Source organism: Ornatilinea apprima, assembly GCF_001306115.1.
GTDB lineage: Bacteria > Chloroflexota > Anaerolineae > Anaerolineales > Anaerolineaceae > Ornatilinea > Ornatilinea apprima.
In genome coordinates, this window is the sequence record NZ_LGCL01000035.1 from 1 (window position 1) to 57,548 (window position 57,548).

55 protein-coding genes are annotated in these 57,548 nt (G+C 57.9%); 34 read left to right on the forward strand and 21 right to left on the reverse strand.

All coding sequences use genetic code 11. The features are described 5' to 3' along the window. Positions 1-279 precede the first annotated feature (279 nt). Positions 280-1,623, reverse strand: coding sequence for an MFS transporter (locus ADN00_RS14650; RefSeq protein ID WP_075063750.1), 1,344 nt, complete (start codon positions 1,621-1,623; stop codon positions 280-282). Between the two features lie 619 nt (positions 1,624-2,242). Here ADN00_RS14650 and selD point away from each other — a divergent pair. Beyond that, complete coding sequence (gene selD / locus ADN00_RS14655) at positions 2,243-3,292, forward strand: selenide, water dikinase SelD (protein ID WP_152966376.1); 1,050 nt, start codon at positions 2,243-2,245, stop codon at positions 3,290-3,292. A gap of 601 nt (positions 3,293-3,893) precedes the next feature. Here the strand turns inward: selD and ADN00_RS14660 are convergent. Further along, positions 3,894-5,000 (reverse strand): Ldh family oxidoreductase, encoded by a 1,107-nt coding sequence (locus tag ADN00_RS14660; protein ID WP_075063752.1) that lies wholly within the window; start codon positions 4,998-5,000, stop codon positions 3,894-3,896. Positions 5,001-5,181: 181 nt separating this feature from the next. Between ADN00_RS14660 and uvrC the strand changes: the two genes are divergently transcribed. The 18 genes from uvrC (at position 5,182) to ADN00_RS14750 (ending at position 25,042) form a co-directional block, all read left to right on the forward strand. Beyond that, positions 5,182-7,044, forward strand: coding sequence for an excinuclease ABC subunit UvrC (uvrC, locus tag ADN00_RS14665; protein ID WP_075063753.1), 1,863 nt, complete (start codon positions 5,182-5,184; stop codon positions 7,042-7,044). A gap of 6 nt (positions 7,045-7,050) precedes the next feature. Continuing rightward, positions 7,051-7,455, forward strand: coding sequence for a response regulator (locus ADN00_RS14670; protein WP_075063754.1), 405 nt, complete (start codon positions 7,051-7,053; stop codon positions 7,453-7,455). A gap of 101 nt (positions 7,456-7,556) precedes the next feature. Beyond that, complete coding sequence (gene rplS / locus ADN00_RS14675) at positions 7,557-7,904, forward strand: 50S ribosomal protein L19 (protein WP_075063755.1); 348 nt, start codon at positions 7,557-7,559, stop codon at positions 7,902-7,904. Positions 7,905-7,982: 78 nt separating this feature from the next. Further along, entirely contained in the window at positions 7,983-8,711 is a 729-nt protein-coding gene (locus tag ADN00_RS14680; RefSeq protein WP_075063756.1) for a gamma-glutamyl-gamma-aminobutyrate hydrolase family protein, read from the forward strand. A gap of 2 nt (positions 8,712-8,713) precedes the next feature. After that, the gene (murI, locus tag ADN00_RS14685; protein WP_075063757.1) at positions 8,714-9,541 is read left to right on the forward strand and encodes a glutamate racemase; all 828 of its coding nucleotides are present in this window, start codon (positions 8,714-8,716) and stop codon (positions 9,539-9,541) included. 97 nt (positions 9,542-9,638) lie between these two features. Beyond that, positions 9,639-10,166: a DUF3090 domain-containing protein gene (locus tag ADN00_RS14690; RefSeq protein ID WP_075063758.1), complete on the forward strand. Its 528-nt coding sequence runs from the start codon at positions 9,639-9,641 to the stop codon at positions 10,164-10,166. A gap of 43 nt (positions 10,167-10,209) precedes the next feature. Next, positions 10,210-10,929, forward strand: coding sequence for an SCO1664 family protein (locus tag ADN00_RS14695; RefSeq protein ID WP_152966373.1), 720 nt, complete (start codon positions 10,210-10,212; stop codon positions 10,927-10,929). A gap of 36 nt (positions 10,930-10,965) precedes the next feature. Beyond that, the gene (locus ADN00_RS19865; protein WP_075063759.1) at positions 10,966-11,601 is read left to right on the forward strand and encodes a hypothetical protein; all 636 of its coding nucleotides are present in this window, start codon (positions 10,966-10,968) and stop codon (positions 11,599-11,601) included. A 38-nt stretch (positions 11,602-11,639) separates the two neighbouring features. After that, positions 11,640-12,524, forward strand: coding sequence for a dihydropteroate synthase (gene folP, locus ADN00_RS14705; RefSeq protein ID WP_075063760.1), 885 nt, complete (start codon positions 11,640-11,642; stop codon positions 12,522-12,524). Between the two features lie 89 nt (positions 12,525-12,613). After that, complete coding sequence (locus ADN00_RS14710) at positions 12,614-13,624, forward strand: lysylphosphatidylglycerol synthase transmembrane domain-containing protein (RefSeq protein WP_075063761.1); 1,011 nt, start codon at positions 12,614-12,616, stop codon at positions 13,622-13,624. A 105-nt stretch (positions 13,625-13,729) separates the two neighbouring features. After that, on the forward strand, positions 13,730-14,662 hold the full coding sequence (locus tag ADN00_RS14715; protein ID WP_075063762.1) for a lysophospholipid acyltransferase family protein: 933 nt from the start codon (positions 13,730-13,732) through the stop codon (positions 14,660-14,662). A 47-nt stretch (positions 14,663-14,709) separates the two neighbouring features. Next, a complete protein-coding gene (locus ADN00_RS14720; RefSeq protein ID WP_075063763.1) occupies positions 14,710-15,489 on the forward strand; it encodes a CDP-alcohol phosphatidyltransferase family protein in 780 nt (259 codons plus the stop codon). A gap of 141 nt (positions 15,490-15,630) precedes the next feature. Beyond that, positions 15,631-17,031, forward strand: coding sequence for a dihydrolipoyl dehydrogenase (gene lpdA / locus ADN00_RS14725; protein ID WP_075063764.1), 1,401 nt, complete (start codon positions 15,631-15,633; stop codon positions 17,029-17,031). A gap of 196 nt (positions 17,032-17,227) precedes the next feature. Beyond that, positions 17,228-21,298 (forward strand): preprotein translocase subunit SecA, encoded by a 4,071-nt coding sequence (locus tag ADN00_RS20495; RefSeq protein WP_075063765.1) that lies wholly within the window; start codon positions 17,228-17,230, stop codon positions 21,296-21,298. A gap of 165 nt (positions 21,299-21,463) precedes the next feature. Next, positions 21,464-22,687 carry a 30S ribosomal protein S1 gene (locus ADN00_RS14735; RefSeq protein WP_075063766.1) on the forward strand — a complete coding sequence of 408 codons (1,224 nt, stop codon included), beginning with the start codon at positions 21,464-21,466 and terminating at the stop codon, positions 22,685-22,687. 92 nt (positions 22,688-22,779) lie between these two features. Then, the gene (locus tag ADN00_RS14740) at positions 22,780-23,889 is read left to right on the forward strand and encodes a dipeptidase (RefSeq protein ID WP_152966374.1); all 1,110 of its coding nucleotides are present in this window, start codon (positions 22,780-22,782) and stop codon (positions 23,887-23,889) included. Further along, complete coding sequence (locus ADN00_RS14745; RefSeq protein WP_075063768.1) at positions 23,886-24,377, forward strand: hypothetical protein; 492 nt, start codon at positions 23,886-23,888, stop codon at positions 24,375-24,377. The genes ADN00_RS14740 and ADN00_RS14745 overlap by 4 nt, the downstream gene beginning before the upstream one ends. Positions 24,378-24,496: 119 nt before the next feature. Beyond that, positions 24,497-25,042: a transposase gene (locus ADN00_RS14750; protein WP_201781205.1), complete on the forward strand. Its 546-nt coding sequence runs from the start codon at positions 24,497-24,499 to the stop codon at positions 25,040-25,042. A 264-nt stretch (positions 25,043-25,306) separates the two neighbouring features. Here the strand turns inward: ADN00_RS14750 and ADN00_RS14755 are convergent, their stop codons facing one another. Then, positions 25,307-26,671 (reverse strand): FAD-dependent oxidoreductase, encoded by a 1,365-nt coding sequence (locus ADN00_RS14755; RefSeq protein WP_160317536.1) that lies wholly within the window; start codon positions 26,669-26,671, stop codon positions 25,307-25,309. A 219-nt stretch (positions 26,672-26,890) separates the two neighbouring features. On the opposite strand from ADN00_RS14755, the gene ADN00_RS14760 reads away from it, so the two are divergent. Genes ADN00_RS14760 through ADN00_RS14780 form a run of 5 tightly spaced genes read left to right on the forward strand, consistent with a single transcriptional unit; the run spans position 26,891 to position 31,533 of the window. Continuing rightward, positions 26,891-28,177: a M16 family metallopeptidase gene (locus tag ADN00_RS14760; RefSeq protein WP_160317537.1), complete on the forward strand. Its 1,287-nt coding sequence runs from the start codon at positions 26,891-26,893 to the stop codon at positions 28,175-28,177. A 2-nt stretch (positions 28,178-28,179) separates the two neighbouring features. Next, on the forward strand, positions 28,180-29,472 hold the full coding sequence (locus tag ADN00_RS14765; protein ID WP_082390174.1) for a M16 family metallopeptidase: 1,293 nt from the start codon (positions 28,180-28,182) through the stop codon (positions 29,470-29,472). Then, entirely contained in the window at positions 29,469-29,858 is a 390-nt protein-coding gene (gene acpS, locus ADN00_RS14770; RefSeq protein WP_075063772.1) for a holo-ACP synthase, read from the forward strand. The genes ADN00_RS14765 and acpS overlap by 4 nt, the downstream gene beginning before the upstream one ends. Before the next feature lie 25 nt (positions 29,859-29,883). Further along, positions 29,884-30,552 carry a metallophosphoesterase family protein gene (locus ADN00_RS14775; protein WP_075063773.1) on the forward strand — a complete coding sequence of 223 codons (669 nt, stop codon included), beginning with the start codon at positions 29,884-29,886 and terminating at the stop codon, positions 30,550-30,552. 33 nt (positions 30,553-30,585) lie between these two features. Further along, positions 30,586-31,533: a hypothetical protein gene (locus tag ADN00_RS14780; protein ID WP_075063774.1), complete on the forward strand. Its 948-nt coding sequence runs from the start codon at positions 30,586-30,588 to the stop codon at positions 31,531-31,533. A gap of 56 nt (positions 31,534-31,589) precedes the next feature. Here ADN00_RS14780 and ADN00_RS14785 read toward each other — a convergent pair whose 3' ends face one another. Beyond that, the gene (locus ADN00_RS14785) at positions 31,590-31,859 is read right to left on the reverse strand and encodes a hypothetical protein (protein ID WP_075063775.1); all 270 of its coding nucleotides are present in this window, start codon (positions 31,857-31,859) and stop codon (positions 31,590-31,592) included. 232 nt (positions 31,860-32,091) lie between these two features. Between ADN00_RS14785 and ADN00_RS14790 the strand changes: the two genes are divergently transcribed. The 4 genes from ADN00_RS14790 to ADN00_RS14805 all read left to right on the forward strand — a co-directional run bounded on the left by ADN00_RS14790 (position 32,092) and on the right by ADN00_RS14805 (position 35,171). Then, a complete protein-coding gene (locus ADN00_RS14790; protein WP_075063776.1) occupies positions 32,092-32,886 on the forward strand; it encodes a YdcF family protein in 795 nt (264 codons plus the stop codon). A 159-nt stretch (positions 32,887-33,045) separates the two neighbouring features. Next, entirely contained in the window at positions 33,046-33,603 is a 558-nt protein-coding gene (gene frr / locus ADN00_RS14795) for a ribosome recycling factor (RefSeq protein WP_075063777.1), read from the forward strand. Between the two features lie 16 nt (positions 33,604-33,619). After that, complete coding sequence (locus ADN00_RS14800; RefSeq protein WP_075063778.1) at positions 33,620-34,378, forward strand: isoprenyl transferase; 759 nt, start codon at positions 33,620-33,622, stop codon at positions 34,376-34,378. Then, positions 34,368-35,171, forward strand: coding sequence for a phosphatidate cytidylyltransferase (locus tag ADN00_RS14805; RefSeq protein ID WP_075063779.1), 804 nt, complete (start codon positions 34,368-34,370; stop codon positions 35,169-35,171). The genes ADN00_RS14800 and ADN00_RS14805 overlap by 11 nt, the downstream gene beginning before the upstream one ends. 83 nt (positions 35,172-35,254) lie before the next feature. Here ADN00_RS14805 and ADN00_RS14810 read toward each other — a convergent pair whose 3' ends face one another. The 6 genes from ADN00_RS14810 to ADN00_RS14835 form a co-directional block, all read right to left on the reverse strand. After that, the gene (locus ADN00_RS14810) at positions 35,255-35,989 is read right to left on the reverse strand and encodes an SIMPL domain-containing protein (protein ID WP_075063780.1); all 735 of its coding nucleotides are present in this window, start codon (positions 35,987-35,989) and stop codon (positions 35,255-35,257) included. Between the two features lie 537 nt (positions 35,990-36,526). Beyond that, entirely contained in the window at positions 36,527-37,618 is a 1,092-nt protein-coding gene (locus tag ADN00_RS14815; RefSeq protein WP_075063781.1) for a LiaF transmembrane domain-containing protein, read from the reverse strand. A 1-nt stretch (position 37,619) separates the two neighbouring features. After that, positions 37,620-38,072: a PspC domain-containing protein gene (locus ADN00_RS14820; RefSeq protein WP_075063782.1), complete on the reverse strand. Its 453-nt coding sequence runs from the start codon at positions 38,070-38,072 to the stop codon at positions 37,620-37,622. 14 nt (positions 38,073-38,086) lie between these two features. After that, entirely contained in the window at positions 38,087-38,740 is a 654-nt protein-coding gene (locus ADN00_RS14825; RefSeq protein ID WP_075063783.1) for a hypothetical protein, read from the reverse strand. Positions 38,741-38,757: 17 nt separating this feature from the next. Continuing rightward, on the reverse strand, positions 38,758-39,561 hold the full coding sequence (locus ADN00_RS14830) for a LiaI-LiaF-like domain-containing protein (RefSeq protein WP_075063784.1): 804 nt from the start codon (positions 39,559-39,561) through the stop codon (positions 38,758-38,760). 36 nt (positions 39,562-39,597) lie between these two features. Beyond that, positions 39,598-40,110 carry a hypothetical protein gene (locus tag ADN00_RS14835; protein WP_075063785.1) on the reverse strand — a complete coding sequence of 171 codons (513 nt, stop codon included), beginning with the start codon at positions 40,108-40,110 and terminating at the stop codon, positions 39,598-39,600. Positions 40,111-40,501: 391 nt separating this feature from the next. Between ADN00_RS14835 and cysK the strand changes: the two genes are divergently transcribed. Together cysK and cysE are read left to right on the forward strand one after the other, a co-directional pair. Next, positions 40,502-41,437 (forward strand): cysteine synthase A, encoded by a 936-nt coding sequence (cysK, locus tag ADN00_RS14840; protein WP_075063786.1) that lies wholly within the window; start codon positions 40,502-40,504, stop codon positions 41,435-41,437. Positions 41,438-41,450: 13 nt separating this feature from the next. Continuing rightward, on the forward strand, positions 41,451-42,215 hold the full coding sequence (gene cysE / locus ADN00_RS14845; RefSeq protein WP_075063787.1) for a serine O-acetyltransferase: 765 nt from the start codon (positions 41,451-41,453) through the stop codon (positions 42,213-42,215). A 103-nt stretch (positions 42,216-42,318) separates the two neighbouring features. Here the strand turns inward: cysE and ADN00_RS14850 are convergent, their stop codons facing one another. The 8 genes from ADN00_RS14850 to add all read right to left on the reverse strand — a co-directional run bounded on the left by ADN00_RS14850 (position 42,319) and on the right by add (position 50,206). After that, positions 42,319-43,287 (reverse strand): LysM peptidoglycan-binding domain-containing protein, encoded by a 969-nt coding sequence (locus tag ADN00_RS14850; RefSeq protein ID WP_075063788.1) that lies wholly within the window; start codon positions 43,285-43,287, stop codon positions 42,319-42,321. Between the two features lie 23 nt (positions 43,288-43,310). Beyond that, on the reverse strand, positions 43,311-44,378 hold the full coding sequence (locus ADN00_RS14855; RefSeq protein WP_075063789.1) for a CAP domain-containing protein: 1,068 nt from the start codon (positions 44,376-44,378) through the stop codon (positions 43,311-43,313). 4 nt (positions 44,379-44,382) lie between these two features. Next, positions 44,383-45,402, reverse strand: a complete 1,020-nt coding sequence (locus ADN00_RS14860) for a CAP domain-containing protein (RefSeq protein WP_075063790.1) — start codon at positions 45,400-45,402, stop codon at positions 44,383-44,385. Between the two features lie 74 nt (positions 45,403-45,476). Next, entirely contained in the window at positions 45,477-45,893 is a 417-nt protein-coding gene (locus ADN00_RS14865) for a CBS domain-containing protein (protein WP_075063791.1), read from the reverse strand. A 194-nt stretch (positions 45,894-46,087) separates the two neighbouring features. Then, complete coding sequence (locus tag ADN00_RS14870) at positions 46,088-46,948, reverse strand: NgoMIV family type II restriction endonuclease (RefSeq protein WP_075063792.1); 861 nt, start codon at positions 46,946-46,948, stop codon at positions 46,088-46,090. A gap of 20 nt (positions 46,949-46,968) precedes the next feature. Then, a complete protein-coding gene (locus ADN00_RS14875) occupies positions 46,969-48,384 on the reverse strand; it encodes a DNA methyltransferase (RefSeq protein ID WP_075063793.1) in 1,416 nt (471 codons plus the stop codon). Beyond that, a complete protein-coding gene (surE, locus tag ADN00_RS14880; protein ID WP_075063794.1) occupies positions 48,369-49,136 on the reverse strand; it encodes a 5'/3'-nucleotidase SurE in 768 nt (255 codons plus the stop codon). Before surE ends, ADN00_RS14875 begins: the two co-directional genes overlap by 16 nt. A gap of 17 nt (positions 49,137-49,153) precedes the next feature. Then, entirely contained in the window at positions 49,154-50,206 is a 1,053-nt protein-coding gene (add, locus tag ADN00_RS14885) for an adenosine deaminase (protein WP_075063795.1), read from the reverse strand. Between the two features lie 163 nt (positions 50,207-50,369). On the opposite strand from add, the gene ADN00_RS14890 reads away from it, so the two are divergent. Next, a complete protein-coding gene (locus ADN00_RS14890; protein ID WP_152966375.1) occupies positions 50,370-51,320 on the forward strand; it encodes a hypothetical protein in 951 nt (316 codons plus the stop codon). Positions 51,321-51,536: 216 nt separating this feature from the next. Beyond that, positions 51,537-52,460 carry a YitT family protein gene (locus ADN00_RS14895; protein WP_082390175.1) on the forward strand — a complete coding sequence of 308 codons (924 nt, stop codon included), beginning with the start codon at positions 51,537-51,539 and terminating at the stop codon, positions 52,458-52,460. Between the two features lie 51 nt (positions 52,461-52,511). Here ADN00_RS14895 and era read toward each other — a convergent pair whose 3' ends face one another. Beyond that, positions 52,512-53,429 (reverse strand): GTPase Era, encoded by a 918-nt coding sequence (era, locus tag ADN00_RS14900; RefSeq protein WP_075063797.1) that lies wholly within the window; start codon positions 53,427-53,429, stop codon positions 52,512-52,514. Continuing rightward, positions 53,426-54,307, reverse strand: coding sequence for a DMT family transporter (locus tag ADN00_RS14905; protein WP_075063798.1), 882 nt, complete (start codon positions 54,305-54,307; stop codon positions 53,426-53,428). The genes era and ADN00_RS14905 overlap by 4 nt, the downstream gene beginning before the upstream one ends. A gap of 142 nt (positions 54,308-54,449) precedes the next feature. On the opposite strand from ADN00_RS14905, the gene ADN00_RS14910 reads away from it, so the two are divergent. Next, positions 54,450-55,400, forward strand: coding sequence for a DMT family transporter (locus ADN00_RS14910; RefSeq protein ID WP_075063799.1), 951 nt, complete (start codon positions 54,450-54,452; stop codon positions 55,398-55,400). Here ADN00_RS14910 and ADN00_RS14915 read toward each other — a convergent pair. Then, positions 55,395-55,913, reverse strand: coding sequence for a methylated-DNA--[protein]-cysteine S-methyltransferase (locus ADN00_RS14915; protein ID WP_201781206.1), 519 nt, complete (start codon positions 55,911-55,913; stop codon positions 55,395-55,397). The genes ADN00_RS14910 and ADN00_RS14915 overlap by 6 nt on opposite strands. A gap of 937 nt (positions 55,914-56,850) precedes the next feature. Here ADN00_RS14915 and ADN00_RS14920 point away from each other — a divergent pair. Beyond that, the gene (locus ADN00_RS14920) at positions 56,851-57,399 is read left to right on the forward strand and encodes a phosphoribosyltransferase family protein (protein WP_075063800.1); all 549 of its coding nucleotides are present in this window, start codon (positions 56,851-56,853) and stop codon (positions 57,397-57,399) included. Positions 57,400-57,548: the final 149 nt, after the last annotated feature.

The following is a 57,548-nucleotide window of genomic DNA, read 5'->3' on the forward strand; positions in this document are numbered from 1 at the left end:
TTCCAGCGCGTTCATTTTGAACTCTGGTGGGTATTCTCGGTAATTTCTCTTTTCCATGCCTGATCTCCATTTCTTTAGTTTTACCCGATCAGGACATTTTTTGTGTCCACTTTTTTGCACCATTCCACGGTTGGTTTTTGAATCAACCCCATCCCTGCGCTGTTGGCGTTTTTAACCCCCACTCCGAAATCTCCCTAAAATGCGTTTTTCAGCATTTTAGGGAGGGAGAATATCCAAGTCCGGAGGGGATGCCGATTTGAGTCCGTTGATCTTGGGATGTTATACCCCGGCCCCGCTGACTCCAGCGATGCTGGCACGCTGCGGATGCTCGTCCAGGTGGCGGATCGCAGGCGAAGCCAGCCCCAGCAGGCCGGTGAGGCAGCCGAGCAGGGCGGTGCACAGGAACATGGCGGTCATACCCGCGCCGGGTCCGCTGCCGATGAGCGGGTTGAGCCACTGGTTAAGCAGGGTGCTGCTTTGCAGGGCAGGTTCAAACAGGCGGTCGGCCAGCAGACCGCTGAAAAGGTAGCCCACCGGCTGAGAGGAGACTTGAAGCATCTCGCGGGTGGCGAAGACACGCCCCTGGACATCGGGTGGCACAATCTCTTGCCAGAGGGCGTAGTAGGGGCTGACGATGAAGGGAATGGACAACTCGGCCAGGAAGCCGGCGATGGCCCAGGCTGGCACGCTGCGGCTGGCGGCGGTGAGGAAGTCGCACACCAGGAAGGACAGGGCGGTGGTGATCAGAAACACGCGAGTTTTGCGGCGCGGCATGCCCCAAATGCTGATGAGCAAGCCGCCAAGGATGCCGCCCAGCCCCATCACGGTGCGCACAATACCCAGACCTACCTCATCGCCGCCGGTGCGGGTGAGAATAAGCGGTGTATGAACGCCAAAATAGGTGAGCGTGCTGAATAAATTGATGAAGAAAAAGACGGCCAAAATCTCCACCAGGCCGCGCCGCTGGAGAATATAGCGCGCGCCAAAGCGGATCTCTTGCAGGTAGCTGCCGCGCGCCTGCTGGCCTTCGGCGCTGGCCGGTGGGGCCGGAAAGCGAATCAGCAGCAGGCTGCCCAGCGCCAGGCTCATGGTGAGCAGGTCGGCAGTCATCACCCAGTTAAGCCCGGCGCTTTGCAGCAGCAGCCCGGCAAAGATGGGCGCCAGCATGGTGACCGCCGATTTGGCCAGCCCCACCATGCCGTTGGCGCGGGCGAACTGCCCTTCGGGAACGATCAGGCTGATGGTAGCCCAGAAAGCCGGTTCCTGAAAGGCGCTGAATGCGCCGGTGAGGCCGGTAGCCAGGTATAAATGCCAGACCTGCAGCTCTCCGCGCAGGTTGAGGATAAAGAGGGCGGCGGTCATCAGCCCGGCGAGGGCGTCGGCCAGCAGCATCACCTTGCGGCGGTCCCAGCGGTCGACCAGCACGCCGGCCAGCGGGCTGGCGAGGATGAAGGCGAAGGTGGAGAAGAACCCCAATAACGCCAGGGCGCTTACGGATTGCTCTTTTTCAAAGGCCCAGATCATCAGGGCAAAACGGGTCATACTGGTGCCGAGAAGGCTGAGGGCCTGACCCGCCCACAAGATGTAAAAAGTTTTCCAGGTAGATGGAATGCGGTGCTTCATACTTCTAAACCTTATGATTAGATAAAAAAACCGCGGGCGATGAGTGCGCGCCCGCGGGTGGTTTGAAAAAAAGTGTTTCGTTATGAAACGATGGTCTGGAAACAGGCGCGCGAATAGAAGGACCCCTTAAAAACGCTCATGTTGATCGCCTGAATCGTAGAGATGTGTTCCATGCGCGTTATTTTAATCGGGTTGGGATGGGTTGGCAATGGCCAGATGGGTAGGATTCTTGATGCATCAGGCCCCCCATCCCCGCGCCGTTGGCGCGACCCTCCCCTGCATCGCGGGGAAGGGTGAAGCGAGTTTAGCTTGCGTTACGGTTTTAGGTTGATTGATTGCGACGATGGCAGCATGTTGCGCTTTTGCGTTGAAGCCCCATCCCCGCGGCTGCGCCGCGACCCTTCCCCATGTGGCAGGGAAGGGTGAAGAAATTGGATGCATACATTAATTTCTGGGTTTGGTTCTAAAGTTACCTCCCCTGGCTCACCGGGGGAGGCCGGGTAGGGGTGCTTTGAATCAAACCCCATCCCCGCGTTGCAGGGAAAGGCGTAGAGATTCTTGCGGTTTGTTTGCGGGGTGGTTTTTGGGTATAATCCACTCCATGAGCGATACGCGAGAAATTCCTTCTCCTAAACAAATTCGCCTGACAAGCCTGTCGAACTGTGCCGGTTGAGCGTCGAAGCTAAGCGCGGACGCGCTGGCGCAGGTTCTGCGCCCGATGGAGAATATTTTTCAATCAGCCGATTACCCCGATCTGCTGGTGGGTTTAGATTCGCCCGACGACGCAGCGGTATGGCTGGTGGATGAACAGCGCGCGCTGGTGATGACCACCGATTTCTTCACGCCGGTGGTGGATGACGCTTACGATTACGGCGCGATCGCGGCGGCCAACAGCCTGTCGGATGTGTATGCGATGGGCGGTCAGCCGTTCTTGGCGTTGAATATTGCCGCGCTGCCGCCTGACCTGCCGCTGGAAATTTCGAGCGAGATTGTGCGCGGCGGGGCTGAGAAGGCGCGCGAGGCCGGGGTGGTGATCGCCGGAGGGCACACCATTCAGGACAAGGAGCCCAAGTTCGGGCTGGTGGTGATTGGCTGGGTGGACCCGCACAAGATGCTGACCAAGAACGGGGCGCGCCCCGGCGATCTGCTGGTGCTGACCAAGCCGCTCAGTTTTGGAGTGGTGACCACGGCCATGAAGCAGCAAAAGGCGCTGCCTGAAGAGGAGGCCGAGGTGATTGGCTGGATGAAGCAGCTGAACCGCGGCGCGGCCGGGCTGGCGCTGGAATTTGGTTTGCACGCTGGCACGGATATCACCGGTTTCAGTTTGCTGGGGCACGCGCTGGAGATGGCCAACGCTTCAAAGCTGGGTCTGCGCTTTGATTTTGAGGCGATCCCGATTCTGGAAAGCGCGCTGCGCTGCGCGAAGATGGGCTATTTTCCGGGTGGGGCGTTTAATAATCTGGCCAATTTTGGGGAGCAGGTGCGCTACACCCGTGACCTGACCGAGTATGAGGAATTAATTCTATTTGATCCGCAGACCAGCGGCGGGCTGCTGTTGTGTGTGCCGCCGGAGAAGATCGACGCGTTTATGGCGCGCGCGGCGCAAATGGACCAGCCCGCCTGGGTGATTGGCGAGGCGCGCGAGGGCAGCGGCATTGAGGTGGGTTGATACGTCCGCGGCTTGACTTACCGCCTTACTCGAATCAAATCGAAGGGTAGTGCGGTGGTAGGGTGCGTTCGCTTTTGACCGCACCGGCCATTAGCGTCGAAACCACCAAATCCCCATAACAAAATTGCAGGCCGGCGCCTCTGCGTAAAGCGAAATTTTGACGACGGTGAGGCAGCGCCGCGCTCTACAATTGCTTCTACTCGTTTTTTGATTAAGATTATTCCGCCCTCCATGCCACCCTACCGAAGAATTGGCTCTTGTGCGGTGATAGGGGTTTGAAGCCGCACCAATCACAAACCTTTGGTGGGTTGCGGGCGGGTCATTCCACCGGTTTACCTTTGAGGTGGTCAATCCGCCCTCCACGCCACCCTACGGAAGAATTAGCTCTTGTGCGGTGATAGGGGTTTTGAAGCCGCACCAATCACAAACCTTTGGTGGGTTGCGGGCGGGTCATTCTGCCGGTTACCCTTTGAGAGCGTCAATCCGCCCTCCACGCCACCCTACCTAACTACTCAACTACCGAATTACCCAACACTAGATTCGAGGGCGGGAAGCCATTCCGCCCTCGAATTTTATTGACTCGAACTGCGCTTGCGCGGCGCTAAAAACCAAACTGGTATTGGGTAAGGCCCAGCTCGTCGCGCATGGTCAGCAAATCTTGCTGCAATTTGGGCACGATGGCCACGCCGGTTTGGCGCACTTCTATTTCTTTCTCAAATTCTTTTTCACCGGCGGTGTAAATGCGCGGCTGGTCGGGGGCTTTGCGCGAGGCGCGCAGGGCGCGCAGAATGTCGCCGGTGGTTTTCTTGAATGAGTCGAGGTCGGTGAAGCTTTCCACATTGATGGCCATGAAGAAATGCCCCAGCTGGAAGTGAGTTTTGCCGCCGTCGGGGGTGATGCCAGTCAGCGCGTGCAGGAAGGCGCCGCCCTGCAGCGAGGCGGAGAGGATTTCGACGATGGTGGCCAGGCCGTAGCCCTTGTGCCCGCCCAAGTCTTCGCCCGCGCCGCCCAGCGGCAGCAGCGCGGCGGTGTCTTGGGTGAGACCTTTGAGCACTTCGGATGCGTCGGTGAGGAAGTTACCCTGTTGGTCGGTAACCCAGCCGGCTTTGCCGGGTTGGCCTTTGCGCTCGAGGGTTTCAAATTTACCGCGCTGGGTGATGGACGTGGCCGCGTCGTACAGGAAGGGGTTGGCCTCGTCGGTGGGGCAGCCGAAGGCGATGGGGTTGGTGCCCAGCATGGGCTGCACGCCGAAGGTGGGGGCGATGGAGGGGCGCGCGTTGGTGAAGCTCATGCCGATCATGCCGGCGCGCGCGGCCATCAGCGGATAGTAACCGTCGATGCCGAAATGGGTGGAATTGCGCACGGCCACCGACCCCATGCCGTAGACGCGCGCTTTCTCGATGGCCAGGTTCATGGCCTTGTAACCGATGACCATGCCCACTCCGTGATGCCCGTCCACCACGGCAGTGGCGGGGGCTTCTTTGACGATTTCAAATTGGGTAACGGGACGGTGTTGGCCGTTTTTGATGCGGTCGTAGTACATCTTCAGGCGGCCCACGCCGTGCGATTCAATACCAAACAGGTCGGATTGGATCAAAATCTGGGCGCTGATAGCGGCTTCATCGGCGGGAACGCCCAGGCCAACAAACACATCTTGCATGAACTGCTGCAAGACATTGACTGGAAGGACTTTAACGGTCTCTGTCATCCTCTCACCTCGCAGGTTGAAAGTGGATAAGATTAGTAATATTGTAATGCAGAAGGCAACGGGAAGGAAACCGGGTTGAAAAAGCAAGGCCGCCGGTGCGCGCGGAAGGAGATTGCCGCGCTTGGCGAACCCGGCACAAGGACTGGAGCGCGCCGGTTTCAACGTGATAAAATGATCAATGATGGAAATCTCTGATTCGATTAAGGCGATTTTAGATACCCTGCCGACCAAGCCGGGCTGCTACATTATGAAGGACGCGGCCGGCAAGATTATTTATGTGGGCAAGGCGGTCAACCTGCGCAACCGGGTGCGTTCCTATTTCCACAGCAGCGCGGCGCAAGACGCGAAAACCGGGCAGTTGGTGCGCCAGATTGACCATATTGAGTGGATCATCGTGGGGTCAGAGCTGGAAGCGCTGATTCTGGAGATGAATCTGATCAAGAAGCACCGCCCGCGCTTCAACATCCGCCTGAAAGACGACAAGCGCTACCCGTATATTAAAGTCAGTTGGGCCGAGGCGTTCCCGAAGGTAACGGTCACGCGCCAGATGGTGGAGGACGGTTCGCGCTATTTTGGACCGTATACCAGCGTGTGGGCAGTGCACCAGACGCTGGACGTGCTGCGGCGCATTTTCCCCTACCTGACCTGCGACCGCGAGATCACCGGGCAAGACGCGCGCGCCTGCCTGTATTACGACATCAAGCTGTGTTCCGGGCCGTGCATTGGCGCGGTAAAGCAGCAGCAGTACCGCCAGATGATCGATGATTTGTGCGCCTTTTTAGACGGGCACACCGAGCCGATTGTGGCCCGCCTGCGCGCTGAGATGCAGCAGGCGGCCGAGGAGCTGCGATTTGAGCAGGCGGCCGCGCTGCGCGACCGGATGCAGGCGATTGACCGGGTGGTGGAAAAGCAGAAAGTGATTTCCACCGAGCAGATGGATTCGGACGTGATTGCCATCGCGCGCAATAACGGCGAGGCCTGCGTGCAGATTTTCTTTATCCGCGCCGGCAAGCTGCTGGGGCGCGAGTATTTCATCCTTGAGGGCACAGAAGACGAGAACGATTCTGAGATTATTGCCCAGTTTATCAAGCAGTTCTATGCCGAGGCGGCGCGCCTGCCGTGCGAGGTGCTGCTGCCGCAAGAGGTGGAAGAGGCGCGCATTATTCAGCAGTGGCTGAATACGCGCGGGAACTGCAACAAGGTGGAGTTGAAGGTGCCGCGTGAGGGCACGCCGCAAGAGCTGGTGCAGATGGCCACCGAAAACGCGGTGGAAACGCTGCAGGCGCTGCGCACGCAGTGGGAGGCCGACACCAACCGCCAGAGCGAGGCGCTGGCCGGCCTGCAGAGCGCGCTGGGCCTGGCCGCGCCGCCCAACCGCATAGAGTGCTACGATATTTCCAACACGCAGGGCACGGCTTCGGTGGGCAGCATGGTGGTGTTCGAGCAGGGCGTGCCGGCGAAAAAGTATTACCGGCGCTTTAACATTAAGACGGTGGAAGGCCCGGATGATTTTGCCAGCATGGAAGAAACGCTGACGCGCCGCTTCCGGCGCTGGCAGGCAGCCCAGGAGCAGAAATCACCGGGCGGCAAGGTGGACCCATCTTTTGCGCTGCTGCCGGACTTGCTGATTGTGGATGGCGGCAAGGGGCAGTTGGGCCGCGCGGTGGAGGTGCTGCAGCGCTTCGACCTGATGGGGCGCGTGCCGGTGGTGGGTCTGGCCAAGCAGGAAGAAGAACTGTTTCTGCCCGGCCGTTCCGATTCGATTCTGCTGCCGCGCCATTCGCAGGCGCTTTACCTGGTGCAGCGCGTGCGCGACGAGGCGCACCGCTTTGCCATCACCGCTCACCGCAACCGGCGCAGCAAAATTGGGCTGGCTTCGCAGTTGGATGAAATCCCTGGGGTGGGGCCAACGCGCCGCAAGGCGCTGCTGCGACACTTTGGCGGCGATATGGAGGCGATCCGCGGCGCCAGCATTGAAGACCTGACCGCGGTCTCGGGCATCAACATCGATGTGGCGATGTCGATTAAGGCTCACCTGGAGTAAAAGGCGATGAAAGAAACCGTGTGGATGGTGGATGATGACGCCGATGTGCGCGAAGCGCTGCGTATGCTGTTGACCCTGCTGGGCTATGATGTGGTAGAATTCAAAGAGGCGCGTGAGGTTGCTGCCGCCATCCAGACTGGCCAAAAGCCAAAGATTTTATTGCTTGATATTAACCTGCCAGGGGTCAGCGGTGTGCAGTTTTTGCCGGTGCTGCGCGGGTTGCCGGGATGGAAGTACATCACCATCATCATGGTGTCGGCGGAGAGCGCCGGCGAGAGCGTGGAACTGGCGATTCGCCAGGGCGCGGATGGGTATGTTTTCAAGCCGGTAACCTACGACGAACTGCGCATGGCCATTCAAAACGCGCAGGGGCGGCGCAAGATCAAAACCGGGGAATTGGATTTAAAATAATGCCTTTACCCTGTGGAAATCTCATGGTATAATCTGCCCTCGCCTCGAAAGATGTTATTCTGGAAAAACGCGGAAATTCCGTTTGTTAAGGATTGGTAATTATGAGCGACTTAATCAAGGCTATTGAACCTGCTGTCAACCCGAATGTGCCCAAGCTGCGAGCTGGCGACGTTGTCAACGTGCACGTCAAGATTAAAGAAGGCAACCGGGAACGTATCCAGGAATTCAAGGGTACAGTTCTGTACACCCACGGCGGCGATGGCGCCACCGCAACCTTCACTGTGCGCCGCCTGGCCAGCAATGGTGTTGGTGTGGAACGCACCTTCCTCTACCGCTCGCCGCGGATTGACAAAGTGGAAGTGGAACGCCACAGTGTGGTCCGCCGGGCGCGCCTGTTCTACCTGCGCAACCTGACCGGCAAACGCGCGCGCTTGAAACAAAAGTTTTAAATCAAACCCGTTTTAACACCTGGAAGGGTGCTGCCTACGCCGAGGTCGCGCCCTTTTTTCTTTTCTCAAGGAGGCTGTGTGAATCCAACCCCGCTGATCGGTCTCACAGTTTACCGCAAGAGTGATGGAAACGGCCACTGGACGCAGTCTCTGGCCGACGCTTACGGGCGGGCGGTGATCCGCGCCGGGGCCATGCCGGTGCTGCTGCCCACGCAAGCAGGGCTGGACGCGGCGGTGCTGATGGAACGCCTGGACGGTCTGCTGCTGACCGGCGGGGGAGATATGCACCCCGAAGTCTACGGCCTGCGCCCGCATGCCCGAGTGGGTTCGGTAGACCTGCTGCGCGATCAGATCGAGGTGGCATTGGTCCACGCCGCCCTTCAGGCTGGCAAGCCGCTGCTGGGCATTTGTCGCGGGGCACAGGTGCTGAACGTGGCCCTGGGCGGCGACCTGTTTACCGATATTGCCGATCAAACCCAATCTCCCATTCGACATGATTGTTATGACGACCTGCCGCGCGACCATCTGGCGCACGGTTTGCGCGTGCTGCCCGGCAGCCGCCTGCACGCCGCGCTGGGGGTGAGCGAGACACAGGTGAACAGCCTTCACCACCAGGCGGTGGACCGCCTGGGTGAGGGATTGAAGGCGGTGGCCTGGTCGCCGGATGGGCTGGTGGAAGGGGTTGAGATGGACGGTGAAGGCTTTGTGGTGGGGGCGCAGTGGCACCCGGAATGCCTGCCCGAAGCGCAGGCCATGCAGGCGTTATTCGCGGCGTTCGTCAACGCTGCGGCGCAGAGCGGGGGGTGAGCGTGGAAAAAGAAACATCGCTGGCGGTGGGCGTGTTCGACTCGGGGGTGGGCGGCCTTTCGGTGCTGCGCGAACTGCAGGCGCAGCTGCCCAACCAGGAGATGATTTACTTCGCGGACCAGGCGCACGTGCCGTACGGTCCGCGGCCGCTGGATGAAGTGCGTGATTTTTCAGAAGAAATTACGCGCTTTTTAATCGAACAGGGCGCGCGCCTGGTAGTGGTGGCCTGCAACACGGCTTCGGCGGCGGCGCTGCACTTTCTGCGCCAGCGCTTCGCGGGTGTGCCGTTTGTGGGCATGGAACCGGCGGTCAAACCGGCTGCTGAGCAGACGCGCAGCGGGTTGGTGGGCGTGCTGGCTACACCAGCCACGTTTCAGGGTGAGCTGTACGCCTCGGTGGTGGAGCGTTTCGCGCGGGGCGTGCGGGTGCTGCAAGATACCTGCCCCGGCCTGGTGGAGGAAATTGAAGCCGGAAACCTGAACGGTGAAAAGACGCGCCAGATTCTGGAGCGCGCGCTGCGTCCGATGCTGGAGCAGGGCGTGGATACGATTGTATTGGGCTGCACGCATTACCCCTTTGTGATTCCATTAATTGAGACGATCACCGGCCCAGCGGTGCGGGTAATTAACCCCGCCCCGGCGGTGGCACGCCAGGCGGGCCGTCTGCTGGCCGAGCGCGGCTGGCTGAACACCGCGCAGGGCGGCACGCGCTACTTCACCAGCGGGGAGGCTTCTCTGCTGGCCGGGCAGGTGCGCGGCATGCTGGGGCAGCCCGGCGCGGTAGACGCGCGCAAAGCGGTGTGGGCGGGCAAACGCCTGCGTGTTGATTGAGAGAGACGGCCGGTAGAGGCGGCGGCCCTATACAGGGCGGTCATTCTCGCGGGGGATTGTCTGGTATACTCAATGAAGGCCGATGGAGGTAAAACCTATGCCGCAAAATATCATTGATTTTTCACCTATTGATCACATCACCACCGACGCAATCGGCAAACCCGGCCAGCGCGTTTTTTACATTCAGGCGCGTTCGGGCAGCCGTGTGATCACCATTCTGGTGGAGAAAATCCAGATACAGACCCTGGCGATTGGCGTGGAGCAGTTCTACGCGGAACTGCGCGAGCGCTACCCCGATCTGGATGAACCCATGCCGGACTATGATGAAGAGAAAATGGCGATCCACCCACCGGTTGACCCCCTGTTCCGCGCGGCTGAATTGGGCCTGGCATACGACTCGGATAAAGATTTGATGGCTCTGATGGCAGTCGAAGCCCTGGGAGACGGTCAGCCGGAAGAAGAGGGCCGCATGATCCGCTTGTGGTGCACGCGCGCCCAACTGCGCGCCTTGTGCCGCTGGGGGCTGGAGGTGGCCGGGCGCGGGCGCGAGATTTGCCCATACTGCGGTGAGCCAATGGACCCCGAAGGCCATTTCTGTGTGAAGAAGAACGGGCACAAACACTAGCAGCTGGCCTTTGCGCCTTTTGAGCGTGGAAAGGAATTTCTGCGTGAACAAGACCTTTCTTCTGGAAGCCTTACAGAAGGGTGTGATGAACTTGCAGGGCCAGTTTTTGAACAGTTCCAATTACACCTTTCTCACCCAGCTTGCTTACCAGGGCTTTGAATGCAACGTTGTGTATAAACCGGTCAAAGGCGAAATGCCGCTGTGGGACTTTCCTAACGGCACGCTGGCCCAGCGCGAGACAGCCGCTTTTGTGTTAAGCGAGGCCCTGGGCTGGGACCTGGTGCCGCCGACTGTCTTTCGCAAAAAGGCTGCCCTGGGGCCTGGTTCGGTGCAGTATTTTGTGGAGCACGATCCCCAATATCACTTTTTTGAATTTTCTGTTGAAGACCGCCAGCGCCTGCGCCCGGCGGCCTTGTTCGATTTGCTGGCGAACAATGCTGACCGCAAAGGCGGGCACATTTTGATCGGCGCGGAGCGGCATATCTATTTGATTGATCACGGGATTTGTTTCAACCGCGAGCCCAAGTTGCGCACGGTGATCTGGGATTTTGCCGGTGAGGCGCTGCCGCCGGATCTGCTGGAAGATGTGCGCCGGTTGAGCGCGGAGCTGGAGCAGAAAACGGGGGCATACACGGAGTTGCGCCGCTATCTGAGCGCGAAAGAGCTGGACGCGCTGCGCGAGCGTGCCCTGGCGCTGCTGGAAGCCGGGGTCTTTCCGCACCCCGATCCGCAGCGGCGGCCGTACCCCTGGCCGCCGGTGTAATCTTTGACCTGATGGCGAACATGGAGGACAATTCTATTGAGCGAAGTATTTCTGATCAATTCTATTCGCGCCGAAAGCGGCGAACCCGTAGAGATGTTGGAAGCGCGTCTGTACGCGCAGGCGCAGATTCGCCGCGGCTGGCTGGAGCAGGCGGATATCATCGGCGCCACGGCTGCTGCAAGGCAGGTTGGCGGGCCGTTTGTGAGAAGCTGGCCGGCCGAGAGCGGCTTGCAGCATTTTCTGCTGCAGCAGGCGGCGCGCACCCTGCTGGCCGGGGACGCGCACCTGGCCGCCGTGGTGGAAGCGGGGGCGGGGGCGGCGCTGCTGGCCTCACCGGAAGCAGTGGGGGTGTATAACCTGTCGCCGCGGGCCGCGCTCCTGGCACGCCTGGGGCTGCCCAACGGTGCGGATTTGGCCGCGTTGTTGAAGCGCCGCAAGCTGGAATTGGAAGAGGGATTGGTCTGCGCGGCGGCAGAGTTGAGCGCGGAGCAGGCGCAGCGGCTGGCAGCAGCCCTGCCGGGCGGGGCCGCGCTGCCCCAAGCGCAGGAAGGTTTCTGGCAGGCGCTGGACACGCTACTGGAGAAAATGAGCGCGCAGCATCCGCCTGCGAAAGGTGTGCTGGCAAGCGCCTGGCAGGCCGGCGCGCTGCTGACGCTGCTGGAACCGCTCTAATCAACACAGCGAATGGGGGAAGGAGAGGGAAGCAAGGCATGAAAGCGTGGGAAGAGTTCCGCTGGGGACAGCAAACCTATGTGATGGGCATTTTGAATATCACCGCCGACAGCTTCTCGGGGGATGGGCTGCTGAAAACCCGCGATCCGGTTCGCTCGGCGCTGGAACGCGCGCGGCGTTTTGTGAAGGCCGGGGCGCATATCCTGGATGTGGGCGGCGAGAGCACCCGGCCAGGCGCCAGCCAGGTAGCTGAACAGGAGGAACTGGAGCGGGTGATCCCGGTGATTGAAGCGCTGGCGGCCGCCAGGCTGGACGCGGTGATTTCTGTGGATACCTATAAGGCGCGGGTGGCCGAGGCCGCGCTGCAAGCCGGCGCGGCGTGGATCAATGATGTGTGGGGGCTGCGCGCCGACCCCGGCATGGCCGAGTTGGCGGCGCGCAGCCAGGCGCCGTTGGTGCTGATGCACAACCGCAGCCAGCCGGCGGACGCGGAGCTGCAAGAACGACTGGGCGGGCGCTATGTGGGCTCGGTCTACACCGACCTGATCGGCGAGGTAAAAGCGGAGCTGATGCAAAGCGTGGAGCTGGCGCGCCGGGCGGGCGTGCGTGATGAGAAGATTGTGCTGGACCCGGGGATTGGATTTGGCAAAACGGTGGAACAAAACCTGGAGCTGCTCAACCGTCTGGATGAAATCCGCGCGTTGGGTTTTCCGATTTTGCTGGGGCCTTCACGCAAATCGTTTATCGGCTACACTTTAAATTTACCCTACAACCAGCGCGTGGAAGGCACGGCGGCGGCGGTAGCGGTGGGTATTGCGCGCGGAGCGGACATGATCCGCGTGCATGATGTGCGCGCTATGGCGCGCGTGGCGCGCATGACCGACGCGATCACGCGCCGTGGGGCGGCGGGTTCCACTGGTTGAGCATGGAAGCAGCCAGACCGGTTCTGGCGCGCTTGTGCCTGGCAGGACGCCGGGCAGCCGAAGCTGATATGCCCTGAAAGAAGCAAGCCGTGAAAAAATTCATCATCGCGATACTATTCCTGCTGGCGATCATTTTCGTCTTTTCGCGCTTCACCGAAGTAACCGAGATGGTGGATATTTTACAGCGCGCCCAGCCGGAATATCTGGCGCTGGCGCTGCTGGCCGAAGGGTTGTGGCTGCTGAATGTGGGGCTGGCATACCGCGTGAATTACCGCCTGCTGGACATGGACAAACCGCTCAAGCACATGGTTTTGATGAGCGCGGCGGCCAACAACTTTGTGGGCATCATCGCGCCTTCAGGGGGCATGTCGGCGCTGGCGGTATTTCTGGGCGATGCCAAACGCAATGAACATTCCAGCGCGCGGGTAACGGTGGCCTGCCTGCTGTATCTGCTGTTTGATTACATCGGCCTGTTGGGGGCGGTGCTGCTGGGTCTGCTGGTGCTGGTGCGCCGCAACCGGCTGGATTGGGCGGAGATTACCGCGGCTTCAATACTGGCGCTGGTGGCGCTGGCTATTTTGATGGTGCTGTATGTGGGTTTCAAGCGGCCAGAGCGCCTGGGTAAAAGCCTGGCCTGGCTGGCGAAGAAAGCCAACTGGCTGGCGGGCAAGTTCAAGCGCAAGAAACGCCTGGATGTCGCTGAGGCGTATTCCTTTGCCGAAGACATCAGCGCGGGGGTGGCGGTGCTGCGCGCCAACCCGCGGCAGCTGGTCATTCCGGTCATCTTGGGAATGACCAATAAAGGGCTGCTGATCACCGTGCTGCTGATGCTGTTCTTAGCGTTTGGCGTGCCGGTCAGCGGGGGAACGGTGATTGGCGGGTTCGCGCTGGGCTATCTGTTTACGATTGTGTCGCTGACACCCTCAGGGATTGGGATGATGGAGGGCGTAATGGCGCTGGTGCTGCGCTCGCTGGGTGTGAACCTGGAGGAAGCCGCCATTCTGACTCTGGCGTTCCGGGCGATCACTTTCTGGCTACCGTTCATCATTGGCATGGCGGCCTTTCGCTTTCTCTTCAAGGAGCCACGCACAGAGCCGTGAGTGTCAAAGCTACTCTATAGTATACAGCGTGGTTTTTGATTTATAATAAGAACACCACAAGCAAATCGATGCAGGCGCGAGGGGGTTGTAGCATGCAGAGGATAGATGGACGGATTTGTTGTGAAGGGACGGGAAGTGAGACTGACAACACTGATCAACAGCAAGCTTGGAACCGGCCTGGCGTTATGGCTGAGCCGCTCGCTGCCGGGCTGGCTGGGGTACCCTGTTTCACGGCTGGCGGCAGACCTGCTTTCGGGGCGTTCGCGCTCCAGCCAGGTGCGCGCGCTGCGCGCCAATTTGTGGGTGGTGAGCGGCGAACAGGCCACCCGCGAGCAGTTGGACCAGTGGGTAAAGCAAAGCTATCGCAATTCGGCGCGCGCGATCTATGATTTCTACCATCACCTGCGCGATCACCAGCGCGTTCTTAATCTGGTGGAAGTGGATCCCAGTTTTGAAGAAGTGATTGAAAAAGGACGCTCCCTGCGGGCCGGTCAGGTCCTGGTGGTGCCGCACGTCAGCAATTTTGACCTGGTGGGGCGCGCGGCCGCGCTGCGCGGGTTGCAGATGCAGGTCATCTCGGCTCCCAACCCGCCGGGCGGTTACCAGTGGCAGAATGCCATTCGGGAAGAAGTGGGCATTGAAATCACCCCGGCGTCCAATGAGGCGCTGCGCCGGGCGCTGACCAACTTGCGAGCGGGCGGCACGGTGCTCACCGGGCTGGACCGGCCGTTTGATGGCTCGAAGTACCGCCTGAAGTTCTTTGGCCGCCCGGCTGCTCTGCCGGTGGTGCATATTCAACTGGCGCTGCGCACCAAACTGCCAGTAACGGTGATTGGCGGCGCGATGAAGGCGGACCATACATACCGCGTGTGGGCGCTGCCACCCATCGCGATGAAAGAAATGCCCGATCACGAAGCCGAAATCGTGTACAACGCCGAAGCCGTGCTTTCAGCCGCGGAAGAGGTGGTGCGTCAGGATCCGCAGCAGTGGAACATGACCCAGCCGGTGTGGCCGGAAGCGATGCAAATGGCGCCATAATGCCGACAGGCAGGCCAGGCATCTTTGGGAAGGGAAGAGGAGAGAACGTGGAAGAGCAAAAACATATCCGAGTCAACGATATTTTATTGGGACCGCTGGAGCGGCCGGCGTTGAAGTGGCTGTCCGAGCACATGCCCGCCTGGGTGACCCCCGATCATCTCACCGGGCTGGGACTGGCGGCTTCATTTCTGATCTTCGCCTCATACTGGCTCACCAGCCTGTCTCCGGCGTATTTGTGGTTGGCCAGCCTGGGCTTTCTGCTCAACTGGTTTGGCGACAGCCTGGACGGCACACTGGCCCGGTACCGCAAAATTGAGCGCCCGCTGTATGGTTTTTTTGTCGATCACGCCATTGACGCGCTCAGTACCGTGCTCATTTTCACTGGGCTGGGGCTTTCTCCCTATGTACGCTTTGAGTTTGCTCTGCTGGCGCTGGTGGGTTATTTGCTGATGTCGGTGTACACCTACCTGGTAACCTACGCTAACGGTGTGTTCCGCATCTCTTACGCTGGTCTGGGACCGACGGAAGTGCGCGCGCTGGCGATTCTGATCAACACGGTGGTGTTCTTTTTGGGAAACCGGGAAGTGCGAATCAGCCTGCCGGTGCCCGGACCGTTCTCCATTTTTGATCTGGCGATCCTGTTTATAGCGATTGTCTTTTTTGTCGGCTTCATTGTGGTCTCGGTAACCACGGCGCTGGAACTGGAGAAAAAGGATACCGAAAAACTGCTGCGCCGCCAGCAAGCCCAGCGCGAGAAGGAAGCGCGCAAAGCCGCGCGGCAGAAGGAGAAAAAACAGCGCTCGCTGGCCGGCCAGGCGCACAAATGAACAGCCAGAAGAATGGAAAAATCAGTTAAGATGTACAAAGATGTACATAAACTTGGACGGTTCGTTGCCGCGAGGCGGTCATCATAGTACAATAGGATACAGGTTTTTTTATCTATATCGGCAGTTGGTGTGAGGGAGATTATGAGTGAACAATATGATGTGGTCGTTTTGGGCGCCGGCCCTGGCGGATATGTCAGCGCGATTCGAGCGGCACAGCTCGGTTTGAAAACCGCGATTGTGGAAAAGAAATGGCTGGGAGGGGTGTGTTTGAATGTGGGCTGCATTCCCTCAAAGGCCCTGTTGAAGAACGCCGATCTGGCTGAGACGCTGCGCGAGCGCACCAAAGAGTTTGGGATTTCCTTTGAGAATCTGCAGCTCGATTACAGTGTGGCCGTAAAGCGCAGCCGGCAGGTCTCGGACCGGCTGACCAAAGGTGTGGGCTTCTTAATGAAGAAGAACAAAATTGACGTTTTGATGGGCGCCGGCAAGATTACCGCCCCCGGTACCATTGTGGTAACCGATGAGAAAGGCGCCGCGCAGGAAGTCAAGACGAAGAATATCATCGTGGCAACCGGCGCTCAATCCACCGTTCCGCCAGTGTGGAAGATCGACGGCGAAAAGGTGCTGACTTATACCGAAGCGATTTTGCAGACCAAACGGCCGGCCTCGGCGGTGATCATCGGCGCGGGCGCGATTGGTGTGGAATTTTCGACCATCTGGAATTCTTACGGCACGGATGTAACCATTGTGGAAATGCTGCCGCAAATTCTGCCGCTGGAAGACCCCGAAGCCAGCGCCGAACTGGCCAAAGCCTATAAAAAACGCGGCATTAAGCTGCTGACCAGCACCAAGGTCGAATCGATTGAGACGACCGAGACCGGCGTGAAAGTGAAAGTGAGCGGCGCGGACGGCGAGCAGGTGCTGGAGGCCGAACAGGCCATGGTGGCGATTGGCTTCCGCCCCAATTCCAAGGGCTTTGGTCTGGAAGAAGTGGGTGTCAAATTAGACCAGCGCGGTTTTGTGGAAGTGGACGATGCGATGCGTACCAACGTGCCGGGCATTTACGCGATTGGCGATGTTACCGGCAAGCTGCTGCTGGCGCACGTGGCCTCGGCGATGGGCATGGTGGCGGCAGAGTCGATTGCCGGCGCGCACACAGTGAAGCTGGATTACCGCATGATGCCGCGCGCGGTGTATTCGCACCCGCAGGTGGCTTCGTTTGGTTACACCGAGCAGCAGGCCAAGGATGCCGGCTACGAGATCAAAGTTGGGCGCTTTAACTTCATCGCCAACGGCAAGTCGCTGGGTCTGGGTGAAAGCGCCGGCTGGGCCAAGATCATCTCGGATGCCAAGTACGGCGAGATTTTAGGCGCGGTGCTGGTGGGCCCGGATGTGTCGGAGCTGCTGCCCGAGCTGGTGCTGGCGCAGCGCATGGAGCTGACCGCCGAAGAGATCGCGCGCACGGTGCACGCCCACCCAACGTTGAGCGAGGTGGTGATGGAAGCCGCGCACGGTGTGGAAGGTTTACCGATCCACATGTAGTTTTTGGAAAGAAAGAGCAGCACCGGGTTTCGTTGAGAAGCCCGGTGCTTTTTTATTGGACCCCCTCTTGCGTCTTCTCCATTCTCTCAAGAGCCGAAAATGGGGGCGAGACACGGCGCGCGCTGTTCTTACAAAAAATATACAGATGGCTTGAAAGCCGTTATGCTATAATCACCTATCGAAAGGTGAGACCGCCATGTTCAAAAACATACTAAAAATCCTGGGGGGAGACCCCAATAAAAAAGAACTCGACCGGCTGGCGCTGGAAGCCGAAAAAATTGCCGCGCTGGAACCTCAATTTGAGGCGCTGAACAATGAAGCTCTGCGCGCGAAAACGGATGAATTTAAGCAGCGCCTGGCGGACGGGGAAACGCTGGACGATTTGCTGGTGGAGGCGTTCGCGCTGGTGCGCGAGGCCAGCAAGCGCACCCTCGGCCTGCGGCATTATGACATCCAAATGATCGGCGGCATGACCCTGCACCAGGGCAAGATTGCAGAGATGCGCACCGGCGAGGGGAAAACTTTGGTGGGCACTTTGCCGGTCTATTTGAACGCGCTGACTGGCAAGGGCGTGCATGTGGTAACGGTGAACGATTACCTGGCGCGCCGCGACGCGCGCTGGATGGCGCCGATCTACAACCTGCTGGGGTTGAGCGTGGGTGTGCTGCAGATGTCGCGGCAGGCCGGCGAACCGGTGGCGTTTCTGGTGGATTTGGAGAAGGAATCGGCGCAGGAAGACCAGCACCAGTTGAAGATGGTGCCGCGCCGCGAGGCTTACCTGGCCGATATTGTTTACGGCACGAACAGCGAGTTCGGTTTCGACTATCTGCGCGACAACCTGACCATGCGCCTGGAAGAGCGCGTGCAGCGCGGGCACTTCTACGCCATTATTGACGAGGTGGATAACATCTTGATTGATGAAGCGCGCACGCCGCTGATCATCTCCGGGCCGGCGCAGGACGAAAGCGAGTGGTATGTGCGCACGGCTCAGGTGGTGCGCCAGTTAAACCCCGAAGATTATGAAGTGGATGAAAAGGACCGTACGGTAACGCTGACCGAGGTGGGCGAGGCGCATGTGGAGCAGCTGCTGGAAATGCCGCTGCGCGACCCGGAACGGCCGGAAGATATTACCCCCGAGCAGGCGCGCGTGCTGGGCTACCTGGAGCAGGGACTGCGGGCACAGTTCCTTTACCGGCGCAACAAAGACTATCTGGTGCAGGGCGGCAAGGTGATCATCATTGACGAGTTCACCGGCCGGTTAATGCCCGGGCGGCGCTGGTCGGAGGGTTTGCACCAGGCGGTGGAAGCCAAAGAAGGCGTGAAGGTGGAGCCGGAGAATGTTACTTACGCCACCATTACCATTCAAAATTACTTCCGCATGTACGAAAAGCTGGCCGGTATGACCGGCACAGCTGAGACCGAGGCGGAAGAGCTGTATAAGATTTACAAAATTGACGTGCTGCCGATCCCATCGAACCTGGAGTTTGTGGCCGCGCAGCCCGATACTGACCTGGTGGCGCAGGAAGCCAAAGACGCGGAAGGCTACAAGTACGTTTATTACACCGATAAGAAAGACGCGCAAAAACGCCCGCTGTTCTGGAAGCGCAAAGACTACCCCGATCAGGTGTATCGCAGCGAAGAGGCCAAGCTGCGCGCGATTACCCTGGAAGTGTTTGCCAATTACGTCAAAGGCCGCCCACAACTGGTGGGTACCACCTCGGTGGAGCATTCGGAACGGCTCTCGGAACGGTTCTCGGCTGAACCGGTGCGGCGGCTGATCCAGGCGTTGCTGATTCGCCTGGCATACCTGAAAAAGCATAATTTGGAATTCCTGGAGAAGCAGTCTCCAGAGCTGGAGCCGCTCAACAAGCCCATCCCTGAGATGAACACGGCGGAACTGCGCCAATTGGCGCGCAACCTGGGAATTCCCTTTAACCCGGAAGACGCGGAAAACCTGGCGGTGATCAGCGCGCATTTTGGATTTGACGAAGGCGACACGCCGCGGATTTTGCAGACGCTGCAGGGCGGCATTGTGCACGAGGTGTTGAACGCCCGCAAGCACGACACCGAATCGTTGATTATTGCCAAGGCAGGCGCGTTTGGCGCGGTTACCATCGCCACCAATATGGCTGGCCGCGGTGTGGACATTAAGCTGGGCGGAGAGCTGCATGAAGATACCCTGCGCGATGTGAACCGCGTGCTGGCGCGCGTGGTGGATGATCCTTATAACCTGACCAATGAAGCGCGCCTGCAGGCCTTGCAAAAAATGGATTCGGCTGAATTTGGCATTTATGAAGAAGCGGTTGCCCAGTTCCTTGAATACATGCAGAACATGCGCCGCGTGCGCGAGCTGGGCGGCCTGCATGTGATCGGCTCGGAACGGCATGAAGCCCGCCGCATTGATAACCAGCTGCGCGGCCGCGCCGCGCGCCAGGGCGACCCCGGTTCTTCGCGCTTTTACCTCTCGCTGGAAGATGATCTGATGCGCCTGTTTGGCGGCCAGCAGGTGGAAATGCTGTGGAAGCGCATTCTGTTCGATGAAAGCCAGCCGATGGAAATGGGGCTGCTGGGGCGGCTGGTGGAACAGTCGCAAGAGCGGGTGGAAGGCGCGAACTTTGATATCCGCAAGCGATTGCTGGAATATGATGATGTGCTCAACACGCAGCGCGCGCGCATCTATGCCCAGCGCGACCGGGTGTTCACCAAAGACGACCTGAGCGAAGATGTGCTGGATATGCTGCGCCTGGAACTGCAGAAGCGCGTTCCGCTGGCGCTGGACGATGAAGAAGGCCCGTGGAAGCTGCTGGCCTATCTGGATGAAGTGCAGCCTACCATCAGCTACCAGCGGGTGTTTTACCCGTCTTATTCACTGAAGCTGCTGTTCAATGAGTTCCGCGGATCGCTGCGCGGGGCGAGCAGCGCGGCAGCGTTGAAATCGGCGGTGTTGGATCTGGCCGGACGCGCGCTGCAAGCCGAGCACCAGCACGTCATCAACAGCACGCGCGTGCTGATTGACCGTGTGGAAGACAATATTCAGGCGCAGCTCGACGAGCGCCAGGACCTGCTGGATACCTTCCTGCAGGGTATGGACGAAGAAACGCAAGAAGAGCGCCGCGCGCAGGATGTGCAGCAAGAGCTGGTCAATCTGGTGAAGGTGCCGGTGCGGCTCTCGAACCAGGAGGCGCGCGCGCTGCTGGAAGGCGACGCGGGGGCGGCTCAGGCGGTGCGCGAGCAGATTCTGCGCTTTGTAACCGCGTTGCACACCAATCGGCTGGTGGGCGCGGTAGAGCGCCGCTTGGAAGAGAGCCTGGAACTGCGCCCGGCTGAACTGCAGGGCCTAGAATGGAATGGAATTGCCAATAAAGTGCTCGACCGGGTCGATGAAGTGTTTCAGCGGCGCATGGAGCGTCTGCTGGGGGAAGACGGCCAGATTGCGCGCGATATTGAGCCGGCGCTGAAGGCCTACGACGGTCAAGAGGTGGATGACCGTCAGATCATCCAACTGCTGAACCTGATGTCGGAGGGCACGCGCCTCACTTTTGACCAGCGCACGCACCGCAAGGCGCAGCAGCGTTACACGCGCGTGCGTTCGGTGTTCCTGGCGGCGCGCCTGCTGGAAAACGCCGAGCCGCAGGAAGAAAATGAAAAAGTGCTGTGCCATCTGCAAGAGGCTTTGGAAGTGTTGGAAGAGGCGCGCGGCCTGATTGTGTGGAATCGCCTGTTGCAGACCAGCTCTACCCTCAGCCAGTTGGATGAGCGCAGCCGCCAGGTATTAAGCGACGCGCTTGGCGCGGAACGGTTTGAAGAGCTGTCCAGCCTGCCATTGAATGAGATTGGTGAAGAAGAGCAGGAGACCATTCAGGCAACATTGGGACGGCGCGTGCAGAACGAATCGTACCGCGAGCTGCTGCTGCATGCCATTTCGGAGCAGTGGGTGGAATACCTGACGCGCGTGGAAGCGCTGCGCGTTTCGGTGGGCCTGGAGGCCTACGCCCAGCGCGATCCGCTGGTGCAGTATAAGGGCCGCGCCTCAGAAATGTTCCAGACCTTGCTGGAAGATGTGCGCCACGCGGTGATCAACCGGGTGTTTACTTTCAGTCCGCGCCAGGCGGTCAGCGTTTCGCTGACGCGCGAACAGATGGAAGCGGTGCAGGCAGCCCAGGCCGCCGCCGAGCAGCCGTCTACCCCGTCCACGGCGGGAGCGCCGCCCGCCAGCCAGGAAGAGGCGGGCAAAGCGGCGGGTAAAAAGAAGCGCAGGCGGCATTAGAAAACTGGAATGAATTCATCTTATTTTAAGAAAAAGTTCGCCAAACTGATGAAAATCGGATATAATTATGCATTGTCAAGGGGCGACTAAAGTGGGCAGGGTTGCAATAATCCTGATTCCCCTTTATAATCAACCCTAATCTAAATTCCGGAGTACAGTTAACTTATGGAACAGAATGGCGCCCAAGGGGCAATGCCCGAAAATGAGAACAACATGGCAGACTTGCTGGAGCAAGAAGGCCTGGATATCGATTTCCCCAAAGCCGGGGATATCCGCGATGGCGTAATTGCCAGTATCAGCCAAGGCCAAATTTTGGTCAGTGTCGGTACAAAATCTGAGGGTGTCATCAGTGGCCGTGAGTTTGACCAAATTCCTGAAGAAGACCTGAAAGAAATGAAGGTTGGCCAGGAAATCAAGGTCTATGTGATCACCCCCGAAGATTCGCAGGGCACGCTGGTGCTGTCTTTCAACCGCGCGCAAGAAGCGGTGAGCTGGGACAAAGCCGAAGCTCTGATGGAAAGCAAAGCTTCCTTCAGCAGCAAGATCATTGGCTACAACAAAGGCGGCCTGATTGTGCCGATGGGCGGTCTGCGCGGTTTTGTGCCGGCGTCGCAGGTGAGCCTGTCGCGCCGCGCTGAAGTCAGCGGTGACACTCCCGAAGACCGCTTTGGAGCGATGGTGGGCTCTAAGATTGACGTGTGTGTGATCGAAGTCGACCGCGAACGCCGCCGCCTGATCCTCTCTGAGCGCGCTGCCAGCACTGAGACTCGCGAGAGCCTCAAAGAGCGCGTGATTGATGAGCTGCAAGAAGGCGAAATTCGGGTTGGCCGCGTAACCAGCCTGGCAGATTTTGGCGCGTTTGTCAACATCAGCGGCGCGGACGGCCTGGTGCACCTCTCAGAAATCTCCTGGGACCGCATCAACCATCCCAGCGAGGTGTTGGAAGTGGGACAGGAAGTCAAAGTCAAGGTCATCAGCATCGACCGCGACAAGAAGCGTATTGGCCTCTCCATTCGCCAACTGCAGGACGACCCGTGGGCTGCCAAAGCCAACGAGTTCCAGGTTGGCCAACTGGTAGAAGGCACCATCACCCGCCTGACCAAATTCGGCGCGTTTGCCCGCCTGCAGGACGATGTGGAAGGTTTGATCCACATTTCTGAGATCAGCGAAAAACGCATCGAGCACCCCAAAGAGGTCTTGAAGGAAGGCGATGTGGTTACCCTGCGCATCATCCGCCTCGACCCTGAGAATCACCGCATTGGCTTGAGCCTGCGCCGGGTGGATTCGATGGCTTTTGCCGAGATGGACTGGCAAACTCTGCTGGATGAAGAGCTGATGAATGCTCCGGAAGCAGAAGAACCAGAAGAAGGCGAAGCGAGCGAAGAGTAATCAGCGCCTGCCAGATCAACTGGCAGCGGAATACGAATTCAATCAAGAGGAGCGTACCGTTGGGTGCGCTCTTTTTTTCAACAAAAAAGATCATGCACTCATTCATTATTGACGCTCATGAAGACCTGGCATACAGCGCGCTGACGTTTGGCCGCGACTACCGCCGCGCAGCAGCAGAGACACGCCAGCGCGAAGCTGGCACACAAGCCCCGGTTTTGAACGGCGAGGCGCTGCTGGGCTGGCCGGATTACCAGCGCGGGCAGGTGGCGCTGGTGGTTGGGTCGATTTTCACCATTCCCGCGCGGTATGCCACCGGTGATTTTGAAACCCAGGTGTTTGCAGACCCGCGCCAGGCGCGGGTGCTGATGCGTGCTCAGGTGGATTTTTACCAGCGTCTGTGCGCCGAGAACCCGCACCAGTTTCGGCTGGTTACCAACCAACCGGATCTGCTGGATTGTCTGGCTCCCTGGCGCAAGCTGTGCCCGGCAGCCGGGTACGCGGAAGAGACTCGCCCCGTGGGGGTGCTGATGGCGCTGGAGGGAGCGGAAGGACTGGACAGCCCGGAAGCGATGGAAGAATGGTGGCAGGCGGGGGTGCGCATGGCCGGCCCGGTTTGGGCGGGCACGCGCTTTTGCGGGGGCACGTTTGAGGGCAGCGGGTTTACCCGCGAAGGGCTGCGTCTGCTGGAAGTGATGGCCGGGCTGGGCATGGGCCTGGACCTGGCGCACATGCGCACGCGCCCCATGCTGGAAGCCCTGGATCGCTATGAAGGTCCGCTGGCGGTGAGCCACGCCAATGTGCGCGCGCTTGTGCGCGAAGACCCCAATGAGCGCCAGTTGAGCGAAGAAACCATCCGTGGTGTTGTGGAGCGGGATGGGGTGATTGGGGTGTTGGGGTATAACCTGTTTCTCAAACCCGGCTGGCGGCGCGGCGATCCGAAGCAGCAGGTGGGCCTGGAGTGGATGGCGGCGCATATCGACGCGGTCTGCCAGGTGGCGGGAGATGCGCGGCATGTGGGCCTGGGCAGCGATTTCGACGGAGGATTTGGCCGCCAGGAAGCCCCCGATGGGGTGGAATCGATCGCGGATTTGCAAAAATTGGCTGCGCTGCTGGCCGAACGCGGGTACAATGAAGATGAGATCGGCGCTGTGCTGGGGGGAAACTGGGCGCGCTTTGTAGAAAGGATTTTACCTTCAGAATGAGTACGGCAGATTTGCTTAACCGGGACAATGGCGAAGAGACCGAGCCTATCAGCGGGGTTACCTATTCCCGCTCGCGCGTGCGCCTGGGCCTTTCCACTACGCTGGCGGGCTTGCTGATTTTTCTGCTGGGCGCGCGACCGGGCATTTTTGGCCTGGATCGCAGCCCGGTGATTGGGTTTGTGCAGATCGCGGTGTTTTTGGTGGGGATGGCGATTATCTGCGTGGGGGGGTATATGAGCCTGATGGCGCTGTGGAAGGGCCGCACGCCGTCCATCGCGGCGGATATCGGTCTGCGCCTGGTGAGCACCGGGTACGTGGTGGCGGTGTTTGCCGGCATGGCGGATGTGTTTGGGTTTGGCAGCCACCCGCTGCCGGAAGTGCCCTATTTTGGTCCGCTGCAGGCGCGTGGGGTGGTGATCGGCGAGATTATTATTGGCATTGGGTTTTTGCTGCTGCTGCCGCCTGGCCCCAAAGTGAAAGAGGGATAGGAAGGACAGGGCCGGACGTCTTGGCCTGGACAGTCTTGTAGGTTGGCTTGAGCGTTACCCGGTGTGGGGATGGAAAGCCGCCTACCGTAATCATCGTGATTGGGATGGGGGAAAGCGTTTTGAGTCTCGATCTAAGAAAACACCGCCGCCATTCTATTCGATACCCGGGATATGATTATTCGCTCGCGGGTGGTTATTTTGTTACCATTGTTACATATCAACGGCGAAATCTATTTGGTCAGATAGACCGCGACCACATGGTGTTATCGCGTTTGGGCATGCTGGCAAAAAATGAATGGCTGCGGTCAGCAGAGATCAGAAAAGAGATTCGATTGTTTGAAGATGAAATGGTTATTATGCCAAACCATCTTCATGGCATTGTTTGGATTGAGCAAGTTAATGATTGTCCGATGCCTTTGAGCGGTGATGTTCATCCGTATCCAAATGGATTTTTGCAGAAACGAGGGTTGTTAGGATCTTTCATCGCGGGATTCAAAACCGGTGTTTCTATGGTTGCCAGAAGAGAGAGTGATGTTCTGAAAGTCTGGCAGCGAAATTATTACGGTCATATTATCCGCAATGATACGGAGTATGATCGCATTATGGCATATATTCAAGATAATCCCAGACGATGGCAGGAAGACGAATTATTTGGCATGGGATGATGAGACAAAATTGGTTGTGGAAATCATGCAACGATAGCAGTCCCATGGGGTGAATTAAAACCGTTTGGAGTGCTTCGGTAGGGGCGGCGCGTGCCGATGGATGATAAAGAAGATTCCGATCTTTGGTAGGGGCGGATGGCTATCCGCCCAAAAGACGGGCGCAGGCACCCAGAAGACGGGCGCGAGGCCTCGCACCCCTACGGAAGAAAAGGATGGTCTCGATCCACGGTAGGGGCGGACGCGCACCGACAGAGAAGAGAGAAATTACCCCATCTGTGTTTGGGTTTCAGAGAGGCCGATGGCGGCCAGCATTTCCTCGTTGGTGGTGAACTTGAATTCCTCCACACCTTTTTGGGCGGCGAGCTGATCTTCCACGTCTTCCAGACGGCGCAGATCGGCGTTGGTAATGACGGGATGCTGCAAGCTGACAGCGCGGGCGTTAAAGGCCTGCAACGCGCCGGGAATATCCGCGTGGGGGGGCAGGGTTTGCAGGTATTGGCTGACGGCGCGTGCGGCGTTGATGCTGTCGCGGCGAGCCAGCCCCACCAGCCCGGTAGAGGCCTGGCGCGCCCATCCGGCGACGAAGATGTCTTCCATCAAATTCCCATTTTCATCCAAAATTTCATACGAGATGTCGTGCACGGGGAAGCGCGGGTTGGGATTGCTGATGAACGAACTGCCGCGGGTGGGCAGGCCCAGGCCGCTTTCCACGCGGTTGCCAATGGCAAAGATGATCGTGTCGACGGGCAGCATTTCGCGCTCGCCAGTGCCTTTGGCCGACACATACTCGTCGGATTGGTTAAAGAGCGTGTTGCGCTCCAGTTCCAGGCCGCAAACGTGATTGGAGCCGTCGCCGATGACACAGGTGGGCGAGAGCAGAAAGCGAATGCTGAAGCGCGAGTTGGAGACGGCTGGTTCGGCTTTTTCTACGGCAGAAAGCACCATGCCGCGAATTTCTTCGGGGTTTTGCCCCAAAGAGAGCATCAGCTCGCGGTGGCTGCGCAGTTCTTTCTCAAAGGCGTCTACATCCAGGCTGGCGGCCACGCCTTCCAGCTCGGCTTTGTCGAACTTTATCTCGCCCGGCCCGCGCCGCGCGATGGCGATCACTTCGTCCACTTTGACCACGCGGGTGAGGTAGCGGGTAATGTCGAGCATGACATTGCCCATCCCAATCACCGCCACGCGCCGGCCAATAGGGAAGGGCTGCTGGCTGTAGGGCGGCAGTCCGCTGTAGTGGTAGACCAGGTCTTTGGCGTGATAGACGCCTTGCAACTCTTCGCCGGGAATGCCCAGGCTGCGGGCGTGCTGCGCCCCAACAGTAACCACAACAGCCTGAAAGCCCATCTGGCGCAGCTCTTTGAGCTTCAGGTCGCCCTGGCAGCTGATGTTCAAGTTGCCAAAGTAATGCACATTGGGACGGGAGAGGATCTCGCGAAATTGGGTTTTCAGCCCCTGGCGGATTTTGGTTTTGTCGGGGTAGATGCCATACTCTGCCAGCCCGCCGGGTTTGATATCGCGGTTGATGAGCACAACTTCGTTATTTTTGGAGAGTTCTTTGGCCACATAAAGGCCGGCAGGACCTGCGCCCACAACGGCGACCAGGTGAGAGGGGGTATTGGGTTGGTTCAAGCTTTCCTCCATGAATGCGGCTGGTCTTCATCTCTGTTAGATGGCGGTGGGAGCAAAAAGTTACCTTGATGAGCCGCGGGCGCGAAACGCGCTGTACAGGGTGATTCATTAACAAATGACGCGGGTTATGCTATATTCATACTATTCAAGAGCAACCCCGATTGTAGAGAAAATTTTACTGGAAAAGCGGCACAACTTCCAGTCCTAAAAAGAGGCATGATGAAAAATGGCGTAACCAAAATTCAGTTGGCCAACGGCCTGACTGTGCATCTCAAAGAAATTCACAGCGCCCCGTTGATCAGTCATTGGGTGTGGTATAAGGTGGGCGCGCGCGACGAAGAAACCGGGCGCACCGGGCTGTCGCATTGGGTGGAGCACATGCAGTTCAAAGGCACGCACAAGTACCCGGCCGGTGAGCTGGATAAGGCCATCTCGCGCGAGGGTGGGGAGTGGAACGCGATGACGTCGCTGGACTGGACGGCTTTCTACGAGAAACTGCCCACCGACCGGATTGACCTGGCGCTGGACCTGGAAGCGGACCGCATGGTGAACAGCCGCTTTGACCCCGAAGAAGTGGAGTCGGAGCGCACGGTGATTATCTCCGAGCGGGAAGGCCATGAAAACGAGCCGCTCTTTCGCCTGGACGAGGCGGTGCAGCGCTTGGCGTTTGACCGCCATCCTTACCGGATTGAGGTGATCGGTGAGATGGAAGATCTGCGGCGCATTACGCGAGACGATCTTTACAACCATTACCGCCGTTATTACACGCCAGATAACGCTGTGTTGGCTCTGGCGGGTGATTTTAGCACTGACGAGATGCTGAAGAAGGTGGAGCAGGTGTACGGCAGCCTGCCGGCCGGGGGAGCGGTGAAGCGCGCAGTGGAATGCGAGCCGCCCCTGCAAGAAGAGCGCCGTGTAACGGTAACCGGGCCGGAGCTAACCAGTTATTTGCGGATTTCGTACCGTTCGCCGCAGGCAACTCACTCCGACTTTTTCCCCTTTCTCATCGCCGACAGCTTGTTAGCCGGGCCGGCTGGGCTGAACCGCTTTGGCGGCGGGGGTATTACCAATAAAACCAGCCGGCTGTACCAGGCGCTGGTGGAGCGCGAACTGGCTGTGGTGGTGGGCGCGGGCTTGCAGGCCACGCTGGACCCATATCTGTACGATGTAACCGCGATTGTGCACCCCGCGCAGACACCGGAGACGGTGCTGGCGGTGTACGATGACGAGATCAAGCGGCTGCAAGACCAGCCGGTGAGCGCGGAAGAAATTGCGCGGGCGGTAAAACAGGCGCGCGCCATGTTTGTGTACGGCAGCGAGAACATCTCCAACCAGGCGTTCTGGATGGGGTACGCGGAAATGTTTGCCTCGTATGCCTGGTTTGAAAATTATCTGGACGAGTTGGAAAAGACCACCCCGGCTGATGTGCAGCGCATCGCGCAAACCTATCTGCTGCCTGAACGGCGGGTGGTGGGCGCATATCTGCCGGAAGGGAAAGAGGCGTAACAATGGGCGTGAAATTGAACCTTGAGCATTGGAAAAGCATGCCCGGCCCGGACGATGTGCATCGTTTTGTGCTGGAGAACGGGATTGTAGTGCTTTGCCGCCAGAACCTGACCAGCCCCTCGGTGCAGATCAACGGCTACCTGACGTACGGCAGTATGTTTGACCCGCCCGAACAATTGGGGTTGGCGCAGTTCACCACCCTGGGGCTGATGAAGGGCACGCAAAAACGCAGCTTTTCCGAAATCTACGACGCACTGGAATCGGTGGGTGCCTCGCTGGGGCTGGCTTCCAGCGTGCATACCACCAGCTTCAGCGGGCGGGCGCTGGCCGAAGACCTGCCGCTGCTACTCTCCATTTTGCAAGAGTCGATTACCCAGCCCACCTTTCCGCCGGACCAGATTGAGCGCCTGCGCGCGCAGTATGTAACCGGGCTGGAAATTCGCGACCAGAGCACCGAGGATATGGCCTCGATGACATTTGACCAGATGCTCTTCCCCAACCATCCCTACGGGTTGCCGGTGGATGGGTATGCCAACACGGTGAAGGCGATCAGTCGTGACGATTTGGTGGAATTTCACCGCCGGCACGCTGGCCCGCGCGGCATGGTGATTGCGATTGTGAGCAACCTGGCGCCTGAAGAGGCGCTGCACCAGGTGCAAGACGCGCTGGGCGGCTGGAATAACCCGGAGCAAATAGCCGAGCCGTCTTTCCCGGCGGTGAGCGCGCCCACCCAAACGCGGCGCGAGCATGTGGAGCTGGCGGGTAAAAGCCAGTCAGACCTGGTGATGGGCACGCTGGGCCCGCGGCGCAACGACGATGATTATGTGGCCGCCTCGCTGGGCAACAACGTGCTGGGGCAGTTTGGCATGTTTGGGCGCATCGGAGAGGTGGTGCGCGAGCAGTCGGGGCTGGCGTATTACGCCAGCACGCACATCAACGCCTCCAGTGAGGCCGGTTCGTGGGAAGTTTCGGCAGGGGTGAACCCGGCCAACCTGGATCGCGCGATTGAGTTGATTATTGGCGAGCTGCGGCGCTTTACGCGCGAGCCGGTATCGCTGGAAGAGTTGGAAGATACGCAGTCGTATTACCTGGGGCGCCTGCCCATGCAGCTGGAGTCGAACGCCGGGGTGGCTGGCGCGCTGATCAATATCGAGCGCTACCAATTAGGGCTGGATTATTACCGCCGTTACCCGCAAATGGTGCTGGAGGTAACCCCCGAAAAGGTGCTGGAGGCGGCGCGGCGCTATATTGAGCCGGACAAGCTGTACATTGCCACGGCGGGGAGCCGGGCATGAAGCAGCCGGTACTGCGCACCGGCGTGGATCTGGTGGAGATTCACCGCCTGGAGCAGGTCAACCCGGCCATCCGCACGCGATTCTTGCGGCGGGTATACACACCCGGCGAGTTGGCCGATGTGGGCGAAAGCGCGTATGCCAGCCTTGCGGGGCGCTTTGCCGCCAAAGAGGCGGCCTCGAAGGCGCTGGGAACGGGAATTGGGCCGGTGCGCTGGCAGGATTTTGAAATTCGGCGCGGGCTGGCGGGTGAACCCGTGTTAGAATTACATGGGAAGGCTCGCCAGATCGCCGATTTATTGGGTCTCTCGCTCTGGTCGGTTAGCATCAGCCACTCGAAAGACAACGCAGTAGCCGTGGTGGTGGCGATGGGCGAAAGCACAAATTGAACGGAAGAGCTGGCACGGCAATGGAATGAAAATACTGTCGGTCAGTGATGTTGAGCTGGGTCTCATATACAGCCAGCAGATCACCCAACGTTTTGCCGATGTTGATGTGGTGATCAGCTGTGGTGATTTGCCGTATTATTACCTGGAATACATTGTGAGCACGCTCAACGTGCCGCTGTACTATGTGCGCGGCAACCATGCCAGCAAAGTGGAAATTTGCGTGGGCGGCGAGCGGCAGAGTCCGTGGGGCGGGTATGATCTGCACCGCAGGGTGCGGCGTGACCGCTCTGGTTTATTACTGGCGGGCATTGAGGGCAGCCTGCGCTATAACAACGGCCCTTACCAGTACTCGCAGGGGGAAATGTGGCGCTATGTGCTGGGCTTGACACCATCGCTATTCCTGAATAAACTACGCTTTGGACGCTACCTGGATATTTTTGTAACCCACGCGCCTTCGTGGAAGATTTTAGACCGTGATGATTTGGCGCACCAGGGGATTAAGGCGTTCCGCTGGTTGATTGAGACATTTCAGCCAGCGCTGCATTTGCACGGGCATGTGCATATCTACCGGCGCAACACGGTTACCGAAGCGGCTGTTCAGAAGTGCCAGGTGATCAATACATATGGGTTTCGTGAAATTTCGATTGATCTGGATGATCTCAGCGCCGGTTCTCCATCGGCAATCCGCATATAGAAAGTTTCAATGATATAGCAGGAGCAGCAGGTTATGAGCAACGAATCTACCCGGTCCGCGGTGGAACAGATGGCGCGGGCTGATTTTGAGAGCGCGTACCGCAAAGGGTTTTGGCGGTCGATGCTGAGCTGGCTGGCCCAGGAAAAGAACGAATTGCTGCCGTTTGACGAGGTTCGCAAGAGCCTGCCGTGGCGCGGCGAGCATTGGGTGGGCCTGCGGCAAATTGAACTGGATAAGGTGGTGGGCAGCGTTGGCCGCTACCGCGATTTTGACCGCGCTTTTCTGCCGCGCCAAAAGCGCACCGAGCGGCGCTGGGTGAGCATTGACAGCGCACATCTGCAGGAGATTGTTCTGCCACCGATTGAGGTGTATAAGGTTGGCTCGGTTTATTTTGTGAAAGACGGCAATCACCGCGTTTCGGTGGCGCGCGAGCGCGGGCAGGCCTTTATTGACGCCAATGTGATCGAGATCGACATTCCGGTGGAGATCACACCGGAGATGGGTATCAACGAGGTGATTGCGCGCTGCGAGCAGGTGGAATTTATGCAGGCGACCCGGCTGGCCGAGCTGCGCGAGGGGGCGCAGATTGTGCTGAGCGTGCCGGGCGGCTACCAGAAAGTGCTGGAGCATATCGGCGCGCATCGCTACTTTATGGGCATCAACCAGCAGCGCGAGGTAGCCTGGGAAGAAGCAGTTGGTGATTGGTACGACCAGCTTTACCTGCCCATGGTGCGGGTAACGGAAGAAAACGGGATTTTGAAGGAGTTCCCGGGGCGCACCCATGGCGATTTATACCTGTGGGTGATGGAGCACTGGTGGTATCTGCGCGAGGAATATCAGGCCGAGGTGAGCCTGGAGGCAGCCGCGGCGCACTTTGCCGAGGAGTATTCGGAACGCCCACTGCCGATGTTGATGCGCTTCCTGCGCGGGCGCATGCCGCCGCGCGAGGAAGGCGGGCAGACCGAAGAAAACGTGGAATAAAAAAAGCCTCCCCATGAGATGGAAACATGGGGAGACGTTTTTTGGGAGAGGTAGGTCTACTGACCATCTTCGCGGGGGGGATTGAGCACGGCGTCGCGCACGCCGATCCAGAAGTGATGCGGCAGCACCAGGCGGTTGGGCTTTAACTCAACCCCCAGAGAGGGCAGGAGCTGGCGGGTTTTCTCGTCTGTCAGCATGCTGGGGTGAATGAAGCACAGATTGGGCTTTTTGCCGTATTTTTCCACATAATAAGAGACGGCCCGCGAGAGTTTGGATGGCAGGTCGGTTTGCGGGTTGCTGTCGTACCAAAGCATTCCCATGTTCATGGTTTCCTCCATTTCTTCTGTGAAAAGGGCGTGTTGTTGGCCGCGTCTCAACGCCCTGAATTAGAAACATTGTTCTATATAAAGGATTATAGATCAATGTAGAACAAATGTCAAGTATTTAGACGTGAAAGCGGCGGAATCGACCACAGCAGGAAGAAATGCAAGGTTCGTTCCAGGGCGCGGGGTTAACATTCGGCGGGGATAATGGTATGATCAAAATTCTGGAGGGACCATGTTTGTATTTTTATCGAAGCTTTTACCGCCGCTGGTGTACCCGCTGGGGCTGGCCTGTCTGCTGCTGGGGGCGGCTTTGATGTTTGGAAAAAAGAAAGACGGCTGGCGCTGGTGGGTAACCGCGGCGCTGGTGGTGCTGGTGATCGGCGGGAACCGCTGGGTATCCAACGCGCTGGTGCGCTCGCTGGAGTGGCAGTATTTACCGCAGGGAGAGATCCCAAGCGCCGAAGCGATTGTGCTGCTGGGTGGGGGCACCTCGGCTGCCGAGCCGCCGCGCCCGATGGTGGAATTAAACGGGGCCGGCGACCGGGTGCTGTACGCCGGCAAGCTGTATAAAGAAGGCCGCGCGCCGCTAATTCTGCTGAGCGGGGGGAATATCACCTGGTTGACCGGCGAAGAAGGCTCTCCGGCGGAGGATATGGCCGCGCTGCTGGCGCTGATGGATATTCCGCAGGAAGATTTGCTGCTACAAACGCGCTCGCAGAACACCTATGAAGACGCGCTGTATAGCAGTGAATTATTGAAGGAGCGCGGGATTACGCGCGTGATTCTGGTAACGTCGGCGATGCACATGCCGCGCTCGGTGGCCTTGTTTGAAAAGCAGGGCATTGAGGTGATCCCCGCGCCGGTGGATTTTCGGGTGACGGAGGCGGGCTGGGCGCAGATGTTCAGCAAAAGCGTGGGCGGTTTTTTGGTGGATTTGCTGCCCAACGCGTCAAATTTGGGGGCGGTCTCGAGCGCGTTGAAGGAGTACATCGGCATGCTGGTATACGCGCTGCGCGGGTGGATTTAGCGGCGGCGAAAACCGAAAAGACGCGTATATAGCGTATTTTCCAAAATTGAGGTATGCTTAATACGCATTTAAGCCGAGCCCGTGCGCTCGGATTGCGCGGACATTGTTAATCAGGTCCGGCGAACGCCTACCACTCAGGTTTTTTGCAAGGAGGATGTCGTGATAAAAGAAACCCTCAAAGACGCCGAAACCCGCATGCAAGGCGCGATTGATGCCCTGGAAGAAGACCTGGCAACGATCCGCACTGGCCGCGCCACCCCGGCGCTGATTGAAAAAATGCCCGTGGACTACTACGGAGCGCCCACACCCCTGCAGCAGCTGGCGACGATCAGCGTGCCCGAGGCGCGCGCGTTGATGATCCGCCCGTTTGATCCGACGACGATCAAGCACATTGAGCGCGCGATTCTGGCCTCCGATCTGGGGCTGACGCCCAACAACGATGGCAAAGTGATCCGCCTGAACCTGCCGCCGCTGACGGAGGAACGCCGCCGCGACCTGGCCAAGGTGGTGCATAACCGCACCGAAGAGGCGCGGGTGGCCGCCCGCAATGTGCGCCGCGATATTGTGAAAGACCTGCGCGATTTTGAAAAAGAAAAAATGATCTCGGAAGATGATATGAAGCGCGCGGAGGAAGAGCTGCAAAAGCTGACGGATAAGATGATCGCGCTGATTGATCAGGCCGGTGAACGAAAACAAAAGGAAGTGATGGAGGTCTAGCGCCTCTGTGTGAAGAATGGCAAATACCTCAAAGAACGATGAACAGATGAAGATTCCCACGCATGTGGGAATCATTATGGATGGCAACGGGCGCTGGGCCAAATCGCGCGGGCTGCCGCGCCTGGCCGGGCACAAGGCGGGCACCGAGAACTTGCGGCGGGTGATTCGCGCCTGCGTGGAATTTGGGATTCAGTACCTGACGATCTACGCCTTTTCGACCGAGAACTGGGGCCGCCCCAAAGATGAGGTGGAAGGCCTGCTGCGCATTCTGGCCGAAGTGATTGAAAAGGAACTGCCCGAACTGAACGAACAGGGCGTGCAGCTGCACCACATTGGCCGGTTGGAAGACCTGCCCGAAAATTTGCGCCAGAAGGTGAACAAAGCGATTGAGATCACCAAAAATAACCAGCGCCTGGTGCTGAATGTGGCTTTTAACTACGGCGGGCGGGACGAGATTGTATGCGCGATTAAGCAGATGATGCGCGATGGGGTAACCCCCGAACAGGTAACCCCCGATTTGATCAGCAGCTATATGTTCACGGCGGGTATGCCCGACCCCGATTTGATCATCCGCACTTCCGGCGAAATGCGCACCAGCAATTTCTTGATCTGGCAGGCTTCGTATGCAGAATGGTATGTTACACCGACCTTTTGGCCGGATTTTGATAAGGAGGAACTGCGCAAGGCTCTTGTGGCGTTTGCTCAACGCGACCGGCGTTTCGGCAAGCTTTCAGAGCAGGATGCGACAGGCAGCAAACCGGTGAATGCTTGCTAAACGGCTTCTCTCCGTCATCGTTTTAATCCCGATTATTGCCGCCCTGGCAGCGCTGGGCGGCTGGCCTTTCGCGATCTTTGTGGCTGCCGCGCTGGGTGTGGCAGCCTGGGAGTTCTGGCGAATATTTCACCAGGGTGGGTACGACCCATCCTGGTTGGTTTTAATTGCCGGCACGGTGGCGCTGAACCTGGCGCGGCATGCCTGGGGTTTCGCGCACAGCGATCTGCTGCTGGCCTTCTTCGCGCTGGTTTCGATGGGTATTCAGGTGGTGCGCTACGAAATGAAGCGCGAGCAGCCGGCTTCGAGCTTTGCGATTAACCTGGCCGGGGTGGTCTATATCGGCTTTTTGGGGGCGTACATTCTTTCACTGCGCAATTTACCCGGCGGCACATGGTGGTTAATGCTGGTGCTGTTCGCGATATGGCTGGCCGATGGCGGAGCGTATTTCATTGGCAGCCAGTTTGGCAAGCACAGTCTGGCGCCGCGGGTAAGCCCCAAAAAGACCTGGGAGGGCTATTTGGGGGGCATTCTGGTCTCGGTGCCGGGGACGTGCCTGATCGCGGCTTTGTTTCAGTCGCAGGTGGCAGCCATTCAACCCTGGAAAGGGCTGGTGATGGGCGCGGTGATTTCCATTCTCTCTCCACTGGGAGACCTGGGAATGAGCATGGTGAAACGCCAGTTTGGCGTGAAAGACTCCAGCCACCTGATCCCCGGTCACGGCGGGGTGTTGGACCGTCTGGATTCGCTGCTGTGGGCGGTGGTGCTGGGTTATTACCTGGTGGTGTGGTTGTAGGCGAAGTGGATGGTGGAGAAGAAAGAAAACCGGCGGGCTTTCCATTTGGAGGCCCGCCGGAGGTTTTATTCAGGGTTTGTGCACTATTTGATTTCGTAAATCAGGTCGGCTGTTACCTGAACTTTCATTTGCCCGGCCGAGACGGGTACCCCGGCTCCGGCGCCGCCCACATATTTGCCTTCATACAGCGGGACAACATTCTGGTTCTCGTACACATTGAGGGTGATCAGGTCGCCTAATTGGATGCCGGCGTCGGCGGCAATGGCCTGGGCTTTGCTCTTGGCGGCATCGATGGCCAGTTTGCGCGCCTGGGCAATCGCTTCGGATTTGTCGGAAACGTCAAAGTTGATGCCGTTGATGTTGTTGGCGCCAGCCCGGACGACCGCGTTGAGAACGCCGCCCAGTTTTTGCAGGTCGCGCACGGTGATGTAGACGGTGTTCTCAACCACATACATGGTGGTGCCCATATCTTCTGGGCTGGTGGGACCCATGGGGCCGTAAAACTGCTGGGGGTAAATATTGAAGGCGCTGGTTTGAATATCCAACGGATCTACACCCAGCTCTTGCAGCGCAGAAGAGACAGCGGCAGATTGTTTGTTATTCTGGTCGAGCGCGTCTTCCACGTTTTCGGCCTGACTGCGCACGCCCACAAAGATATAGGCCACATCGGGGGTGATGGCTACTTCGCCAACGCCGTTAGCGTTGAGGGTGCGGTTGATCGGAGAATTGTTCGATCCGACCGGGGACTGGACAGCGCATGCCGCCAGGGACAACAAGATGGCGATTCCCATAACTGCCGATAAAATTCTGCTTTTCATAAACTCCTCCTGTTTAGGGCTGCCGCGCAGGGCGGCTTGTTTTTGTTTTATAGTACCAAGACGTTGAGCGGTGGGATTTCGTTCCCAAAATGATTCGTTCACATATGTGAAAGAACGATGAAAGTAATTTGCGTTATCTTTTCAGTAGTGTTATCCTTGGGTTAAGCTCTTCTGCTGGTTGCCCCCCTCAACCTGTGGAAGGGCCTTTCTGTTAAGATTATAGCCGGATTGTTCTCGCGTGTTGGCTCTGGCAGGTCAGATTGAGGGCGGTTGAGAAATTGGGTTGGGCGCATCAAGCTGGCCGCCCGTAATCTGACGCCGGTATTCGCCTGACCAGAACGCAAGACCCAGCGTGCATGCATGCTGGCGTTGTCGGCTTTCGGGCGGCGGACAAAAAACTGGCTATTTGGCTGTTCAATCCGCCGCCGCTCAAGCCGACCTACAAGAAGATTCTCCCGCGCCGGTGATTTGTGCTGAAGGAAAAAAATCAACCCCTGGCAAACCAGGGGTCGATGGGGGCATGCCACCGAAAACGGTTCAGTCGGCCAGGGAAATGCGGATGGAGCCAATCGTTTGTTCCAATCGCAGGTCGATATCGGGGTTGGCGCGCGCGCTTTCGGAACTGTAGATGAAGTCGCCTTCGCGGATGAAGCTGGGAGGGAAAGAGACGGATGTGATGCCGGTTTCCACTTCCAGGCGGGCGTCGACACCCTCTGGCACGACCACCGACAGGTCGCCGATCACAGAAGAGGCCGAGCCTTCCATTACCGAATCTTCAGGCAGGTAAACCAAAGCGTTGCCCAGCACGTTTTCCAGATCAATTTTTTCCACGTTCAACACGCGCAGATCAATCGTCTGGTTGCCCACGCTGTGTTTGGTCTCTATTTCCAGCGGAACCTGCTGGTTGACGCGCAGTTTCCAGTTGGCTTCATCAAAACGCGAGGTAACCGAAACAACGTTGCGCGTGTCGAGGTTGAAGATGCCGCGCCCTGCCTGCACCGTGTAGTGGGGGTAGGCGTTCTCACGCGGGTTGAGGGCCAGGTCACCTTCGATGAGGGTCTGGTTCTGCGCGCCGGGTGAAAGGAAGATATTGCCGCCGACCGAGTCGATGATCAGACGCGCGCTTGTGGCCCCTTCCAGGGGCTGCTCGAAGGTGTAGTTCTGCATGGCTTGAGAGGAAGCCAGGCTGACAGGGCCAAAGAAGGCCAGGGCAACCATGCCGCCGACAATGGCCAGACCGATGAGCACGCTGATCAGCGCGGAAATGCTGGAACGCTGGCCGATGATCAGGTCTAAACCAAAGCCGATGATGATCAGCGGCCAGAAGCGGATGATGAACGACCAGGGACTGACGGCCAGAATATTCAGGTTCGCTAACATAAAAATAGCGCCCAGGCCCATCACTACCATTGAGCCGACGAAGCCCTCGCCGCGCCACAGGCCGTCGAGGCCGGCGGCGATCAGCAGCAGCGGCCACAGATTGAGGAGGGTCTGCCAGGTGGCGCCTTCCACGATGTTGAGGGTGTTGAGCAGTAGAACGACGCCCAGGCCGATGAGCAGCAGCGGACCAAACAGGCTGGGCCGCTTGGAACGGTGCTCAGGTTTAGATTCAAAAGAGGTATTGCTCATGTTATTCTTCTCCACGAAAGGCGCGGCTCAGCATGACCACGCCGATAATCACCAACGCCAGCGGCCACAGCAGGCGGGTGTTGGCCCATTCCAGCCAGGGCAGGTTGAGCGCTTGAAGGAACAGCCATCCCCCGGCCAGCAGCAGGCCAATGCCCAGGTAGCGCAGTCCGCGCTGGTTGGGCTGGCGCACCGCCTGGCTAAATTCCTGCCCCATCTGGCGGGCGCGGTTGGAAAACTCCTGGCCGCCGAAAGCGCCAGTAGAATCGGCCTCGCCTTCCTGCGGGAGGATGATCCACAAGACGATGTAAACCAGCACGCCCGGCCCGCCGGCAACAGCGAAAAGGACAAATAGAATGCGGAAGATGGCCGGGTCGAGGCCAAAGTAGTCGCCTAATCCGCTGCACACGCCACCGAGAATGACATCTTTTCGACTGCGATAAAGCCGTTTTTGCATGATTTGTTTCCTGTCTATTGTTTACGCAAGGTTGGGCGGATGATGAGGTACAGGCCGCCCAGCACCAAAGCCGCCGGCCAGACGTAGCCAACCAGGCTGGTGGCGGAGAGCGCCATCATCGCGCCCATCACGCCTAAAACGCCCGCCGGAATCCAGGCCCACCGCACGGGGGCGTCGTGGCCGCGCAGCAGTGCCAGGGCGGCAAAGGTGGCTGCCATGCCCAAAAAGAGGACAGCCGGGACAAAGAAGCCGTCGCTATCGGTTATATCGGAAAGCAGAATGATGGCGGCCAGGGTGAGCAGCACGCCGCCAGGGATGATGGCCCACCAGTTCTGTGGGGCGAAAATGTAGACCAGCCAGAAAGCCAGGCTGAGACCAGCCATAAAGAACGCTCCGCTGATCACATCAAAGCCGGGTACAAATTCGCTGAAGCCAATCAACAGGCCCAGGTCGGCCAGGATCACGCCGGGGATGAGCGCCCACCAGTTGGCGCGGTTGCCAAGGAAGACAGCCAAAAAGGCCGCGCCGCCGCCCAGAAAGGCCAGGGCAATGATGGAGGTCATAAACATGGAGCCTTCGGGAAACACACCCATGATTTGCGCCATGGAGACCGCGCCTAAAACAACCAGAATGACGCCCAGAATGGTTCGCCAGGTATTGGGTTTCATAACAAATGTCCTTTGCGTTAGATCACTTCAATCGAGCCCATGCCGCCCTTGACGGAGACCTCGACACGGTATTCGGCGCTGTCGTAATTGGGCGACTGGTACACATTGCCCGACTGGAGGAAGCGGGCGGTATTGATGTTGGTGCCCATCGCCGCACCCTCAACGGTCACGCGGGCGGCCACATCGGCGGGCACGCGCAGGGTTACAGCGGCTGCGCCGTGTTCCACTGAAACGCGGCAGAGCGGTACGCGGCTGGGCAGGCTGACCTCGGTTTTGCTGGCGCCGGTGTGAATCTCCAGGTCGCGCACTTGCAGGTCGGTCAGATCAAACACGGATTCACTGGCGCCGCCGTTGTAGATAAGGTGGTAGACCGCGTCGCGGCTGACGGCAAAGTTCCATTCCATGCCGCGCTCGCCGCCCCAATGCGGCCAGTCGAATACATCGGTGATCTTGGGACGCATGCGCAAGAAGGCGGTCGGGCCGCGCCGTTCCATTTGATGCTCCAGCCCGCCAGCGAACGAGCCTTCCAGCAGGGTGCCAGGCATTTCCAGGGCAGACATGTGGAAGTAGCCCGCGCCGTAATCCATGCGAATTTCCACGTCTTGCGCGCCTTCCAGGGGGATCTCAACGCGATCCACGGTCAGGTCTTGTTTGAGAAGCGTGGGGCCGAGCAAAAAATAGAACCCGGCCAGAATGAGCGCCAGCGGCCAGATGATTTGCCAGCCGTTGATGCCGCGGGGCAGAATGCCCATGGTGTCCATTAACAGGATGATGCCGGCCAGCAGCACCAGGCTGCCCCAAAAAAGTCTATTTCTACGCATAATTCCTCCAAAACTCACAATGCTGAATAAAAAGGATTAATTCTTTTTCCAGAAGGACTGGATGAGAATGAGCAAACCCGCCAGAATGAGCAGCACCGGCCAGTATGGGCCAAAGATGCGCATGCCGCCCAGGAACGAGCCAAAAATGAAGAACATGATGGCGCTGGTGAGGATGGCGCGCAGCCCTTCGCGCAGGCCCTCGGCCGCTTTTCCGCTGAAGAGACCGGCGAGAATTTGACCCACGCCAACGAAACCGGGGAAGAGCGTCCAGATATAGGCCCAACTGGCCCAGTTGCCAGAGGCGTTCTGGTAATAGAAGATGCCGCCCAGGCCCATGAAGAAGCAGGCCGGAACGGCCATTTCGGCGTTGCCAGCGGCCAGCCCGGCGATGAGCATCAGCAGGCCGAAGCCGGCGATGATCAGCGGCCAGGTGAATTCCACCTGGATGAGATCGGAGAGACCGGGAACAACCCGCATGGCCAGCCAGGCAGCGCCGACCAGGATGAGCAAAATCCCCGCGGAGATTGAGGAACGATTGGATGAATTCATGAAATTACTTCCTTCCCAAAGGATCAGAAAAATGGTCTGTTTCAATATCAGTATACGAAATTCGGTGGTGCTGGTTGCAACTCTTTTTCCCCAAATGGATACAAAACGGGTAAAATCAGCTTGACAGCGTTGAAAGACGCGATATAATTGTGATAAATCATATAAAAATGATCTTAAATTAAAAGGACAACTTTTATGTTGACGTGCATGTGTCTGAGGCGGGGCTGATCGCTTCCGTCTCGGCAGACTGAAATAACACTCTCGCGCTAACTGGCACCGACGGCGGAACGCAGCCCTGCGAAACAAGTTTGTTTCTACAGGCGGCGTTGCGCTGTTGTTTTTTTTGCCAGTTAGCTTTTTTTATTCATGATGGGATGATGAGGAATAAGATATGAGAATCGCGAATAACGTAACGGACTTAATCGGGAATACCCCGTTGGTGAAATTGAACCGCATCACTGAAGGCGCGCTGGCAGACGTGGTGGTGAAGCTGGAATATTTTAACCCTGGCAAGAGCGTGAAAGACCGCATCGCCCTGGCGATGATTGAAGACGCCGAGCGCAAGGGTTTGATTCATAAGGATACCGTGATTGTAGAGCCGACCAGCGGCAATACCGGCATTGGCCTGGCGATGGTTTGCGCGGCGCGCGGCTACCGCTGCGTGATCACCATGCCCGAGTCAATGTCGCGCGAGCGGCGCGTTTTGCTGCGCGCCTTTGGGGCCGAGTTGATCCTCACCCCGGCCAGCGCCGGCATGGCGGGGGCGATTGCCAAAGCGGAAGAGCTGGCCGCCAATGACCCGAATGTGTTCATTCCCATGCAGTTCGACAACCCGGCCAACCCGCAGGTGCACCGCCTGACCACCGCGGAAGAGATCTGGCGCGACACGGACGGCAAGGTGGATATTGTGGTTTCGGGAGTAGGCACGGGCGGTACGATCACCGGGGTGGGCGAGCGATTAAAAGAGTTGAAACCCTCGGTGAAGATGGTGGCGGTGGAGCCAGCGGCCTCACCGGTGCTTTCCGGGGGGCAGAAAGGTCCACACCCCATTCAGGGGATTGGGGCCGGGTTTGTGCCGGCGGTGTTGAACACCGGTATTTACGACGAGATTATTCAGGTAACGGGTGAAGACACCTTCGCCACCTCACGCGCGATGGCCACCCAGGAAGGCCTGCTGGTGGGCATTTCTTCGGGGGCAGCCACCTGGGCGGCCTTGCAGCTGGCGCGCCGCCCGGAGAATGCCGGTAAGCTGATTGTGGTAATTATCCCTTCGTTTGGCGAGCGCTACCTGACCACGGCTCTCTACGAAGGTTTGGATCGGGATTAAGGACAGGATGTTGATGATTGGCAAATTTATTGAATTGATACGCGAAGATGTTCGCTCGGTATACGAGCGCGACCCCGCGGCGCGCAGCACGCTGGAAATTTTGCTCACATACCCAGGCCTGCAGGCGATATGGGGTTACCGCATCGCGCACTGGCTGTGGACGCATCGCATGAAGCTGGCGGGGCGCATGCTCTCGAACCTGATGCGCGGTCTGACTGGGGTCGAAATTCACCCCGGGGCGAAAATTGGGCGGCGCTTCTTTATCGATCACGGCATGGGGGTGGTGATCGGTGAGACCACGACGATTGGCAGTGATGTTACTCTGTATCACGGGGTAACCCTGGGTGGGGTCAGCACCGAGAAGGGCAAGCGCCACCCGGATATTGGTGACGGCGTGGTGATCGGCGCGGGGGCCAAAGTGCTGGGCGCGATTGAAGTGGGCGAATACAGCCGGGTAGGCGCCAACGCGGTGGTGGTGAAACCGGTTCCGGCTAACTCAGTGGTGGTGGGGGTACCCGGACAGGTGGTGATGCGCAGCAAGCCGCACCCGGTGTCGCCCGATTTACACCACGAGCAGCTGCCCGACACGATTGGCGCTTCGCTGACGGCGGTGATGGCGCGCATGGAAAAGATGGAAAGAAAACTGCGCGCGCTGGAGATGGGGCAGGCGGCTGTGCTGGTGAATGGCAATGGAAATGGCAACGGCCTGTCGAATGGCGAGTTGGTGCCACACGCGCCCGAACACGGCATGTGGCGCGGGGAAGATTTTATGATCTGAAGGGAACGGATTAGCGGCGCGAAATAAAGCCGCAATGCTGGATGGGGTATCGAGTGTGTTTTGCGCCGTTGTGTGGCGCAAAACACACTTTTTTAATAAAGCGTTATTTTTTGAGCACAGAAGGCAGGATGGAGAGAGCCAGCCCGGCAGCGCAAACGAGGATGATGCCAATACCAATGCCGCGGCGGCTTGCTGTATTCAGCGGCGGCACAAGGGGCGGGTTGGTGGGTGTGGCGGTGTGCGCCAGGGTGGCCGTGGGGCGCGTGGGCCGCGGGGTGAAGGTGGGGCGCGGTGTGCGGGTGGGCGGCGGCAGCGTGTTGGTGATGGTGGGGGTGACGGTGGGAGTATAGGCCGGCTGGACGATGATGACCTGGCCGGGGTAGATGAGCGGGTTTTGGGCGTCGAGGTAGTTGAACTGGATCAGTTCGACTTCACTGATGCCGTACGCCAGGGCAATCGCCCAGATGGTTTGGCCGGGTTCGACTTTGTGTTTGATGGAACCGTCCGGGTTGGGGGTGTTGGTCAGCTCTACTTTAACGACCTGCGGGGTGCTGACCGCAACCGGAGCGCCGCCGCCAACAGGGGTGGACTGGATGACGGGGGGGACGTAGCCGCCGGTGCTGCGCACCTGCAAGGTGTAATAGACGTTGCCGCTCGCGTCGGTGGCAACGCCCGCGCCCACATAGCCGCTTTCGTAGCCTACCATGGTGTTCATGTGCAGCTGGTCGCTCCAAATGCTGCGCACGGCGTAGCTGACGCTCATACTGCCGCCGTAGGCGATGTTCTCGGTGAAGCCCAAACTGGCTGGCGATGATCCATCGGCGCGAGTGTGGGTGCCGGTCTGGATGGAGGCCTGGTATTCAGAATGCGCCTGGGCGGAAGCCATTAGCCCACCGTCCACCTGGTAGGGCTGCAGGCCGTATTCGGCGCGCAGGGCATTGACTTCGGCGATCAGGTCATACGCGCTGCCGGCCTGAGCCTGGACGGGTAAGGCGGGTAGGGCCGCGGATAATACCATTATCAGGATCAGGACGCGCAGCAGGAATGTTTTCGTGCTGTCAATTTTCATCATGGGTGTGATTATAACCGTTTTTGTCAAGCTGCGGCGCGGGGTTTGAACCACGACCAGCCCAGGGCCAGCAGGCCGCCCGCGCAAAAAATGAGCAGCAGCAGGCCGGTTACGCGCCGGTTGGAGGGGGGCAGGGCGCGCGCAGGGGCAGGTGTGGCGGTGAGGGTTATTTCTGGGGAGGGGCTGGTGGTGCGGGTGGGCGCGGCCAGGTTGGCCGCGCGGGTAACGGCGGCCGGCGGGCTGCCATCCACGGTGGGGGCGCTGGCAAGGGGCGCAGGCGCGGTGGGTGGAGCGGCGCCAGGCTGGCGCAGGAGCAGATCTTGCCCGGCGTAGATGATGGGGTTTTGCGCGTCCAGACCGTTGAGACGGGCGATCTCGTCGATTTTCATCTCGTAGGCGATGGCAATGGTCCACAGAGCTTGCCCGGGTTCGACATGGTGCTTGAGCGAGCCGTCGGGCTGGGGGGTGGCGGTGAAGACGGGGAAGATCACTTCGGGGGTGAGGGTGGGCCCGCCGGGGGTGATCATCCAACCGGGCAGAGTGGTGGCGGTGGCGCGCCCGCGCAGAGAGGTGCCCCAGTAATCGGCGCCCACGTCCAGCACAAGAAAGATGGCGCCGTTCTCATCGGCGGCGATGCCCGCGCCCACGTCGCGGGCGTAGGCGTGAATCATCACATTGGTGTGGACTTCGTCGCTCCAAAAGCCAAAGACTACGTCGCCGGTGCCGGTGCCCGGCGGCACAGAGGCCCAGCATTCCATCACGTCGATGCCCTCGTAGAAGGGGTAGCCGTTCAAGCGGGCGCGGTCATCGGCGCTGGTGCCGCCTGCGCCGGTGTGGCCAAAGGCCAGCCCGGCGGCCAGGTCATCGGCTTGCTGCTGGGCGGCGGCCATCAGGCTGCCGTCCATGTTCAGCGATCCCAGGCCGTGAAGGTTGCGCAGGGCATTGACCGAGGCAATCAGGTCGTAGGCGTTGGGCAGGGGCGGGTTTTCATCTTGAGCGCGGGCGGGGCGGGCGGTGAATCCCAACGATACCAGCACGGCCAGCAGGCTGGAGAACCACAGGAGTTGAAACCCGTGAAATCTGGATATGGACATGGGGCTATCCGTTTTTGGAGCGTAAGCTGCCAATTCCAACAGCCGCCAGGCCCAACCCGCAGATGACAATCATCACAATGCCCATCGCGCGGCCATTGCTGGGCTGGAAGGTGGGCAACCCGCCCAAGAGCGGCTGGCGCGTGGGTGTTGGAGAAAGGGTGGGGGTGGCGGTAGGCCGGGTGGGCGTGGGGGTGATGGTTGGTTTTGGGGTGTGTGTGGGCGGCGGTGTGGTAACCGTGGGGGTGGGCGTTACGGTGGCCGTAGCGGGGGGGCGAATGAGCAGGTCATCACCCGGCCAGATGACCGGACTGGTGGGGTCGAGGTTGTTGAGGCCGGCGATTTCGGTGATTTTCATGCCGTATTCAATGGCGATGCCCCACATGGTCTGGCCGAACTGCACTTTATGCACAACCGAGCCGTCCGCGTTGGGGGTGGAGGTTTGAATAGCGACGATGGCCGGGCGGGTGGGAACGGGCGTGCCTGCGCTGGCGGAAGATGAGGATGGGGGGACATAATTGCCGCCCGAACCGGTGTAGCAGGCGTCGAGAGTGTAGTAGATCAGTCCGTCTTTTTCCACCGCGCCCGCGCCCACGTCGGTGTAGTTGGGGTTGAGCAACACCAAATCGCGGTGGTCATAATCATTCCACAGGGTGTAGACGACATAGTCAATGCCGTTGGAGGGCGAGGCAATGGCAACGGCCTCGTCGCATTTAATCGCCGCCCCGCCGCCGTAACCGGCCGCGGCAGCACGGTCCCATTCATAGGTGCCGCCCGCGCCGGCGTGCGACCAGCTTCCAATGGAGGCCTGATATTCGGAATGGGCCTGGGCGGCGGCCATCAGCGCGCCGTCGGGGTTAAGGGCGGGCAGGCCGGCGCTGGCGCGCCAGGCGTTGACTGCGGCGATCAGGTCGTAGGGGCTGGGCGTTTCGGCGCGCGCCGGGGCGGTGTTCAGCAGGAACGCGCCCAACAGGCACAGCGCGGTGAGTAGAGAGAAGATGGTTCTTAAATGAGATGTACGGTGCATACTGGCATAATTATACCTGATGCACCGTACGGTTGATATGGCAGGGAGGGGGTTAACCTTCTAAATACCACACATTAAGTCAGAAATTCACCTGGCTTTTGGCACATGGCTTCGGCGGCGACGAGGAAGTCGGTGGCGGAGATCATGCCGATTAAAACATTCTTCTCATCGACGACCGGCAGGTGATGAATGTGGTGTTTTTTCATCAGCTTGGCGCAGTCTTTGAGGCTTCTTCCCTTTTCAATGGTGATGAGTGGCTTGTGCATGATATCTTTGACTTTGATGTCGCACGGGTTGACTTCCTCGGCGATGATTTTGTCGCTGATATCCGTAGACGTGATAATGCCATAATCATCGTCGGCAGAGCTCTTTTTAACGATGAGGCTGTGGATGTAGCGGCGGCGCATCATGGCCAGCGCCTCTTCGACCGTGCTTTCCGGGTCAATGAACACGATCATATCAACCATCCAATGCTGCACGGAAAAATCCATGTCCTACACTCCTTTCTCGGCTGAGGTGGAATATATTGTAAGGATCTGGCAACCAGGAATGCTTCTATGAACAGTATAGCAGAATTGAACGGTGAATCATACCGGCACTTGTATGACAAATGAAATTAATGAATGACAAAGTGTGAGTGTAAGGATAATAAGTCTCTGTATCTGATTGTTACATAACTTCAATTTTAGATCGCCAAATCGAATGGCAAGTCGCTGATATCTCTCAAGCGTTTTCCTTCAATCATTGTTTGAATGAACTCACTTAAATCATCTCTATCAGTTAATTGAATTGCCTTGACTAATTCATACAGAGCAAAATGATATACACAATCAATATCACCAGTACCTAGCGCAAGGGTGGCGATACGATTGGGTAATGGTTCAGCAGTAACAGCTACAATATGTGGTTGGTTACCTTTTCGATTTCTAATCAGATTGAGAGCTTCTGTCCTTGTACCTTGAGCCCTATCGCTTCGTAATGTCCATTTACATGAAATGCTCGCGTGTAATATTGGCGCTCGGCGTAAATCAGGTTTTGCTAGTAAAGGAGAATGGGACGCAATAGCTAACTGGTTATCTAATATGTCCTTTTCACAATTCAACTCGTCTAATGATATAGGAATTCTGCTAATAACTATATCAGGTCTTACAATATAATCTCCACCTATTGCTGATTTCAGGGCCTGGTTCTCCGATACTAATTTTTTTAAGTACTGTAAATGTTCATATTGGTCAAAATTTGAAATACTGGTCTGTGCTGTTTGATAAAGCCATTTACCTGGGCGTATTCTACCTAGTAATTCAAAAGAAGATTCAAGGTACTCTTTTGTGACTACTTCAAAAATATCTCCAACACTTTGTTCTGATATTCTTTCCCTTTTTGGTGTGAACTCCATCTGATCGAGAATACCCAAAGATATCATGGTGCTAATTTTGCTATCACCATCTGCAAAGTTTGCAAAGACTTGCCCTTTTCTTTCATAAATTCGAATTATCTGTTCACCAATTTTTTTGTGATACTCTTTACGAAGATTTTCCATTAACATAACTTGTCCCCTCCTAAGGATTAGTCTTTATATAATCCAATTACATACTCTTCATGCATTCTTTTTTGGATTTGAGATTCAAGATCAACCTTCTTGCTTGTAGGCAGCATGCGTCGATTTCGATCTATATACCTGATGCCAATTTTAGGAACATCAAATCCACTGGATTTTCCAATTTCTGCTAAACACAATTGAGTTTGGGTGTCAATATTCCGCATAATTGAACTTCCAACAACGACAATTGCAGCAGAATCATTTTTAAGAATGCGATACATTTCCCTAATAGTTCTAGTCATTTCCGAATAATATCGCCGTAGCACCAATCCCTTTTTTGCGTCAACATTTGAAATTTCCTGGACAATACTTTCAGTGAATTTTGGTAGAGGTTCAAAAGCACATTGTTTTGTTAATTCACCCCCAATATATTCATCCCTTTTTTGAGACAAGTATTCAATGCTATACCCGAACCAAATAAGTGAGAATTTGTGGGCGCGCATATAGTCAATCGCATTTGATGCATAGGGAGGAGATGTGACAATTAAATCAACAGAATTATTTGCTAAGGGTGAGTTCTGGGTATTTCCAAGGATTAGAGACCTTGTGTTTATGGATTGAGGTAATATGCCTTTGAGGTTATTTATTACTTTCTTCTCGATTTCATTAAACGGAGATCTAATGGATTTTGAGGTATAAGAATTAATTTGTTCAGATTCTACTTTGTCAATGATAACTGTTCCATCTTGCGATTTAACATATTTTGCTCGATGAGGTCTTGTATGTGCTAAATCCAAGGCCAGGGACACCCCGCCATTTTTTGTGATAATTATGGAAGAAAAAGCCACCTTAAGAAAATTCTTAAGGCTTTCTTTTTGAATTTTGTTTATGAAGAAAATTAATGAAAGCAGTTGATACTTTGTAATTTCATCAAACCAGTAATCAATGAAATCTCTTGTTTTACTGTCCCAATTTTCAAAATAATACTCTTTAAGATAATCTAATCCATTATCAAATAAGCTCTTAGACTCACTTATTACCTTTTTTGTAATTACCATTATTTCTGATGGATCAACAGGTGTGGTTTTGACACGAGCAATCAATATTGCTAAAGGATCAATATCAAATCCTATGCAGTTCCTGTTAGCAATTAACGTCTCAATTATGGTGGTCCCTGAACCCATCATTGGATCAAGAACAACGCCGTTCTGATTGGTAAGATTCTCAATAAAAACTCTAGGTAATTGAGGAGGAAATTTTGCAGGGAATGAGTGAAAATTGTGTGAGGCATATAGACTATCACTATTATGAAAGTTTAAGTCTCCGGCTAGTAATTCAACCAGTCTCGTTTTTTTTGAAATCATCTTGTTTGTACTTCTTGCAATTAGTTTTAAAGGTAATTGAATCATTTTACCAGAATTATAGATCAATTTTTCTCCCAATCCCACTTTTCCAGGGTTTGCATGGCGGCGTAGGCGGTCAGGTCGAGCTGGATGGGGGTGATGGAGACACAGCCCTGGGCCAGAGCGCCGCTGTCGGTGCCTTCTTCGGGCACGCCTATGGGCGGCTCGCCGCCGATGGACAGATGGCGCAGGCCGTTTTCTTCGGGGTGCTCTACCAGGGCGTCGCGGTAGATGCGCTTGCCCTGGCGGGTGATCTGGTAGCCTTTGATCTCGGCGTAGGGCAGGTTGGGAATGTTGACATTGAGCAGGGTTTCAGCGGGGATGCCGTTTTGCAGGGCGCGCTGCACCACTTCGCGCGCCACGAGGGCGCAGGCGGAATAATCGAGGCCGGTGGGGGTTTGTCCGTCGAGGGAGAAGGCCAACCCGGGGACACCCCAGATAACGGCCTCCATGGCGGCGGTGACGGTGCCGGAGTAGGTCAGGTCGTGGCCGATGTTGGCAAAGGGATTGACGCCAGAAACGACCAGGTCTACCGGCTCGGGCAGCAGACCCATGACGGCCATGGCGACGCAGTCGGAGGGGGCGCCGCCGGTGGCGATGGCGGGGGTGCCGTCGGCCAGGTGGGTTTCGGTGATGGGCAGGCGGCGGTGAATGGTTTTCACATGGCCGCACATGGACCAGTTGCGGTCAGGTGCGACCACGCTGACTTTGCCGAGGGGCAGAACAGCTTGCGCTAAGGCCAGCAAGCCGGGGGCTTCGATTCCATCATCATTGGTGACCAGAATATGCATGCGGGGTAAATCCTTTTTTAAGTTGAAATTTGCTGGGCCAGTTCAATCTCCAGCGAATCGCACAGAGTTTGCCTTTTGGCGGGGGGCAAGAAGCTGGCCCGGGCGGCCGCCAGAACGCGGTCTTTCAACTGCGCCAGGGTGAGCTGAAGCTCTTGAACAGCCAGGCGGTATTCGTGGGTGAGATCAATGTTGGAGATGCTGGGGTCATCGGTGTTGAAGGTGGCGTTCAACCCGGCGGCCAGCATGCCGCGGATGGGGTGCGCCAGCACAGACGGGCAGACACCAGACTGCACATTGCTGGTAACGCAGACTTCAAAGGTAATTTGCCGCTCGCGCGCCAGGGCGGTGGCGGAGGAGTCTTCCAGCACGCGCACGCCGTGACCGATGCGGTCAGCGTTCAGGTCTTGAATGGCTTCGCGCACATTGGCCGCGCCGCCCCATTCTCCGGCGTGAATGGTGAGACGCAGACCGCTCTGTTTGGCCTCACGCAGCAAGCCGGCAAAAGGCAGGGCAGAAAATTCGGCTTCGTTGCCGGCCAGGTCCAGCCCGTCAATGCCGCTGCCCGCGCGGTCTGCGGAGAGGGCAGTAACCTGCCGGGCCAGCTCCAGCGGTTCGTGGCGATTGAAGGAGGCGATCAGCGCCAGGGAAAGGCCGCGCTGGCTGGCGGCGCGGCGCGCGCTTTCGATCACCCAATCCATCACTTCGTTGAGGGGAAAACCCTGCGCGCGCGCCAGGGCGGCGGGGGTGAAGCGCAGCTCAAGGTGGCGCACCTGATCGGCGGCCGCGTCGGCAATCACTTCTTCTACCACGCGGGTGATGATCTGGGGGGATTGGTAAAACTGGCGCAGGGGTTGAAACTTGGAGAGGAAGTTGGCGAAGGTGAGCGGTTCGCCGGCCTGAATCTGCACCAGAGCTGGCAGGTCCGCATTTGAAGGGAAAGGAAGGTTGTGCTGGCGGGCAATTTGCCGCAGGGTAGAGATGCGTAAAGAGCCTTCCAGGTGGCGGTGCAGCTCAATCTTAGGCAGGGTTTGCAGGCATTGCGCGGCAAGCGGGTGGTCAGGTGATTCCATCCAGTCCTTCCAAATTTAGATCCCTGAGGCAAAATGGAAACAGATACTTCATTTATACCATGACCTTTCCCCAGAAGAACAGCCGACCAGCGGGTTTGAGCGGGGAATCTGAAAGGTTCGCCAGGCAGGCACACCTGAAAGCAGTTTGTGATAAGATAATTTTATGGTTCCCAAACGAAAAACCAACCAGCGAAGACCCGGCAGGCGGAGAATTGCGTTGGCGCTGTTGTGCGCGCTGCTGCTGACCGGTTTGCTGGCCGGGGAGGCGCGGGCGCAGCAGCCGGCGGTGCGCCTGTCTCAACTGCAGATTGACCTGTGGCCGGAATATGACCTGCCGGGCATGCTGGTAATTTACCGCATGACGCTGTCTCCAGATACGCTGCTGCCCGCCGAAATGTCGCTGCGCATTCCGCGCGCGGTGGGCAAACCGCACAAAGTGGCCCAGCAGAGCATGGATGAGCTGTTGTATGATCTGGATTACACGCTGGACACGTCGGATGAATGGCTGACTATTCACTTTACTGCCCTGTCTCAGCAGGTGCGGGTGGAATATTATGATCCGCGGCTGGATAGGATTGATTCTGAGCGCCGGTTTGTTTACCAATGGCCAGCCGATTTTGAGATTGGACAATTGGTTTTTAATATTCAGCAGCCGGAAGGCGCTTCGCGTTTCGATATCCAACCCGAGCAGGGGGTGGGAAAAGAAGGCGAAGACGGTATGATCTATTACACGATTGAAAAGCAGAATGTGAAAGCCGGCACTGTGCTGGCGTTGGAGATTCAGTATGAGAAAACCTCCGAGCAGTTGAGCCATGTTCTGCAGCCGGTGCGACCGGTTGAGCCGATTGCGGAGGCACGGATTGGCTGGTCGACATTTATGGAACTGCTGCCGCTGGCGGTGTTGGTTTTTGTGGCCCTGGTTATTTCTGGCAGCGTGCTGTGGTACTGGCAGGGCGGGGGCAGACCGCGCAGCCCACTTCGCCTTCCCTATAAGCGCAGTGCGGCGCGCGCGGTGCTGACGGGCGTTTACTGCCGGGAATGCGGCAAGCGTGCTATGGCAGGGGATACCTACTGTCGTTCGTGCGGTGTGAAGTTGAACGATTCTTCCCGGTAATTTTCTTATAGCAAGGCGACTGATCTTCGATTGGCTGGGTGGATGACTTTCCCCCGGTCTGTGCCGGCGATTTGAACGCCGGTTTCCTGTTTTTAACTTAATCTTGCCAGTCGAGTTTGAGCAAACCATGTTGCCGGGTTGGCAGGGGCTTCTCAAGGGTGGGGGGCAGCATTTATAATAGCGCTATTCTTTTTACGAAATGAACCGAGGAGAAAGATGGATAACCCGAAAAAGATCCTTCAATTCAAGCAGCTTTGGGGCGTCCCCGACCTCTCCTGGCATAATTTGCAAGACTATCTGCTGATCTTTTTAGGCGCGTTGGTGCAGGCGCTGGCGATGCGTCTGTTTTTGGTGCCGGCGCTGTTGGTGAGCGGCGGTATCAGCGGGCTGGCGCAGGTGATCAATTACTTCACCGGCTGGTCGATTGGTATCATGGTGCTGATCGGCAACGCGCCGCTGTTCCTGCTGGGGTGGCGGTATTTGGGCGGCCGGCGCTTTGCCACGCGCACGGTGTGGGCGATTGTGATTTTCTCGGTGCTCACCGATTTGCTGGCCTGGGTTATTCCCCCGGCAGGCGTAACCGATGACCTGGTATTGAACAGCCTGTATGGCGGGCTGGTGTTTGGTGTGGGGCTGGGTCTGGTCTACCGGGGAAAGGGAACCAGCGGCGGCAGTGATATTCTGGGGCTGATTTTATACCGGCGCAAAGGCATTTCGATGACGCAGGCTTACCTGCTGACCGACGCGATTACGGTGCTGGCGGGCGGCCTGGCGTGGAACTGGGAGCTGGCGCTTTACGGCATGGTGGTGATTTATGTGAGCGGCATCGCGGCTGAGCTGGCCTCGGAAGGCTTGGGCACGCTGCGCACGGCTATGATCGTTACCAATATGCCGGACGAAATCTCGGCGCGGGTGATGGAGGTGTTGGAGCGCGGGGTAACCATTCTGCCGGGGACAGGGGCGTACACGCACCAGTCGCGCCCGGTGCTGTACTGCGTGATCACACGCTCGGAGGTGAACCAGTTGAAAGAACTGGTGCGCGAGGTGGATGCCAAAGCCTTTATGGTGATTGGCCAGGCGCACGAGGCGCTGGGTGAGGGCTTCAAGCCGCTGAAGCCCGAGGAGCGGATGGAGAAATAATTAATCAAAAAAAAACCCGCGATTTTCGCGCGGATTTTGTTGGTCTTTTGGCTATTCTTCATTCTGAATTTCAAAGCCGAAGAGGCGCAGGGCGTGGGGATCGTTGCGCCAATTGAGGCTGGTTTTGACGCGCAGGTCTAAGAAGACTTTGCGGCCGCTCATGCGCTCAATTTCTTTGCGGGCGGTGGAGCCGATCTCTTTGAGCATGGAGCCGCCTTTGCCGATGACGATGCCTTTCTGCGAGTCGCGCTCGACAAAGAGTGTGGCCGAGATTTTGGCGCCGGTTTCGCCGCGTTCCAGGTATTCATCAATGCGCACGGCCATGGCGTGAGGGATTTCATCGCGCAGGTGAACCAGAGCGGCTTCGCGGATGAGATCGGCGGCGATGTCGCGCTCGTAGAGATCGGTGACGGTATCTTCGGGGAAGTATTTGGGGCCGGCAGGTAAAGAAGAGATCAGTAGATCCATTAAACTGGATTGACCCGCGCCGGTGAGGGCGGAGATTTCGATGGGGCGGGCGTTGGGGTAAAGGGCAGTGAATTTTTCGCGGCGCTCGGCGATCTGCTCGGCGTTGAGGGTGTCCACTTTGTTGAGCGCCAGAATCACGGGTAGGTCTGCGCGGATGGCGTTGAGGCGGTTGGCGATGAGAAAGTCTTCTTCGTGGGGGGCTTCGCTGGCGTCAACCACCCAGAGGATCAGGTCGGCGTCGAGCAGGGTATCGGTGGCAGATTCGTTCATAAACTCACCCAGTTTGTGGTGCGGTTTATGGATGCCGGGGGTATCGATGAAGATGATTTGCGCGCTATCGTCGGTCAGAATGCCGAGCTGGCGCTTGCGGGTGGTCTGCGGGCGGGGAGAGACGGCGGCCACTTTCTGCTTGAGAATGGCGTTCAGCAGGGTAGATTTGCCCACATTGGGGCGGCCAATCAGGGTTACATAACCGGAATGGAAAACAGATTCTGAGGTCATTGGGCTAACTCGCGTTTCTTTTGATTCACTAACATAACACCACCAATAATTAAAGCACCACCGGCGAAGAGACGCCAGTCGGGTGGTTCGCTGAGGAATAGAATGCCTAAAACCACACCCACCAGGGCCATGACGTAGGTAACCGAGGTGGCGCGCATGGGCCCGATGCTGTGGATGAGGGAGTAGTAGAGCATATAAGCGGTGAAAGTGCCCAACAGGCCCAGCCAGGCCAGCGCCAGCCAGGTGATGGGCAGCTGCGGCAGTTGGAAGGGTGCTTCAACAATCATCGCGCTGGGGACGATGGCCAGCGCCGCGCCGGTGAAGGCTCCGGCTGTCTGGGCAATCGGGTCCAGGCCGGCGAGCTTGAGGCGGGAGTAGACGGCGGTGATGGCGTAGCAGAACGTGGCCGCCAGCATGGTCAGTGGGGCAATGGCCTGGTGGCCCACCCCACCGGTCAACTGGTTGGAGACCAGCATGACCACGCCGCCAAAGCCGAGTACCAGTCCGAGCACTTTTTTGACGGTCAGGCGATCTTCGGCGATGAAGAAGGGTGAGATGACGATGGCCCACAGGGGCGTGGTGCTGTTGAGCACCGAGGCCATGCCCGACGGGATGAATTTCTCGCTCCACGAGATGAGCACAAACGGCACGGCGATGTTAAACAAACCCATCAACGCGAAGGGGCCAATATAGGCGCGCGAGGGCAGGGCGGGGCGGGTGAGGAGGAAGAAGACCAGAAAGCCCAGCAGCCCGAATAAAATCCGAAAGGCCACCAGGGTAAAGGGTCCGATTTCCTGAACGGCGATTTTAATCCATAGGAAGGACGAGCCCCACAGCAGGCTCAGCACGATGAATTTTACCCAGTCGCGAAACGTCATAGCTTAAAACTCTTTGGAGGTGTAAAGTTAAAAAATATTGGGTTTGATTGTATCAGAGAAAAGCTGGTTCAACCAATAAGGTTGGCGCGGACCTTCACTCTGCAGGTTCTTGAATCGCGGTGATGGAGAAAAACAGGCCTGGATGATGATCAAAAGAACTTCACGCACGGCGGCGGTAGCACTGGCATTTTTTGTAACATTCCTGTGGTCCACATCATGGGTGCTGATCAAAATTGGGCTGCTGGAGATTCCGCCGCTGCTGTTTGCCGGGCTGCGTTACGCGCTGGCTTTCGCGGCGCTGCTGCTGGTCTCTTTGCTGAGCGGTCAGGCGGCGCGCGAATGGAAGGGGCTGACCCGCCGTGAATGGGGGCGGTTGGCGGTGTTGGGGCTGGTCTTCTATGCGCTGACGCAGGGCAGTTCGGTGATGGCTCAAAAATATTTGCCCTCGGCCAGTGTGTCGCTGATGCTGAACTTCACCACGCCGCTGGTGGCCTGCCTGGGCATTTTTTGGCTGAATGAGCGCCTGACGCGCAGGCAGTGGCTGGGGATCACCATTTTTTTGGCCGGGGGGTTGCTGTACTTTCTGCCGCTGGAGACGCACAGCGCGCTGCCGCTTGGCTGGGCGGCGGCCGGTGTAGCAGTGGGCGGCAACACGCTGGCGGCGGTGCTGGGCCGTTCGGTTAACCGCGAGCAGAGTCTTTCCCCGTTGAGCGTGACCACGTTGAGCATGGGGGTGGGGGCGCTGGCGCTGCTGGCTGCCGGAGCAGTCTGGGAGACGCTGCCCGCCATCCGCTGGCAAAACTGGGTGATCATTGCCTGGCTGGCGCTGGTCAACGGCGCGCTGGCCTTTACACTGTGGAATCACACGCAGCGGCATCTGGCGGCGGCTGAATCGAGCCTGATTAACAACACCATGCTTATTCAGATCACCCTTCTGACTTGGTTGTTTTTGGGCGAGGCGGTGACCACCAAGGAGGCGCTGGGGTTGGGATTGGCGGTGCTGGGAATGGTGGTGATGCAGGCGCGCGTAGCGCGGCGATTGGAACCGCCCGCGCCGCTTGTGGATGATAAAGAAGAAGGTGGAGGGTTATAGGAGTCGCGCGCCTTCGAGGGCCAGCAGCCAGGCCTTGGCGCTCACTCCGCCGGGCGCGGAGAATCCGCGCAGGCTGTTGTCGGCGCCCACCACGCGGTGGCAGGGCAGGATGATGGGAATGGGGTTGGCGGCGAGGGCGCTGCCCACCGCGCGCGAGCCGGTTGGGCTGCCCAGGGCGCGGGCGATTTCTCCGTAGGCGCGGGTTTGGCCGTAAGGAATGTGCTGGATGCAGCGCAACACCTGCTCTTGAAAGTCGGGCATGCCAGACCAGTCGATGGGCAGGGTAAACTCACGCAAGAGGCCGTCGAAGTAGGCGGTGAGCTGGCGAGCGGCTTCCACCAGCAGGGTGTTGCGGGCGGTGGCCGAGGCGGCGCGCTGCGTTTCGGACACATTGGCGGTGATGGAAAGCCCGGTCAGCCCGAGCGGTGAGGCGGTGATGAGGATCGCCCCCAGGGGACTGGACGGCATGAGCATGCCGGAAGGGGCAAAAGGCAGGGGCGTGGGTTTGTCCATGTGATCAGTATAGCAGGATGGGGTGGGGCTTTCAACCGGGCAAACCGGAAAGAATTTAATCTACAATTAATTATTAAAGGAGAAAACCGCGCCCACCTTGCAGGAATGTTGGTTCAGCGTAGGGTTGGCGTAGGGTAGCCGTCAAGTAAGACTGAACAGTGTGGACTATTATAATAGTCAAAGGGCGACTTCTCTTCTTCTCCTCCTTAATAGAGCGCCGGGGTCGGCGTCCCCGGCGCTCAATGATTCTCCAGTTATTATTGCCCGGGTGAGATCCCGGGTTTTTGTTTGCGCCGCACTTCGGACTCCCCCCCAAGTATGAGATAGGCGCAGGTGCGGCAACGCCCGTGATTTTCGGGCGGACGGCCGTCCGCCCCTACCAATGAACCATCTTCTCTTGTAGGGCGGTGTTGAGGGCGGATCAATCAACTTTGAGGCAAGACCATTTTGTAACCGCCCGAAATCCGCCGGTAAAAAACACATTGGTGGGTTTCAGGCGGGCATGACGCCGGTTTACCTTTGGAGCGGTGTTTCCGCCTTCCACCCACCCTACCCATGAAGGTGATTGGCAGCCCCAATCCCTGTAGGAGCGCGAGGCGCTTGCGCCCGCATTTTGGGGCGGATGGCCATCCGCCCCTACGAAAGAGGGCCGAGTAGAGGGTAGACCCCAATCAATTTTGAAGCAAAAGCATCTAGAAACCGCCTGAAACCCACCGGTATTGGATGGCGATGCGGACTCCACCCCAACCCTTCACAAAATGCTGGAAAACGAGGGAGTAACCGGTTTGCGTTTATAATCGTTGAGCATGTGGTCAGTGTAGATTATGCCAACGGTAAACCGATTACGTGATTGGTTGCAGCAGCTGGGGCGTTCTGTGGCGTTGAATTTGTGATAAACTTAATCGTTGTTACTTTGTTTTGTGATTGAGGTTGAAAGATGACAGATCGTGCGACATTCCCTGTAGAAATTGCCGGTGTAAAGCGTGACTTGCGCCTGTTTGAAGTAAAGCCGGGCTTGAAAATTGCCATTCTGAATATTCTGGGCGATACCGAATTGGTGGAAGTGGCCGCGGATGAGCTGCTGAAGAAGCTGGGCGACGGCTATGAGGCTTTTGTTACAGCTGAATCGAAGAGCATTCCGCTGGCCTACGCGCTGTCGGCCAAGTCGAAGAAGCCGTATATTGTGCTGCGCAAAGAGTACAAGCCCTATATGGGTGACGCGCTGCAGGCCGAAACGCTTTCCATCACCACCGGCAAGCCGCAGAAGCTGTATCTGGACGAAAAGGACCGTGCCCTGATTGAGGGCAAGCGAGTGGTCATTGTGGACGATGTGATCAGCACCGGCTCAACGCTGGAAGGCATGCGCCTGCTGATGGAGCAAGCTGCCGCGGAGATTAAGGCCGAGGCGGCTATCTTCACCGAGGGCGACGCGGACCAGTGGGAAAAGATCGTTTCGCTGGGGCATCTGCCGGTGTTTGTAGAGTAGCCCTGTACTATAGTGAATAATGAGGGGCTGTCTCTAAAGAATTTGGAAACAGCCCCAAAAATTAGCTGCAAATCGAATAAAAACGAAAAAACAAAAAATTGGTAGCCTACCTGGCTGCCAATTTTCGCATATTATGGGCAATACTGATC

Bases quoted from the DNA above. Each gene is read 5' to 3' on its own strand.
- ADN00_RS14650 (WP_075063750.1), bottom strand. From the start codon at position 1,623: ATGAAGCACCGCATTCCATCTACCTGGAAAACTTTTTACATCTTGTGG.
- ADN00_RS14660 (WP_075063752.1), bottom strand. From the start codon at position 5,000: ATGACAGAGACCGTTAAAGTCCTTCCAGTCAATGTCTTGCAGCAGTTC.
- uvrC (WP_075063753.1), top strand. From the start codon at position 5,182: ATGGAAATCTCTGATTCGATTAAGGCGATTTTAGATACCCTGCCGACC.
- ADN00_RS14670 (WP_075063754.1), top strand. From the start codon at position 7,051: ATGAAAGAAACCGTGTGGATGGTGGATGATGACGCCGATGTGCGCGAA.
- rplS (WP_075063755.1), top strand. From the start codon at position 7,557: ATGAGCGACTTAATCAAGGCTATTGAACCTGCTGTCAACCCGAATGTG.
- ADN00_RS14690 (WP_075063758.1), top strand. From the start codon at position 9,639: ATGCCGCAAAATATCATTGATTTTTCACCTATTGATCACATCACCACC.
- folP (WP_075063760.1), top strand. From the start codon at position 11,640: ATGAAAGCGTGGGAAGAGTTCCGCTGGGGACAGCAAACCTATGTGATG.
- ADN00_RS14715 (WP_075063762.1), top strand. From the start codon at position 13,730: ATGGACGGATTTGTTGTGAAGGGACGGGAAGTGAGACTGACAACACTG.
- lpdA (WP_075063764.1), top strand. From the start codon at position 15,631: ATGAGTGAACAATATGATGTGGTCGTTTTGGGCGCCGGCCCTGGCGGA.
- ADN00_RS20495 (WP_075063765.1), top strand. From the start codon at position 17,228: ATGTTCAAAAACATACTAAAAATCCTGGGGGGAGACCCCAATAAAAAA.
- ADN00_RS14735 (WP_075063766.1), top strand. From the start codon at position 21,464: ATGGAACAGAATGGCGCCCAAGGGGCAATGCCCGAAAATGAGAACAAC.
- ADN00_RS14740 (WP_152966374.1), top strand. From the start codon at position 22,780: ATGCACTCATTCATTATTGACGCTCATGAAGACCTGGCATACAGCGCG.
- ADN00_RS14745 (WP_075063768.1), top strand. From the start codon at position 23,886: ATGAGTACGGCAGATTTGCTTAACCGGGACAATGGCGAAGAGACCGAG.
- ADN00_RS14760 (WP_160317537.1), top strand. From the start codon at position 26,891: ATGAAAAATGGCGTAACCAAAATTCAGTTGGCCAACGGCCTGACTGTG.
- ADN00_RS14765 (WP_082390174.1), top strand. From the start codon at position 28,180: ATGGGCGTGAAATTGAACCTTGAGCATTGGAAAAGCATGCCCGGCCCG.
- acpS (WP_075063772.1), top strand. From the start codon at position 29,469: ATGAAGCAGCCGGTACTGCGCACCGGCGTGGATCTGGTGGAGATTCAC.
- ADN00_RS14775 (WP_075063773.1), top strand. From the start codon at position 29,884: ATGAAAATACTGTCGGTCAGTGATGTTGAGCTGGGTCTCATATACAGC.
- ADN00_RS14780 (WP_075063774.1), top strand. From the start codon at position 30,586: ATGAGCAACGAATCTACCCGGTCCGCGGTGGAACAGATGGCGCGGGCT.
- ADN00_RS14785 (WP_075063775.1), bottom strand. From the start codon at position 31,859: ATGAACATGGGAATGCTTTGGTACGACAGCAACCCGCAAACCGACCTG.
- ADN00_RS14790 (WP_075063776.1), top strand. From the start codon at position 32,092: ATGTTTGTATTTTTATCGAAGCTTTTACCGCCGCTGGTGTACCCGCTG.
- ADN00_RS14800 (WP_075063778.1), top strand. From the start codon at position 33,620: ATGGCAAATACCTCAAAGAACGATGAACAGATGAAGATTCCCACGCAT.
- ADN00_RS14805 (WP_075063779.1), top strand. From the start codon at position 34,368: ATGCTTGCTAAACGGCTTCTCTCCGTCATCGTTTTAATCCCGATTATT.
- ADN00_RS14810 (WP_075063780.1), bottom strand. From the start codon at position 35,989: ATGAAAAGCAGAATTTTATCGGCAGTTATGGGAATCGCCATCTTGTTG.
- ADN00_RS14815 (WP_075063781.1), bottom strand. From the start codon at position 37,618: ATGAGCAATACCTCTTTTGAATCTAAACCTGAGCACCGTTCCAAGCGG.
- ADN00_RS14820 (WP_075063782.1), bottom strand. From the start codon at position 38,072: ATGCAAAAACGGCTTTATCGCAGTCGAAAAGATGTCATTCTCGGTGGC.
- ADN00_RS14825 (WP_075063783.1), bottom strand. From the start codon at position 38,740: ATGAAACCCAATACCTGGCGAACCATTCTGGGCGTCATTCTGGTTGTT.
- ADN00_RS14830 (WP_075063784.1), bottom strand. From the start codon at position 39,561: ATGCGTAGAAATAGACTTTTTTGGGGCAGCCTGGTGCTGCTGGCCGGC.
- ADN00_RS14835 (WP_075063785.1), bottom strand. From the start codon at position 40,110: ATGAATTCATCCAATCGTTCCTCAATCTCCGCGGGGATTTTGCTCATC.
- cysK (WP_075063786.1), top strand. From the start codon at position 40,502: ATGAGAATCGCGAATAACGTAACGGACTTAATCGGGAATACCCCGTTG.
- cysE (WP_075063787.1), top strand. From the start codon at position 41,451: ATGATTGGCAAATTTATTGAATTGATACGCGAAGATGTTCGCTCGGTA.
- ADN00_RS14850 (WP_075063788.1), bottom strand. From the start codon at position 43,287: ATGATGAAAATTGACAGCACGAAAACATTCCTGCTGCGCGTCCTGATC.
- ADN00_RS14855 (WP_075063789.1), bottom strand. From the start codon at position 44,378: ATGTCCATATCCAGATTTCACGGGTTTCAACTCCTGTGGTTCTCCAGC.
- ADN00_RS14860 (WP_075063790.1), bottom strand. From the start codon at position 45,402: ATGCACCGTACATCTCATTTAAGAACCATCTTCTCTCTACTCACCGCG.
- ADN00_RS14865 (WP_075063791.1), bottom strand. From the start codon at position 45,893: ATGGATTTTTCCGTGCAGCATTGGATGGTTGATATGATCGTGTTCATT.
- ADN00_RS14870 (WP_075063792.1), bottom strand. From the start codon at position 46,948: ATGTTAATGGAAAATCTTCGTAAAGAGTATCACAAAAAAATTGGTGAA.
- surE (WP_075063794.1), bottom strand. From the start codon at position 49,136: ATGCATATTCTGGTCACCAATGATGATGGAATCGAAGCCCCCGGCTTG.
- add (WP_075063795.1), bottom strand. From the start codon at position 50,206: ATGGAATCACCTGACCACCCGCTTGCCGCGCAATGCCTGCAAACCCTG.
- ADN00_RS14890 (WP_152966375.1), top strand. From the start codon at position 50,370: ATGGTTCCCAAACGAAAAACCAACCAGCGAAGACCCGGCAGGCGGAGA.
- ADN00_RS14895 (WP_082390175.1), top strand. From the start codon at position 51,537: ATGGATAACCCGAAAAAGATCCTTCAATTCAAGCAGCTTTGGGGCGTC.
- era (WP_075063797.1), bottom strand. From the start codon at position 53,429: ATGACCTCAGAATCTGTTTTCCATTCCGGTTATGTAACCCTGATTGGC.
- ADN00_RS14905 (WP_075063798.1), bottom strand. From the start codon at position 54,307: ATGACGTTTCGCGACTGGGTAAAATTCATCGTGCTGAGCCTGCTGTGG.
- ADN00_RS14910 (WP_075063799.1), top strand. From the start codon at position 54,450: ATGATGATCAAAAGAACTTCACGCACGGCGGCGGTAGCACTGGCATTT.
- ADN00_RS14915 (WP_201781206.1), bottom strand. From the start codon at position 55,913: ATGGACAAACCCACGCCCCTGCCTTTTGCCCCTTCCGGCATGCTCATG.
- ADN00_RS14920 (WP_075063800.1), top strand. From the start codon at position 56,851: ATGACAGATCGTGCGACATTCCCTGTAGAAATTGCCGGTGTAAAGCGT.